Here is a 44,206-nt window from a genome sequence, read left to right as displayed (position 1 = left end):
CCCCGCCAGGGCACCGCTCCCCGACTGGCCCTCTCTCCCCGGTCGTGGTCGAGCACCTGGCGGGGCCCTGCGCTTCAAGGAGGCTGCCGTGGCCGCGAGTTCGCGCCGGACAACCCCGCTTCCCCCGCACTGGACCCGCCTTCGCCGCGCGGTGATGAACCGCGACGCCTGGCGCTGCCAGCACGTCCGGTACGACACCGGCGAGCTGTGCGGCGAGCCCGCGCGCCACTGCGACCACATCGTCCCCGCCTCCGAAGGCGGCCCCGACGCGTCGGCCAACCTGCGCGCGCTGTGCGACTGGCACGTCCTCCGTAAGGACTCTGCCGACGCCGGCCGAGCCCGCCGACGGGCCACCGCGGACCGCTGGCAGCCCATCCGAAACCGCCGTACGCACCCCGGGGAGGTCCGTTGAACGTCGACCCGACCGAGAAGGACGCGGCCAAGATCCGCGCCGCGCTGGTCGAGCTGTACGAGACCGAGTTGGACCTTGAGCCGACCGACCTCGCGCTGATCGACGTGGCCGCGCCGATGCTCGCGCGCGCCGCCCAGCTCGACGCCGTGGTTCGCCGCGAAGGCCAGATGATCCCCGGCGGGAACCGGGCCGGAATGATGGTTCTCCACCCCGGCATCGCGCAGGCCCAGCTCAGCCGAACCCAGGCCGCCGGCCACCTCGCCAAGATCCGCGGTGAGGGCGAGGGCAACCGCCGAGGCCACAACGCCCGCGACGCCGTGGGCGCCCGCTGGGGAAACCGAGTTTGAGAGGAGCCCGCCGTGGCACGCCGCAAGGCAGCACGGGCCGCAGGCCCCTCGGACGAGTCCCTGCGCATCGCGCGGACGATCGTCTACTACGAGGCGTGCTTGGACTCCGAGGTCCCGCACGCCGTCGCCCGCGAGCTGTGGGCCCACGACATGACTTCGCCCTTCGCGGCTGGTGAGCACGTCTCCGAGGGAGCTGCCCGGCTGCTGGAAGAGCGCGCCCAGCGGGAGGCGGCCCAGCCGTAGGGCGCGGAGAGCTTTGGGGGGACAGCCTGTCCCCCCAAGCCGGAAGCGGCCCGCCGAGCCTTTCGAGGGGGAGTGACCCATGAACCGTCCCCTCGCCTACGAGCCGGTCCGCACGATCGCGGACGACACCCCGCACCCGCACCGCACTCTCGCGGGCGAGCTGCTGCGCTGGAGCGCTCGCGCGTTCCGCCCGGACTGGAAGTACACCCCGGAGCAGGTCCGCATCCTGGCGCGCTGGTACGAGCTGCGCGACGACGCCGTACCAGAGGACCCCAACGATCCCGAGACCTGGGGCCGCGGCTTCCGCTACGAATCCGGTACCGTGCGCCGCCTCAAGGGCTGGGGCAAGGACCCGATGTTCGCCTCAATCTGCGCGATGGAGTTCGTCGGCCCGTGCCGCCTGACCGGGTTCCGCGCCGACGGCTCGCCGATCGCCGGTCCGCCGGCCGAGAGCTGGGTGCAGATCTTCGCGGTGGCCGCCGCGCAGAACGTCAACACCATGTCGGCGTTCTCCACGATCTTCAGCCAGGCCGCCATCGACCGGTACGCGATCAAGCTCGGCCAAGAGGTCTGCTACGCCTCGCAGACGGACACCGACGGCCGCCAGTGCCGCCTGGAGGCGAAGGCGTCCAGCTTCCGCGCTGCGGAAGGCGGGCGACCGTCGATGTCACTGCTCAACGAAACGTGGCACTGGGTGGAGGCCACGCAGGGCCCCCGCCTAGCAGCCACAATTCGCCCCAACGCCACCAAAGTTGGTGGGCGAACGATGGAGATTACCAACGCTCCGGTGATCGGCGAAGAGTCGGTCGCCGAAGGCACCTGGTACGCCTTCGAGAAGCAGCGCGACGGGGTGAACCGCGACGCCGGTATCTACTACGACTCGGTGGAGGCCCCGCCCGGGGTCGACCTCGCTGACGAGCAGCAGCTCCGGGCCGCGATCCTGTGCGCCCGGGGTGACTCGGTGTGGATCAACCCCGACCGCGTGATGCGCGACATCTGGTCCGCGTCCACCTCGGAGGACGAGTCCCGCCGCAAGTACCTCAACCAGCTCAGTTCTCACGATGACGCGCTGGTGGACCGCGACACCTGGGACCTGGCCACGGTCGAGCCGGCCGACGGCATCAAGCCCGGCGAGCGGATCGTGCTCGCCTTCGACGGCGGCAAGACCGACGACTCAACAGGGCTTCTGGCCATGCGCGTTCGGGACAAGCTGGTCCAGAAGCTGGCGCTGTGGGAGAAGCCCGACGGCCCGGCTGGCAAGACCTGGGAAGTGGACGGCCAGGAGGTCAACGACATGGTCGGCCACGTCTTCCAGAAGTACACGGTGGTCGGCTTCTTCGCCGACGTCGCCGGGTGGGAGTCCTACGTCGCCGACTGGTCGGAGAAGTACGGCAAGCACCTGCTGATCAAGGCGTCCGGGAAGTCCACGGTCGGCTTCGACATGCGCGCCAACCAGCGCGAGATCACGACCGAGCACATGGCGCTCGTCGGCGCGATCGAGACGGTGGCCCTGCCGCACGTGCGCGACTACTCGCTGACCCGCCACACCATGAACGCCCGCAAGCGCCCCAACCAGTACGGCTTCAGCTTCGGCAAGGAGTCCCGCGAGTCGAAGCTGAAGGTCGACCTGTACGCCGCGATGGTGCTGGCCTGGATCGCCCATCGCCGTCTCACCGAGAGCGGCAAGCTCAAGCCCCCGAAGCAGCCCGGAACGCTACAGACCCGAGGAGGGTTCTGATGTCCCTCCCTGTCGTCAAGCGTGCCCGGCACGCCAAGTCGCTGATCGACCGCGATTACGACCGGCTCAACCTGGTCGACCGCTACGCACGGGGCGCCCATCGCGCCCCGTGGATGCCGGCCAAGGCCAACAGCGAGTTCAAGGACCTGGTGAAGCGGTCCATCGTGAACGTCAGCAGCCTGGCGGTGGAGGCCCCGCTGAACGCCCTGCGCGTGCAGGGCTTCCGCAAGCCGGGCAGCGGCGAGAACGCGAACGAGTGGGCGTTCTGGCAGAAGGCCCGGCTGGACGAGCGGCAGAACGCCGTGCACCGCGCCGCGCTCACCTCGGGGGCCGCGTATGTCGTGGTCACCCCCGACCCGCGCAAGGGCCGCCGCGAGCCCGCGATCCGGGCGTACGACTCGATCAGCACGGTGGCCGTCTACGCCGATCCGGCGTGGGACGAGTTCCCGGTGTACGCGCTGCACGTGCCCGAGCAGCAGCCGGACGAGGACCGCACCGTCGGCTTCCTGTGGGACGACGTGGCGAAGTACACCGTCGACCTGGACGCCGAACCCGACTCCGCGGTGCTCACCGTCGAACCGCACGGCATGGGCGTGTGCCCGGTGGTGCGGTTCTCCCCGGCCGTGGACCTTCGGGGCCGCACCCGGGGCCTGGTCGAGCCGCTGATCACCTCGCAGGACCGCCTCAACCAGCAGACGCTGTCCCTGCTGCTCAACGAGCACTGGGGCGCGCACGCGATCCGCTTCGCCACCGGCCTGGCTCCCTCCGAGCGCCTGGACCCGGAGACGGGTGACCCGGTGCGCGACCCGGAGACCGGCGAGCCGGTGTACGACGTCCCCTCGCTGGACCCGTCCACGCTGCTGATGGCGCCCAACTCCGACGCCCGGTTCGGACAGCTCCCCGCCATGCCGACCGGCGACCTGTTGGCCTCCCGCCGTCAGACCGTCGAAGAGATCATGGGCCTGGCCGACGTACCGCCGCACTACCTCGCCGGGTCGAACCTGGTGAACCTCTCGGCAGACGCCTTGGCCGCCGCCGAGACGAGCTTCAAGAGGTTCTTGAGTACGCTCCAGGACTCGCTGGGCGAGTCGTGGGAGTCCGTGTTCCGGCTGTGCGCCGTCGCGGCCGGCCGGGGCGGGACCGAGCAGGACGAGAGCCAGGTCGAGTGGGCCGAGAAGGCAACCCGCAGCCTGGCCCAGGCCGCCGACGCGATGGTCAAGCTCATGCAGCAGGGCGTCCCGTTGTCGGTCGCGCTGCGCAAGGTGCCCGGCTTCAGCCAGGCCGACATCGACGAGGCGGTGAAGGCCGCAGAGGAAGCCGCCCGCAAGGCGGAGCAGGCCGAGGCCGAGGCCCTGAAGCAGCAGAAGGAGGCGGCGAACCGTGGCGTGGACTCCGAGAACCGCCGAGATCCTGCGGGCAGTGGCCGCGTACCAGCTCGCGCAGGAAGCGCTGGCCGGTGAGTTCTCCGCCCGGTGGGCCGAGGCCCTGGCCGCCGTCGAGGCCCGCGAGGTCGCCGGGTCGCTGACCGAGCTGGAGGCCGCCTACGTCGCGGCGATCCGCGAATCCGCGGCGGCCTCCTACACGCTGTCGATCGCCTTCTACCGGCTGGTGCGCGCGCTGGAGACCGGCCGCGTGATCGGCGGCCCCGGCTACCGCCCGGGTGCCTCGCTCGGCTCCCTGTGGGCCGACTTCAACCGTGCCACGGGCAAGCGGACCGGCTCCGGCCCGTCAACACCTCTGCCCGTGGACACCCGCGACCCCTTCCCCGCCGCCGACCTGGCGCGCGAGGCCCGGCGGGTCGAGGAGGCGTTCCGCACCGAGGTCACCGCCCGCGTCGAGAAGCACGAGCGCGAGCGCCCGGACCGGGAGGGTTCGACGGCGCTGGACGACCCCGCGCTGATCGCCTGGGAGAAGGAGTTCGCCGAGTCGCTGAAGACCGGCAGCTCCGGGGCGGGCGGGATGCTCGTCCAGGACGGCGGCCGGGACGCGATCCACGCCGCCCTCCAGGACGACCCGGGGGCGATCGGTTACTACCGCGCCACCGACGCGAGCCCCTGCTACTTCTGCGCGCTCATGGCCGGCCGGGGCGCGGTCTACAAGTCCAAGCGCACAGCCGCCTTCGGCGCACACCCCCACTGCCACTGCCAGGCCGTCCCGATCTTCTCCCGCCGCTACCAGCTCCCCGCCGAGAACGGGAAGTACTCCCGGATGTGGCGGGACTTCGGGGGCGGGTCGCTGGCCGACTGGCGCACCTACTACAGCACGACCACCAAGACCTAGGAGAGAGCTTGTCCGAGCAGACCCCGACCCCGGCCGAGGCGATCCCCGGCGGAGTGGTGAACCCGGCCACCCCGCCGGCCGTCGAGCCGAAGCCCGAGGCCCCGGCCCCGCAGGGCGAGGAGAGCCCGGCCGCCCCCGCTCCGGTCGAACCGGACTACAAGGCGCTGTACGAGCGGCTGAACGCCGACCTGGAGACCACCCGCGAGCGCTCCACCGAGGCCGGTGTCGAGGCGGACGAGCTGCGCGCGCAGGTCGCCCAGCTCCAGGAGCAGGCCCTTCGGGACCGCATCGCCGCCGAGTACGCGCTGCCGCCGGTCCTCGCCGCCCTGGTGCAGGGCGGTGACGAGGCCGCGGTGCGCAAGCACGCCGAGGCCCTGGCCACCGTCGCCGCGCCGAAGCCGCTGCTGGGCGCGGGCGGGCTGACCCCGCACTCCGAGCCCGACCCGTACAAGGGCCTGGCCGAGAAGCTGCGCCAGCGCCGTTACGGCATCTGACCTGCCCTTCCCCGACCGCACCGCATGAGGCCGTCCCGTCCCGGGGCGGCCTTCCGTCTTCCCGAGGAACAGCGCCATTTCTGTAAACCCGAACCGTGCCAACGCTTTCCAGAACCCCGACAAGCTCGTGGGCCAGGCCCTGGCCAACCTGAAGGACTCCGTGGTCCTGGCGGGGATGTTCGACCGCCGCGCCGCGTCCGAGTTCGTCAACGCCACCGGCCAGGTCATCAACGTCCGCCGCCCCGCCCGCCTGAAGGGCGCGGAGGAGGCGATCGACGCCAAGCGCAAGTTCAACGACACCTCCACCTGGATTCAGTCGGAGAACCTGAACGAGGGTCTGATGCCGGTCAAGATCGACACCCACGCCTACTCGGCGGTCGACCTGTCCGACGCCGAACTCTCGCTCGACCTCCTCAGCTTCGGCGAGCAGGTCATGGTGCCGCAGGTCGACTCCATCACCGAGCGGCTGGAGAACAAGGTCGCCACCGCGATGACCGAGTTCCCCGAGGTCGCCACCGCCGCGAAGATCCCCGTCGACCTGGCCAAGGCCCCGTCCGACGAGGCGGCCGGCCAGATGATCCGCAAGAGCCTCGCGCGCCTGCGCGTCCAGCTCAACAAGGAGAACATCCCCGCCGAGGGCCGCACCGCCGTGCTCGGCTCCGAGGCCGCGTTCTACCTGCTCAACGACCCGAACATCCTGAAGGCCAACGAGTCCGCCAACGGCGGCGCTGCGCTGCGGGAGTCGACCATCGGCCGCATCCACGGCTTCACCCTCGTGGAGTCCACCAACGACAAGCTCAGCCCGATGGGCGTGTACGCCTTCCACCGCTCGGCGATCCAGCTCGTCTCCGGAGCGCCGTCCGTCCCGGAGTCCGCGAAGGGCGGCCGGCAGGACGCGGACGGCTTCTCCCTGCGGTGGATCAAGGACTACAACTCCGGTGCGGCCATGGAGCGCAGTTTCCTGTCCTCGTACTGGGGCACGACCCTGGTCACCGACCTGAAGAAGGGTGAGACCGACTGGTCGAAGCCCGCCAACATCGTCAAGGTGCGTGGCGTCAAGGTCACCTTCACCGGCGAGCCGACCGCCGTCCCCGCGAAGTAAGGGGCCCTCGTGGCGCTCGACGTCGCCGACCTCTTCAAGCGCCTGGGCAGGCCCGCCCCCGAGCCCGGTACGCCGGACTGGGAGCGGGCGAACGCCGCGCTGGAGGACGCGTTCTGGATGATCGCCGCCACCGGCCACCGGGCCTGGACCCCGCAGCGGCACCCTCCGGTGATCCGTTCCCTGGCCCTGGCCGTGGCGGACCGCCGCTTCCGCAACCCCGAGGGGTACGTGCAGGAGCAGGCCGGAGAGGTGAGCTACCGCATGTCGGACGGCTCCCCGGTCGGCCTGGCCCTCACCCGGGGCGAGCAGGCGCTGATCGAGCGGACGGCAGGCCGCGGTGGGCTGCGCTCCGTGCAGGCCCGCCGCGAGGTCGCCTCGCGCGGAATGCGCACCGGCTACCCGTTCCCGGACCCCGAAGACTCCTGGGGTACCGCATGAGCCTGCTGGAACGCGGCCGTACCCGGGTGACCGTCCACACCGTCCGCTACGTCGATGACGGCTACGGCGACCGTCGGCCGGCACCCGGGCCGAGCAGCACCTACTCGGCGTGGGTCGCCCCGGTCGGCGACGCCGCAGGCTGGCGGGCCCCGGTCGGCGCTCAGGTCGGCTGGTCCCCGCCCGTGCGCCGCAAGCTCGTCTTCCCGCCCGGCGTGGTGGTCGACAAGTGGTCGACCGTCGTCTTCGAGGACGACGGCGACCCCGGCACGCACTGGGCCGTGGTCGACGCACCCCGCTCCCACCACGGCGCTTCCGACCGGATGCGCTTCGTCACCGTGATCGTGGAAGGGGGCGGCCAGAGTGCCTGAACTCCGCCCCGACCTGGACACCGTGGTCGCGGGCCTTCCCGGCGTCATGGGCGCCCTCAAGCTGGAGGCCGAGGAGCGCGCCGCCCGGGTCGTGGCGAAGGCCAGCCTGCACATCGACACCGGCGAGTTCATCGCAGGGATCAAGGTGAAGCGGCACGCCAAGGGCTACGCCATCGTCAACCTGGACCCGCTGGCCGCCCACAAGAACTGGGGCGGCTGGAACGAGCGCGCCGGGCGGCCGGTGGACGGCATCCACGCGATGGAGGCCGCCCTGTGGTGACCCGCGAGCCGTACCTGATGCCCGACTCCGAGCGCATCGTCCTGGAAGCCCTGCGCACCGTGCTCCCGGAGCACCGCTGCGCGGTCTACCTGCCCACCGACTGGCAGCTCGCGCTGGGCAGGACCGGCGGTCTGGTGATCACCCGCAGGGTCGGCGGCGTGATGAAGGACAAGCGGTACGTGGACGAGGGCATGTTCGTCGTCCAGACCTACGCGACCACCCGGGCGGACGCCTCCCTGCTGGCCCGCCGCGCCCGCGCGGGCCTGGTCCGCCTGACCTTCGAGCAGTGGGGCAACGCGGACGGCTACCTCAGCCGGTTCCGCGAAGCCACCGGCCCGTTCGCCACCACCGACCCGATGACCGAGGCCCAGACCGGCTTCTACCGGTTCTCGGGCAACTACATGATCGCTACAAGGCCCCGATGAGGGCCGGAACGGATTCAGCTTGGCTGACGAGCCCTCTGTCCTGGTACCGGGTACCGGGTACATCTACGTCGCCCCGCCGGGCACCGCGCTGCCGGACCTGAGCAAGGGCTTCGACCCGAAGGACTCGACCAAGTGGGGCCCGACCGGGCTGAACTGGAAGAGCATCGGCAACACCAGCCTGGACAACGGCATCGAGATGTCGGTGGATGGCGACGAGCCCGAGGTACTGGGGAGCTGGCAGAACAAGAGCCTGAAGACCACCGACCCCGGCAAGACCTACGCGGTGACGATCAATCTGTCCGACTTCACCGCGGAGTCCTACAAGCTGTATTACGGCACCGACAAGGGGCTGGACAGCAAGGGCCTGTTCTCCATCCCGACGAGCCCCGCCGCGCAGAACCGTGCGCTGATGGTCGCGGCGGTGGACGGCACGAAGTGCGTGGCCTGGCACTACCCGAAGACGTCGATCATCGGCGCGGACTCGGTGACCATGGACCCGGCCGCGCTCGGCGAGATGCCGGTGAAGGCCACCGTCGTGGCCCTCAACCAGTCGACGCCGCTCGGCTCCGTCACCCCCGTGTTCGACCTGGCCGTCGGCCTCCAGCCCGCAGCCTGATCCACCCCACCCCCAGCTAGGAGAGATCCACCCTGAGCACCACCCTGGACTTCGCCGACCTCGCCGCCGAGGCCGAGCGCAAGCACACCGGCAAGGGCCTGAAGTTCGTCGCCAAGAACGGCACGAAGGTCCGCCTGCGCCGGATCGAGGCCCTGCCCGGCGGTGACCTGAAGACCGCGCTCGCTCTGCTGGACGTCGTGCAGTCCAAGAAGGTCAGCAACGAGAACCGGATCGCCTCCATGTCCGCGCTGCTGGTCGCGGTCGCCTCCGACAAGAAGGCGATGCGCGAGTCCGTGGACGCGCTGCCGCTGGAGCAGACCATGACCGTGGTCGAGGCGTGGATGGAGCAGGCCGCCCCGGGGGAAGCCGAAGCCTGATCAGGCTGCTGGACGAGCACGGCGCGCAGATCACCGCAGACCTGCGCCGCTACTGCGGGGTGGACGTCCTGGACTGGGTCCGGGGACGGCACTCCGCCCGCTACGTCCTCGCCCTGATCGGGACGCTCCCCGACGACTCCGCGACGATGGCCGCAGTCCGCGGTGGCCGTGAGGCCCTGGGATGGGACGCCAAGGCGTACGTCCTGGCGGACCTGGTGGACGCCGTCCAGGCGCTCACCCACGTTCAGGTCGCCAAGGCGTCGAAGAACCCGCGCACGGTGGAGCGGCCGAAGCCGTATCCGCGCCCGTACGCCAAGCGCACCGGTCGGCCGACCGGCACCAGCAACCCGTTCGCCGCCGCCCTGCGGGGCGAGGTCGGCGACGGCGGGGGCCCGGCCGTCGCCGAGGCATCAGCCCCCCTTGCAGAAACGTTCCGCCTTCCGGCGGCCGTCCTCGCGCGCTCCGCCGCGCCTGAGCGGCCCGCGCCGGTCCGGCTCACGTAGGAGGTGAGCCGATGGCCGGCCCCGGCGGCAAAGAGGCCGGGCGCGTCCACGTACGCGTCCTGCCCGACACCTCGGACTTCCGCCAACGCCTCAAGCAGTACTTGGAGATGCTGGAGAAGTACACCAAGCTCAAGGTCAAACTGGACCTTGACACCACGGGCGTCAACGCCCGGCTGCGGGAGCTGACCCAGGACCGCACCACCCGGGTCAACGTCTTCGCCGACACCGGCGAGGCCGCCGCCCGGATCGCCGCGCTCACCCGTGAGCGAACGGTCCGCATCCGGGCCGACGTCGACGCCGACACCGGCCCGGCCGAGGCGCGGGTCCGGGCGTTCACCGGCCGCCGCTGGCGGCTGGGGATCAACGTCCACCTCGCCCGGGGCGGCTTCGAGCGGGTCAAGTCCGGCCTGTCGAGCCTGGGGTCGGGGGCAGCGGACGTCGCCCGCAACTTCGGCCGCCTGTTCACGCTCTCGATCGAGCAGACGGCTTCCGCCCTCCAGGGCATCGGCTCGGGCATCAGCTCGGCCGCCCAGGGCGCCCTGGGCATCGCGGGGGGTCTCGCCCAGTCCGCCGCTGCGGCGGTGCCGCTGCTGGTGGCGGTCACCGCCATCGCTGCATGGGTGACGGTGGTCGCCTCCGGGCTGGTCGCCGTCATCGCGCTGGCGGCGCTGCCGGTGCTGCCGATCGGCCTCGCGGCCATCGCGGCGGCGGGCGACATGAAGGCCCTCGGCAAGAAGGCCGAGGAGGCGATGCAGGCCGCCAGCGAGGCGCTGAAACCTGCAACTGCCGCGATCCGCAACGAGTTCGGCGGCGCGGTCAAGGACGTCACGGCCTGGTTCAAGCAGGCCGAGCCCGCGATCAAGGCGTTCTTCGACGCCGGGGCACAGTTCGTACGCCCCATGGTGGCGTCGATCACCAGCTTCACGGACGTCCTGTTCCCGAAGCTGACTGCGGCGATGGCCTCGCCGGGGATGCGAACGTTCACCGAGCAACTGCCGGTGGCGCTCGTCGCCATCGGAGCCGCCTTCGGCGACTTCTTCCTGACCCTGTCCAACGGGGGCGACCGGCTCAAGCTGATCTTGCTCCCGCTGGTCGGCGTGCTGGACGCCGTCCTCCAGGGGATGGCCGGTCTCGCGGTCCAGTTCTCGCCCGAGATCGCCGCCAGCATCAGCTGGTTCGCGGACACCCTGCGCGAGTTCTTCGGCGTCTTCAAGGACAATGCGCAGGCAACTGCCGCTCTGATGCGGCTGGTTGACCTCGGGCTCCGCGCACTGGTGATCGGCTTCTCGGTCACGATGCAAGCCTGGGACGCGCTGGCGACCGGGGCCGTGGCCGCCTGGCACGCCGTCCAGACAGCGTGGGACGGACTGACGTCCGCCACGTCCTCCGCCTGGTCCGCGGTGACCTCCTGGACGTCGTCCGCCTGGTCGAACGTGGCCTCTGCCGTGTCGTCGGCGGCCTCCTCCGTGGGCTCCGCCGTCTCGACGGCCTGGAGAAACGTTTCCTCCTGGACATCCTCGTCCTGGGCGTCCGTGACGTCGTGGACCTCGTCGTCCTGGTCGTCCGTGACGTCCACGGTGTCGTCGGCGGCCTCCTCTGTGGGCTCGGCTGTCGCCACCGCTTGGCGGAACGTGACCTCCTGGACGTCGTCGGCATGGAACTCCTGTGTCAGCACAGTGAGTTCGGCCTGGTCGAGTACGGCCAGCGCGGTGACGACCGGCATCGGCAACGTCGTCTCGCTGGTCGCCGGGCTGCCGGGCAAGATCCTGGGCGCGATCGGCGACCTGGGCTCGCTGCTCTACGACAAGGGCAAGAGCGCGATCCAAGGGCTGATCAACGGCATGAAGTCGATCAACGTCGGCAGCATCGCCTCGGGGATCGTCTCCTCGCTCAACCCGTTCAAGTCGGCCGCCCCGCAGGCCGCCGCACCGCGCTCGCTGACGGCCGCGCCGATGGCATTCGCCGCGATGCCGGCCGCCGCGTACGCGAGCCCGCTGGAGCAGGCCCTTCGCCCGGTCGCCTCCGGGCTGCGCTCGCTCGACTCCTACGGCTACGGCCAGCGTGCCGCTGCCGGCCTGCGCCACCCGGAGCCCGCCTCCAAGGACGCCGGCCGGGAGCGCTACGGCCCGCGCATCACCGTCAACGCCACCACCAACGCCAACCCCCACGAGATCGGCAAGGCCATCGCGTGGGAGCTGAAGACCTCGGGGAGGTAGCAAGATCGGGGCTCTCTCCCCACCCTTCGTCAGCGACACCACCGCCCACTCCGCCCGCGTCTTCTTCACGAAGACGCCGGGCGCGTGGACGGACGTCGAAACCACCAACACCAAGACGGGCAAGGCACAGTACGACGCCGAGGACCCCGCTTGGCCGGGCACGGCCCGCGTCGGCGACTCCGGCCCGCTGGGCGACGACCCGCCGCTGGCCCCGGACACCGAGTACCGGGTCCGCTACCACTGCACCGCCCCCGGCCTGGACACCTGGTCGGAACCGGTCGTCTTCCGGACGCTGCCGGACCTGCCGCCGCCCAAGCGCCCGGACACCGGCCCCCAGCCCAGCGCCCGCAACCCCTACACCGGCCAGCCGTGGACGGCGTCCTGGGGCGGGCTGCTGCTGGGTGAGGACTCCTCCGTGGTCCTGGAGGAGGTGGCCGGGCTGCTCGACGCCCCCGAGGTCCGCAGCAGCGACGCCGAACTTCTCCAGCGCGACGGCCTCACCCCCGGCACCGACTACATGGGCGGGCGAACGGTCACTTTGACCATGCTCGCCCTGGACGACCGGGAGCTGCCCGCGCTGCTGGCCGCCTTCGCCCCAGGCGGGGTGGAGCGGCCGTTGGAGTTCGCGTTCCCCGGGGTGGCCGGCGGGCGCTCGCGGATCATGGCCCGGGTGCGCAAGCGCGCTGTCATCGTGGACCGCGACTTCCACGCGGGCCGCCGCCGCGTCACCGTCGAACTCGCCGCCACCGACCCCCGGCTGTACTCCGCCGACGAGGCGCGGGCGACCGTGGCGGTGGCCGTCCCCCGGGGCGGTAGGCCGATCTTCCCGCTGATGTTCCCGTTCGACATGGGCAACAGTCCCACCGCCCGCCTGGCCCCGGGCATCGCCAACTCCGGCTCGGTCGACACCTGGCCCGTCATCCGGCTCACCCCGACCACCGGCGAGATCCGCGACCCGTCGCTGACCCTCGTCCACGACGGAGTGCGCAGCCGCTTCGCCACCCGGGGGCTGCGGGTCGGCCGGGGCGATGCCCTGGTAGTCGACATGGCCCGCCGCCGTATCACCCTCAACGGTGCCTCCCGCTTCGGGCAGGTCGATCCGGGCTCTGCCTGGTTCGCCCTGCCGCCCGGGGCGAGCACTCTCCAACTCGACGTACTCGAAGGCCCCGACGGGGTGACGGCGGATGTGCTGTGGCGCTCCGCCTGGATGTAAGGACCCCCTCTCTCTTGGCAGTTGAACTCCGTGCCCCGCTCTTCGTCCAGCAGGGCCGTTACGACGCGCTGGACCTGCGCACGATGATCGGCGGTACCCGGGGCGCCCACGTGGGCGTGTCCGGGCCCACCGCCCTGCTGGTCGAGAAGGTCGACAACCCCACCCCGCGCGTGTCCGTGGCGGCCGGGTCGGTGTGGCTGCCCGACGACGTGGCCGTGTCCCACAAGGGCGCGGTCCACTTCGCCAACCTGGACGCCTCCGTGCAGCTCCAGTGCTCCACCCCCAAGCCCGGCGAGGCCGCCCGCCAGGACATGGTGGTCGCCTTCGCCGACCCCGACAGCGCCCCGGCAGGTCCCCTGCTGATGGACCTGAAGACCACCGCGGACCGCTACATGCAGTCCGTCACCTACGCCGCCGACGGCACCCCCTACGCGGCCCCGGCGGCCTCCGGCACACAGGTGACCAAGGAGGGCGCGAAGGGCTGGTCGATCGCCGTCCTCGCCGAGTCCACCCCCGGCGCGAAGGACTGGCCCGTGCCGTCCAACTGCATCCGCCTGGCCGTCGTCTCCATCGCCCAGACCGGCATCACCGGCATCGAGGACGTGCGCTTCGTCCCGGCCGGGCAGCTCGACACCACCCCGCTGCGCCAGCTGCGCACCGCCGGGGCCCAGGGCGTGGTCCAGGCCGCCGCCGGAGCCCCGGCCGGCAGCCTGGTCTACGACTCGGTCTCCACCGCGCTGCACAAGGTCACCGGGCCCGGCACCACCGCCCCCGTGGTGCCCGGAGCCGTCCGCCTGGACGCCTCCTACCAGGCCGCAGACGGGGCCTGGGGCAGCGAGGGGTGGCACCAGTTCACCGCCCCCGCCGTCGCCTACCCCCGGCTGGTCACCGTCAGCTTCGAGGTCTCCTACCGGGGCGAGTTCGGCGAGGGCTGGATCACCCCGCTGGTCACCGGCCACGGCGAGCGCCGCCGCGCCGGACGCCCGCAGTACACCCGTGCCGGTGACTCCCGCGACGCCCGGGGAAGCGCCACCGTCAAGGTCCCGGCCGGCACCCCGCTCAACGTCTCCACCAGCGTGTCCCCGGACAACACCGCGAACAACAACATCAAGTTCGTCGCGGCGTGGACGTCCTACGCCGAGGCCGTCACCACCGTGGCGGCCTGATGAGCGACGACTACCGCGTGATCCTGTCCGAGTTCAAGGGCAGCAAGCTGATCGCCGAACTGCCCGTCTCGGCCCTGAACTACCGCACCATCCTCAACGCCCCCGGTGCCGCCTCGTTCACCGTGCCGCTGGCCGCCGAACCCCTCTCCGGACTCGACTGGTCGCTCGTCTCGCCGTGGCGGATCACCGCCCACGTCCAGCGCGGCAGCCGCGTCCTGTGGGGCGGCCCCCTGCTGACCTGGTCCGTCGACCTGGCGGCCGAGGAGATGACGCTCGACTGCGTGGGCCTGTGGGAGTACTACCGCCGCAACATGATCAACCTCGGATACAGCACCGGGCCGGTCCCGCGTGAGCAGACCACCATCGCCCGCGAGCTGATCCAGCAGTTCGCCGACAACCCCTCGCCCGTCGCCCCCGGCCAACCCGGCTACTGGGGCAGCAACGGCCCCGGCGCGCTGACCTTCGACCCCGACCTGGACACCATGAAGCGCGAGCGCACGTACCCGTGGTTCGAGTGGAAGTCCGTCGGTGAGGCCGTCGAGCAGCTGGGCGCGGTGATCAAGGGCTTCGACTTCCGCATAGACCACGACTGGGACGTGGACGCCCGTGTGATCCGCAACCGGATGCGCTGGCTGTACCCGGCCGGAGGAGTGGACACCGGCATCGTGCTGGAGCACGGCACCAACTGCACCGTCACCTCGGTCACCTCCGACGGCGACCGGATGTGCACCGAGACCGGCGTCAACGGCGCTGGCGAAGGCTGGAGCCAGCTCAAGAGCTGGTGGTACAACGGCCAGTTGGAGACCGAGGAAGGCCGCCGCATCCCGCGCCTGTCCGCCGTCGAGACCAACAACTCGGTGGTCAGGGTCGACACCCTGACCGCGCAGGCCGAGCGCATGGTCGCGGTCGGCGCGTTCCCGATCACCGTCCCCGAGGTCACCCTGCACCCGGGCGGCGAGTACTCCGCCGCCGAACTGCGCGTGGGCCACAAGGTCCGCGTGCGTGCCCGCACCGCCCGCTGGCCCGGCATCGACGCCGAGTACGTCATCCAGGAGATCGCCACCAAGGTCTCCAGCAGCGGCGAGGAGACCACCCTCGCCCTGGTCCCCGTCACGATCTTCGCGCGCGTGGACGACTGGGTGAAGGGCGAGCTGGGGGTGGCCGCGTGACCGTCTACGGCCGCCCCACCCTCGCCGACGAGTTCCAGACCATCGGCACCCGCCTGTCCGCGATGGAGCGCACCGCCAGCGCACTCGGCGCGGTCCTGCCCATGACCCCCTACCGCCCCGGCCTGGACGTCGCCACCACCTGGCGCGCCGCCGCCACCATCCCGACGGCCGGCATCGCCCACCCCGTCATCCGCCTGGACTGCCGCATCGCCTCCAAGCAGGGCGCCAACGTCTGGCTCAGGGTCTTCGACGTCGACAGGGCCCGCGCGGTCACCGCGGAGTGGCAGTACACCGGCGGCGCACTCAACAACGGCTGGGTCAGGTTGGACTGGGTGCTGCCGACGGGCGGCGGCCAGCCCGGCGAGTGGCAGCGCCTCCTGCTCCAGGCCCGGACCGACGTCACCGGAGGCGGCACCGTCGACCCCGGCGTGGCCCTCGCCCTCCCGTTCAACCAAGCCCCGCAGGCGACCGAGGCCGGCAGCTGGACCCCCGTCCCGATCCCGCCCGGCTACGCCTGACCTCCAGCTGCAACCCGCGCAGCGGCCCCGCCCGAACTCCCGGGCGGGGCTTCCTCGTTGAAAGGACCGCCCATCTCCCGCGAAGCAGTGATCACCGAGGCCCTGACGTGGGCCGACCAGAACTACCGGGGCGACCGGAGCCCGAGCGGCAAGTTCTACGACACCCCGTTCGGCCGCTGGTACGGGCTGAACCACGAGCCGTACTGCGACATGTTCGTCTCCTGGTGCGCCGACAAGGGCGGCGAGGCCCCGGCCGTCGGCAAGTACGCGTACTGCCCCTCCCACGTCCAGGCGTTCCGCAACAAGGGCCAGTGGCACGGCCGAGACGAGCAGTTCCGCCGTGGTGACATCGTCTTCTTCACCTGGGACGGCGGCCCGACCGCCGACCACGTGGGCATCGTCCTGGAGGACTCCGCCCCCGGCCAGCAGGTGAAGACCGTCGAGGGCAACACCGCCCGCAGCTCCGGCGCGGGCCAGGGCTCCGGCGGCTGCGTCGTGCGCAAGACCCGGCCCCGCTCCAGCATCCTCGGCGTCGGCCGCCCCGCCTACAGCTCTGGCGGCACCGGCACCACCACCCCGACCGGCCAGACCGTCACCATCGACGGCAAGCCCTACGGCCCCGGCGCGGTCGGCGACCACGTCACCGCGATGGGCCGAGCCCTCGTACGCGCTGGCTGCTCCCGCTACACCGAGGGCCCCGGCCCGGTGTGGGGCACCGCAGACACCTCGTCCTTCCGGGCCTGGCAGCTCAAGCTCGGCGACAACGCCGACGCCGACGGCATCCCCGGCCCCAAGCAGCTCGCCCGCCTCCTCGCCGAGTTCGGCGACGCCTCCGCGCCCAAGCCGCCGGCCACCCGCACGATCACCGTCCGCCGGGGCATGACCCTGGGCGGCCTCGCTGTGGCGCTGGGCACCACGGTCGCCGGGCTGCTCTCGCTGAACCCCCAGATCAGCGATCCGGACCGGATCACCGAGGGTGAGCAGGTCACCGTGCCCGCAGCCTCCGCGTCGCCGACCGCCGCCCCGGTGACCCCGGCCCCGCAGGCGAGCGAGAGCCCGGCCCCGGCCGAACCCGCCCCGGCCGAGATCCCGCAGCCGTCCCCGAGCCCGGACCCGCTGCCCACCCCTGCCCCGCCTGCTTCCACCCACACCGTCGCGGCGGGCGACACCCTGTCCGCCGTCGCCGCCCGCTACGGCGTCGGCCTGGACTCTGTGGTCAACGCCAACCCGCAGCTCGCCGACCCGGACCGGATCGAGGTCGGGCAGGTCATCAGCCTGCCGACCGCCACCGCCGGAGCCGCCGCGCCGCCGGTCCACACCGTCGTGCCCGGCGACACCCTGTGGGACATCGCCGGGACCTACCGCGTCACCCTGGAGGCCCTGGTCGCCGCCAACGCGGCCACCGTGGCGAACCCAGACCTGATCTTCCCCGGCCAGGACATCACCGTCCCCGACGGCTCCGCCCCCGTCGCGCGCCCGGCCCCGAAGGCCATCACCCCGGCCCCGGCCGCCGCCCCGGCACCTGCACCCGCCGCTGCGGCGAAGGCGCCCGAGGAGCCCGCCCCGGCACCCGCCGCCGAGCAGCCGCCGGCCGCCCCCGTGACCGGCTACTCGGACGACCTCGCGGGGTGGATCGAGCAGGCCCGGGACATCCTGCGCGCGAACGGCGACCTGGTTCCCAGCGCGGCGGCGATCGAGGCCCGAGCGATGGCCGAGTCCGGCGGCAACCCGCTCGCTGAAAACCACTGGGACAGCAACGAAGCGCTGTACGGCGGGACGTACGGCCTCCTCCAGACCATCCGGCCGACCTTCGACGCCTACTCGCTGCCCGGCCACCGCAACATCCTCAACCCCGTGGACTCCATCGTCGCCGGAGTCCGCTACGCGAACGCGACCTACGGCAGCTTCGAGTCGATCGCCTGGAACGAAGGGGGCTACTGATGCCCGAGAACGAGCCCCTGGGCGTCGTCATCGGCCCGAGGGAGATCTACGACCAGTTGGTGGGCGTCCGCGAGGACGTCCGCTCGCTGGCCCAGAGCAGTGACGCCGTCGACCAGACCCTCCGCGACCACGAAGACCGTGTCCGCGCCTTGGAGGTCTGGCGCTACGGCGTCGTCGCCTCCGGCCTCGCGGGCGGCACCGCCCTGGCCGACGTTGTCATACGCCTGAAGGGCTGAGCACCATGGAAGACCTGAAAACCTGGATCACCGACAACCCGGTGAAGGCCCGAGCGGCCGTCGTCGCGCTGCTTACCGTGCTCGCCACCGTCGTGCCGAAGCTCGCCGGGATCGAGACCAACGAGGCCGTCATCGGCCTGCTGCTGACCGCCGCCACGATGGCCGCCGGCCACTCCGCCGGTAAGCGCGTCGTCACCCACGCCGTCGACCAGGCCAACACCGAGGCCGCCCGCGCCGAAGCGTTCGCCGAGGGCTGCGCGTGCCCGCACGAGGCACCCGAGACCGCCGTCGCGTACGGCAGCGACGGCATGAAGATCAAGCGATGAACCGGGCCCCGGCCTGCCTTCGGGCGGGTCGGGGCCTTTTCTCGTTGCGTCACCGGGTTGTGGTGGAATGGATGCCGGGTGGGCATTGTTCGAACCGAATTCCGCCCGACGAGACGTGAGAGGGATTAATGGCCGCGAGGAAGTCGTCCAAAGCGGGCTGGCAGGAAGTTCCTGGAGCCCAGGACGTGATGGACAGGGCCCTGCCGCTGGTGCTGTCCGCACGGGCCCGCGAGTACGGACCTCTTGCGGCGGTCGTGTTCGAGACTGCGTTCCTTTTCATGAACTCCGAGGGTCTGCCGGACCTGCGGCGGGACAGTCACTATGCCAAGCGGTGGATGTCCGATCTTCTGGACGCTGCGGGTCTCAAGCCTGTTCCAGGAGATTCGACGGAGCGGCGGAAAGAGTTGAAGACCGAGCGCGAGACAGTGTTGCTGGGCATCCGCGCGGCGATGTCTCAGGTTCGGGTCGACTACGTGCGGAGCTTGGACTCTGATCCCGTCGAGCGGGAGAAGCGGTTTCCCGGGTTGTCGTCCTCTGATGAGATCTTCGCGCACTACCGGATCGTCCCGCAGGCGCAGAAGGAGATCGTCTCCGCGAACCGCCGAGCGCTTCAGGTCGCCAGCCGAATCGCCTTCGCTGAGGGGGACGACCTGGCCATCCCCCCTGCCCGCAGCCCGCAGGTGGTCCGCAGCTTCCGCCTGGCGCTCGACACGCTCACCCCGCAGACCCTGGCCTCCCTGGACACAACGACCCGTGATCAGCTCCGCGAGGAGCTGCGGCAGACCCGTGCCGCGCTGCTCGCGCTGGAGGACGCGCTGAGCTGACGCCAGCACCCCAGGCCCCGCCTTCCCCGTCCCGGGGAGGGCGGGGCCTTTTCGCGTTCCCGGCCCCGGCCGGACGGGTGTTAACCGCAGTGCCTCAACCGGGGCGGAGAGGCGCACCGGCCGACGGCCAGCGCCCCGAGCGGGTTGTTGACCCGCCCTGCTCAACCAGGCTGACCACGTGGACAAGGAGAGATTCATGCACGGGATAGCCCTGATCGGCCGGGCCCGGTCCGGGAAGGACACGGCGGCCGGCGAGCTGGCCGAGTACGGGGTGGCACGGCTCGCGCTGGCCGACCCGCTGAAGCTGATGGCCTACGACATCGACCCGATGGTGGGCATCGAGCTGCTGGGCGTGAACGCCCCGGTGCCGGTCCACCTGGCCGAGGCCGTCGACCGCTACGGCTGGGAGGAGGTCAAGGACAGGTTCCCCGTCGCCCGCCGGTTCTTGCAGCAGCTCGGGACGGAGGGCGTCCGTCGACACGTTGACCAGGACTTCTGGATCGGCCGGTGCCTGCGCGCCGCCGCCGCGATCGGCGGGCCCGTCGTCGTGACGGACGTGCGCTTCGCCAACGAGGTGAGCGCGCTGCGCGCCGCCGGGTTCGCGGTCTGGTTCATCGACCGGGGAGCCCCGGACGGCGACCACCCCAGCGAACAGCTCGGCCCCGAACACGCGGACCGGGTGATCCCCAACACCGGCAGCCTCGCTGACTTCCACACCCGCATCCGCGAAGCCCTGGAGGCCACCGCATGACCCTGCGTGACCGTTTCGACCCGCTCGACCGCACCGCGAGCGCGATTGAGAACGTGCTCTTCGTCTACACGCTCGTGCCGGACCTGCTGACGCCGGACGAGCGGGAGGCCGACGAGCAGGCGGCGAACGCCCGTGTCGAGGCGGAGGTGCCCGGCTACTCGGACACCCTGCCCTCGCTGCTCGCCGTTGCCTGACCGCCCGACCCATCCAGGCCCGTCCCGCCCGGGGCGGGCCTTTCCCATGCCCCGAAGCAGAGAAGAGAGCCCATGTCCGAAGGCGTCCGCACGATCCACCAGAAGGGTTCGCGCTACTACGTCCACCCGGAGACGGACGACCTCGCCCCCTCGGTGACGTCGGTGTTGAACATGGAAGCGAAGCCCTTCCTTCAGACCTGGTCGGCCGGCATGGCGGCCGAGGCCGCGGTGACCGACCTGGAGGTGGTCCAGCGCATCGCCAGCAGGGACCGCCAGGCCGCCGTGGACTTCCTGAAGTTCGCGGCCAAGCGCTACACCAAGGTCCGCGCCGATGTCGGCAGCCTGGTCCACGACTACTTCGAGCTGCGCCTGCGCGGTGAAGAGGTGCCGTACCCGCACCATGACGTGGAGCCGTACGTGCCGCACATCGAAGCGTGGCTCGACCGCTACCAGCCCGAGCTGCTCCACGCGGAAGACGTGGCCTGGTCGCGCTCGCACGACTACGCGGGCAGCTTCGACTTCCTCGTCCGGATCAACGGCAAGGTCGTCCTTGGCGACCTCAAGACCAGCAAGTCTGTGTACCTGTCGGTGGCGACCCAGCTCGCGGCCTACGCCCACGCGGACGACCTGATCACCGTGGACCGCAAGATCGTGCCGTTCCCGAAGGTCGACGCCGGGGCGGTGCTGCACGTCACTCCGGGTCGCGCCGAGTTCCGGCCGGTGAAGATCGACCGCGAGATCTTCGACCGGTTCCTGACCCTGCGCAAGCGCTTCGCAGAGGACCGGGCCTCGGACGCCGGGATCATCGGCCGCGTCGCCTGGAAGCACGAGGCCGGCCACCTGACCGGCACGGCCCGCCGGGCCTCCTGACCGGCTTGTTAACCGCCGCGCCTCACTCCTGTGGGGCTCCCTGCGGGTGCCTCACCGGGGGGCTGGTTAACCACCCCGCCTGGAACATCCCGGGGCCGACCGACCGGCGGCCCCCGACCCGAACGAACGGACTGCACTTGAGCGACGCACTCGACAACATCTTCGCCAGCGACCCCGAGCTGGCCGAGCGCGCGGAGCGCGCCGAAGCCAACGCCCGGCCGGACGTGGCCGGTACCTTCCGGGCCTACGAGCCCGACCCGAACGGCGGCTTCCCCCGGGCCCTGCACAAGTGGCGGGTCACCAGCGCCGTTCCGGCCACCGCTGAGGCGGTGGCCGAGCTGCTCGGCGGCACGCCGTTCGAGCTGGACACCGAGGCGGAGGACGCCATCGCGGTGGACACCGACACCGACCGCGTGGAGGTGGTCATCGACGGCCCCGACGCGATCCACTTCGACATGCGGCACTGGGTGAACGGCAAGCTCGCCCACCACTGCGACACCCGGACCTTCCTGTCGCCGCCGGAGGACGTGGGCGTGCCGTGCCGCTGCCCGCGAACCCTCGCGGAGCTGAAGGCACGGGCCAACGACGAGCGGGGCCCCAAGCCGGACATCCGCATCAGCTTCAAGCTGGCGCACGACCCGGACCTCGGTGTCTTCCGCTACAAGTCGTCCGGCTGGACGCTGATCAGCGAGCTGCCCGCACTGAAGAACGCGCTGGCCAAGGTCGGCGGCCCCGCACTGGTGAACCTGACCAACGAGCGGGTTCAGTACCTGAGCAAGGCGGGCCGAGACGTCGACTACCAGAAGCTCACCGCCAAGGTGATCAAGTCCTACGAGCAGGCGATCACCGACACCCCGGCTTCGGCGATCGAGGAGGAGCCGCCGTTCTAACCGGCGCTCCACCCACCAGTACCACCAGCGGGACCGGTCCTTCGGGGCCGGTCCCGCTCTCGTTTCCCTGGAGAGAGAAGCCCGTGCACACCCCGACCACAGCGGAGCCGACCCCGGCCCGCCTCGTCAGCGTCCTGCCTGCGGTCGACCGCGCGCAGGAGATCATGCGGTCCGCGTTCCGCGAGTCACCCCGGCCGACGGCGGCCGGCACCCGCAACTCGCAGGCCAAGCTGACTGAGCGCAAGGTCTACGCCATCCGCCGCGCCGCCGACCTGGGCGCCAGCCTGTCCGCCCTCGCGGGTGCCTTCAACATCTCCGAGCGGGCCTGTCGCCACATCGCCCGCCGGACCTCCTGGGCCCATCTCCCGGAGAGGGACTGACCGGTGCTCCACCACACGACCCCCCTGTGGAAGATCCCGCCCGAGGACCGCAGGGCCTTCCTCCACGCCCGAGCACGGGCCCTGAGCGCCGAAGGCGCGAATCCGCGGCGGCTGCTGCGGGCCTCCGACTCGGCCCACACCGTCGACTACCGCGAGCCGCGCCAGGGGGAGGGCGAGACGTGACCTACCGCATCGGCCTGGGCATCGCCCCGGCCCTCGGGGACCTGCGCACGGCAGGGCCCGGGGACACCATCGTCTTCCTCCACGACGCCCGCGAGCGCCCGGACTGGCCGCGCTACTGGGAGGCCGCCGCCGTGGCTGTCTTCCGAGGTGCGGCCCTGACGGCGGTGACCGCCTAGTGGCCAACCGCTCCAAGGCCAAGGGCACCGCCTGGGAGTCCACGGTGGCCGACTACCTGAACGAACAACTCGGCCAGTACCGGCCGGACTGGAAAGACAGCGACCGCGCGGTCCGCTGGAAGGACCCCGTCGACCGCGACAACATCCGCCGCAACGTCCAGGAGGGCCCGGCGGACATCGGTGACCTCGGAGTGCGCCCCTTCGCCGGGGAGTGCAAGGCCGAGAAGTCGTACGACCTCGCCGCCTACGTCCGCCAGGCCGAGGCCGAGGCGAAGAACGCCGGGATGCCGTTCGGGGTCGCCTACGTGAAGCGGCCCCGCGCGAAGACCGAGGACGGGTACGCCGTCACGTCCATTCGCACGCACGCCGCGATCGTCAAGGCCCTTCGGGAGGCCGGTTACTGAGATGCACAAGGAGAGAGCAATGATCAACGAGATGGTTCTGACCGAGTCCCCTGCCGCCCGCGCCGGGCTGGCCGACAAGACCGATGTACTGGACAAGGTCGGGAAGCTGGCCGTGCTGTCGGACGGCATTCACGTAGACCGGGCAGGGGTCGCCGCGTTCTACGACGTGGACGTCGAGACGGTGAAGAAGCTCGTGCAGCGGCACCGTGATGAGTTCACGGTGAACGGGCTGACGACGGTTGCAGCCGATGTGTTTTGGGGGGGCATGGTGTCCCCCCAAACGAAGCGCCCCCGTGGTGGGGCGAGCATGGTGAACCTATACACCCGCCGTGCGGTGCTACTGATGGGCATGCTGCTGCGTGACTCGCCGGTGGCCCGACAGGTTCGGGGCTACCTGCTCAACGTGGAGGAGCGGGCCGAGGCACCGGCGCGTGACGCGGCGGTGCTGGCGCTGGCCGAGCACATGAAGGTGCTGGCTGCCCGGGTTGAGGAGATCACCCCGGCGTTCAAGGCTCAGCGGGCCGCGAGCGATAACGCCGGAGGCTACCTGCTGCACGACGTGGCGAAGGCCCTCGGGGTGACCCATCACCTTCTGCGCCCGGCCCTGGTCGCGGATGGCTACCTGTCCGTGGAGCACACACCGGGCGGGCGGGCCCTTTACCGGCCGACGCGTGAGGCCCAGGGCCTGTTCGTGGCGGATGACCACCGGACCGTCCACGCCACACCTGCCGGGCAGGCGCTGTGCGAGCGACTGTACGGCTGAACGAGAGGACCGCACAGTGCGCATGTCGGCGATCCTGGACCGCCTGGAGGAGTGGCGGGACTACCAGCCCGGTGAGTGGGTCGCCCGCTGCCCGGCCCACGACGACGGGAAGCCGTCGCTGTGGGTCAACCTGAAGACGTCCGGCATGGTCGGCCTGGCCTGCCGCGCCGGGTGCGCCTTCGAGGACATCGTCGCCGGGATGGGCCTCCTGCCCCGGCACCTGTTCAACGTCGATGCGGAGGGCCTGGTCGCCGTCGCCGAGGCCCGGCCGGAGCCCGTCTCCCCGTTCCTGACGGCCGGGCTGCGGGTGTGGCTGGACTCCCTGCCGGCCGGTGGTGACAATGCCGCCCCGGCGGTGGCCTACGCGCAGAAACGTTTCGGCTTGCCCGCTGCGGAGCAGGGCCGGCTGGGCCTGCGCTGGTGGCCCGGTCCGCAGCCGTGCCCCGACTGGGTTCCGACCTCGTTCCTCCGGTATCCCCGCCTCGTCGTGCCCATGCACGACTTCGCGGGAGTGGCCAGGGGCGCACAGGGCCGGGACCTCTCCGGGCGCTGCCCCGGGCGGTGGATCTCGCTCGCCAACCCCGACGGGTTCGAGTGGCAGCGGTACGGGGTGTTCCCCGGCCCGGACCCGTCCGCGCCGTGGATCGTCGCGGAGGGCCTGTCCGATCCGCTGGCGATCGTCGCCGACGGCTTCAACGCGGTGGGGGTGCGCGGGGCCGCGCTGCTCAACAACGACCCCACCACGCTGGACGCGTTGGCCGCCGGTCTGGCGGGCCGCGACGTGCGGGTGTGCGGTGACAACGACCGCTCCGGGCGTGCCTTCGCCCAGACCATCCTGGCCGCCCTCCACGAACGGGAGGTGCCCGCCCGGCGGCTGACCCTGCCCCCGGGCTTCAAGGACTACGCAGTTTGGAGATCCACCCGGTGACGATGTGTTCCATCGACCGCCTGACCACCCCGTACGAGCCGGACCGGCCGTCGCTGACACTGCCGCCGGCCGAGGCGGTGGCCGCCTACCGCGAGGCGGCGGCCCGCTACGGGGCCTCGGACATCGTCAACGCCCACGCGTTGGTGATGTTCATGAGGGGCGGCATCAAGTACGCCGACGGCGTGGGCTTCCACGTCTGGAGCGGTACCCACTGGGTCCGCAACGAGGTGCTGGTGCGCCAGGCCGCCCACGACCTCGGGGCGGCGATGGTCGAGACGCTGGCCCGGGAGAAGGCGGTCATCCGCGAAGCCCTGGCGCTGAAGCTCGCCGGGGACGCGCTGGTCGCCGAATACGAGAAGCAGGTCGCCGCACTGCCGCTGGCGAAGGCGGCGAAGGGCTTCACCATGGCCCGCCGCATCGACGACCTGATGCGCGAACTGGCCTCGGTGCGCGGCGTGCACTGCGACGTGGACGACTTCGACAACCAGCCGCACCTGCTCAGCTTCGCCAACGGGACGGTGGACCTGAAGACCGGCATCCGCAGGCAGCACGACCCGGCGGACATGCTGACCAAGTCGCTGCCGTGGAACTACGACCGGCTGAAGAAGGCGAAGCGGTGGCGGCGCTTCCTCAAGGAGGTGTTCCCGAACGAGCCGGCGATGGTCGACTACATCCGCCGGTTGTGCGGGTACGGCATCACCGGGTCGACCGCGGAGCAGGCGTTCGCCGTGCTGATCGGGACGGGCGCGAACGGCAAGTCCGTCTTCCTGGACAGTCTCAGCCATGTCTTCGGCGACCTGTCGGAGACGACGCGCTTCGAGACCTTCGAGGACCGGGGCAGCTCGATCCCCGCCGACCTGGCCGCGCTGCGCGGGGCCCGGATGGTGATGGCCTCGGAAGGCGAGGCGGGCAAGCCGATGAGCGAGTCCGTGCTGAAGCGCGCGACCGGCTCGGACCGGCTCACCGCGAGGTTCATGCGGGAGAACTTCTTCACCTACCAGCCGACTTTCCTGCTGTGGCTGGCGTCCAACCACACGCCCAGCTTCAGGTCCCAGGACGAAGGGCTCTGGAGGCGGGTCAAGTTGATCAAATTCGACCGGTACTTCAAGCCGGAGGAGCGGGACCACTCGATCTTCGCCCAGTTGCGGGAGGAGGCCGAGGGGATCGCCGCCTGGGCGGTCGCCGGAGCCGTCGAGTGGTACGCCGAGGGCCTGAAGGAGCCCGACTGCATCAAGACGGCGACCAGCGCCTTCAAGGAGAACTCGGACGCCTTGGCGGAGTTCCTGACCGACGTCCTGGTGAAGACCGACAGCGACAAGAGCCACGTCCCGGCCCAGGACGCGTACACCGCGTACCGCGACTGGTGCGAGGCCCAGGGCGAGAAGGCGTGGACCCGCCGCGGATTCATCAGCGCGCTGGACGAGCGCGGCATCCGCCAGCACCGCATGACCCGAGGCCGGGTGCTGCTCGGCGTGCGTTTCGCCGCTGAGCCGGTACCCGCCGGTCCGGGAGTCTTCGACACCACCAACGACTAGGAAATGAGCACATGCGGGTACACCCGTACCGGCTGGCCGGAGAGCCAGTCGAGATCAAGGTCGCCGAGAACGGTGACGACCTGCGGGAGTTCCGCACCTGGTGGACCGCCCACGCCAACGCGGGCACGCTGATCGGCTTCGACACCGAGACCACCGGCCTGGCGTGGACCGACCGAATACGCCTGGCGCAGTTCGCCGACACCCACACCGCGTACGTCATCCCCGTCGAACTCGGCGGACCCTTCCGCAGGACCGCGATCGAGGCCCTGGCCGCGCTGCCGAACCTGGTGGCGCACAATCTCGCCTTCGATGCACTGGCCGTGGACCGGGAGTTCGGCATCCGGCTGGAAGACCTCTACCCGCGCGCCCAGGACTCCCGGGTGGCCGCCCACCTGCTCGACAGTCGCCACGACTACGAGGGCGGGGTGGGCCTGTCCCTCAAGCCGCTGTCGGCCTGGTACGTCGATCCCGCGGCCCCCGATACGCAGAACGACCTGACGAAGGTCTTCAACGGGCTCGGGTTGACGAAGGAGAACGGCTGGGCACGGATCAGCCTCTCGCACGACGTCTACGAGCTGTACGCCGGTCTCGACGCCCTGCTCGTCGCCAGGTTGCTGCCCAAGCTGCTGGAGCGCTACCGGGCGGAGGGACTGCGCTCGGCGCTGCTGCCGTACGAACACCGGGTCGCGCTGGTCTGCGCGAAGTTGCAGCGCAAGGGCATGCTGATCGACCCCGAGTACACCGAGGGCCTGGTCGGCCGCCTCGCCCGGCAGAAGGAGCGGTACTCCACCGTGGCTGAGCGCTTCGGGGTGTCCTCGGTGAACTCGCCCGACCAGGTGGTGGGCGCCCTGCTCGGAATGGGCGAGGTGTTGACCGAGAAGACCGACAGCGGCGCGCTGTCGGTGGCCAAAGAGGTACTGCTGCCGATGGCCGATCTCGACCCGGACTGGGTCCGGCTCGGGATGCGCGAGCCCAACCCGTTGGCGGACGCCGTGCTGCGGGCGAAGAGGGCGGGCAAGTGGTCGACCAGCTACGCCGAGGCGATGCTGAACAACCGCGACCACGTCGACCGCATCCACCCGAAGATCAACCCTCTCGGTGCCCAGACCGGCCGCGCCTCGCACTCCGACCCGGCGATGGCCCAGCTACCCTCCCACGGATGGGAGGTGCGCCGCTGCGTGGTCGCCGAGCCGGGTCACGCCTACTTCTCGGTGGACCAGCAGGCGGTCGAACTCCGGGTGCTGGCCGCCCTGTCGGGCGAGTCCAGGATGACCCGGGCCATCGCCCAGGGGCATGACCTGCACGGGTACGCGGCGAAGCTCATGTTCGGCGAGGACTACACCAAGGCCCAGCGCACCCTGGCCAAGATCGCCGGGTTGGGCACCGCCTACCAGGGCGGGGCCGCGACGCTGGCCAAGCAGACCGGCCAGGACGTGGCGGTCATGCGGGACACGCTCCAGCGCTACGGCAAGGCGTTCCCCGGGATCAAGAGGTGGGCCCGCAAGATGCAACGCACCGCGCTGGCGGAGCGGTGCACGATGACCACGGTCACCGGCCGGCGGCTCCACCTGGACCGCGACAAGCTGTACAAGTCGGTCGCCTACGCCTGCCAGTCCACGGCGAGGGACACGATGGGGCAGGCGCTGATCAAGATGGACGACCAGGGCCTGACCCCTTACCTCACCATGTGGGTGCACGACGAGGTCGTGGGCACCGCCCCGAAGAAGGAGGCCGCGGACGTCGCCCGCGCGTGCGCCGAGGCCATGAGGATGGACCTGCTGGGCGTCCCGCTGGACACCGACCCGGAGGTCTACGGGCCGAGCTGGGCCGACGGCTACGGCCTGCCCAAGGAGTGGGCCTATGCGGCGTGAGCCTGAGAGCGCGCACACCCAGTTCTGCGAGGTGTGCGACGACGAGAAGCCGCTCGGCCAGTTCGGCAGGCGCAAGAGGTCGCCGAACGGGCGGGCGAACGTCTGCCGGCCGTGCGTGCGTGCGGCGAACCGCAAGGCCAACCGCGACCCGCAGGTGGTCCGCAAGCGTCGGGACGCCCGGCTGCGGCGGGCCTACGGCATCACGCTGAGCGACTACGAGCGGATGGGCCGCAGTCAGCGGTGGCGGTGCGCGATCTGCGGGCACAAGGCCGCCGTCGGTGACCGCCTGGTGGTCGACCACGACCACGCCAAGCCGCACGGACAGGCCGTCAGAAGGCTTCTGTGCAGGGGGGAGAACAGTGCACTCGGCCACTTTGGGGACTCGTCCGACCGGGTTGCCCGGGGGGCCGAATACCTGCGCGACCACGGCAAGTGAGATTGGAGTCACATTACCTGCTCTTTGCATACAAACATGCAGGTAATCGCCATGATCGGGACGAAGGGCCCTATTGCCAACGAATGTTTGCGTTGCGGACCTTTCGGGTGCATGTAAGCCTGTCATGACAAGCCGCGCCGGAGGACGCGCGGGCCATAGCTGGGAGTGATGATGACGCGGGGAGCATGGGCCCGTACCGGAGGTGTCTCCCGGCATCTTTCCCGGCTTTCCCGCGCTCGCCGGGCGGCGGCCGAAAACATCAGCCCCGCCGGGGCGTTAGCGATGCGCCACGCCATGGGGATCACTGACGGGAGCCGTCTTCGCCTCAGTGACCTGGAGGCGGTGGTGGACCCCCGCGAGATCGCGCGCCTGCCCCTCGTTCTCCTGTCCGCCCTTCATGTGGAGCGAGCGGTGAACCCCGGCCCGGACCGGGCCGGGATCGAACGCGCCCTCATCCTGCGTCTCGCGCGCTGCATGGCGCTATTCACGCGTCGCCTCGCCCTCACCATTCCTCCGGCACCCCGCCGGAGGATTCGCGGAGCTTGACCGGCCTGACCTGATCCCAGGCCACCCCAGGCCCCTGCCTTTCGGCTAGTCCGAACCGGCAGGGGCCTTTTCCATGCCCCGACACGGCCGCCGTGCCCGCCGGGGCTTCTTCGCGCCCTGATGCGGCCACGCGCCGGCCGGGCCTTCGCCATGCCCTTTTGCGGTCCGCCGCACGGCGATACCGCACGCCCATCTATCTGTTCTGTACATGCCAAGGAACCACCATGCCTTCGTCCTGCATCACCCCCGCCCTGATCTCCCTCGCCCAGACCCCCAAGCCCCTGACCGCCCTGACCGGCGTGGGCCAGCTCGACCGGGGCCGCGTCGCCACCGAGGAGATCCTGACGGAACTGGAAGGCATCGCCCGGTCCGTCTCCCGCAAGCGCGCCCAGCAGATGGAAGGCGACAGCCACCAGGCCGCCCAGGACATCGCCCAGGAGATGCGCCTCTCCTTCTGGCGCGCCCTCAACGACTGGGACGTGGACGCCCCCAACACCGCCCAGTTCACCTCCTACGCCTTCCAGCGCGCCAAGCTCGACGGCCGCGCGGTCGTCGCCCGCGAGGTCGCCCCGGGCGTGCCGCGCTCCACCTCCGCCGCGTTCATGGGAGCCCTCTCCCGATCCGGCGGCGACTTCCACGCCGCGAAGGCCGAACTGATCGCCCACCCGGACCCCCAGGTCCGCTTCTCGCCCGAACGGGCCGACGCCGTCGCCGCCGCCTTCGACCGCCCCGTACCGCTGGCCGGCGTCTCGGAGAGCGCGCTCGAAGCCTCCACCGCACAGGACCCCGACCACCTGGTCGAGTACACCCCGCTCGGCACCACACCCCGCAGCGCACGCACCCACCTTGCCGTCAAGGACGGCCGACAGGTCGTTGCGGGCGCCACCCGCCAGGGCTGGTGCACCGACCTCCAGCCCTCCCTGGCCCACAACCTCCTGGAGGTCTCCCGCGACGCCGTGCGCTGCAAAGGGGTGAAGGTCACCGGGACCAAGCGCGGCAAGCACGCCACCGGCGCGATCATCGACCGCGCGGCCGACACCGACAGCTCCGCCCGCTTCACCGCCGCCGCCGAAGTCAAAGCCGCGGAGCTGCTGGCCGCCATGTCCCCGACCGAGGCCGCCATCGCCCGCGCGGCGTTCGGCTTCGACGGACCGCCGCTGCTCACCGACGCCGGGAAGCTCGACGCCACCGCGATAGCGGACCTGCTGGGCAAGACCCCGGGCACCGTCAAGGCCACCTGGTCGCGCGTCCTGAAGAAGCTGCGGGCCACCGCGTGAGGCCGCGTGTTAACCGCACCGCCTCAAGCCTTCCGAACCCCCACCGCCACGGAAGGACCCCGCGATGAACACCCCGGTCGGAACCTACGAGCTGTCCGGCGGCGCGACCCTGCGCGTCTTCGCCGACTCCGGCGACAGCGACGGCTACGGCCTGGAGATCACCGACAGGGAGCGGACCGTCCGCTACGACGGCGGGCACTCCGCCCGCGAGGTCCAGGCGTTCCTGGGCCTGTTCACCTGATCAAGGAGAGAGACCCGTGATCGAGACCACCGAGCACAAGGCCACCATGACGACCCGGCTCGGGGCCGTCGTCGGTGTGCGCAACGAACGGCTGCACGGCGTCCTCGCCCTGTCCGTCGGGGCCGAGACCGGTCGCCCCGCCCGCCTCAATGCCGACCAGTGCCGCGAGCTGTCCGCCTACCTCGCCCGCCAGGCCAGCATCCTGGAGCGCGAGGCCAAGGCCGAACGCGTCTCCGCACCCAGAGCGACGGCCGGCGGGCTGTACGACCGCCCCGCGCCCCCGCCTCTGTTCGGCCCAGACGCGCACTGGGAGAAGCGGTGAACCGCCCCGAGGCCCTGGCCCTCGCCCAGAAGACCGTCACCGAGATGGCCACCAACGCCCGTGGCTACCAGGACCAGCCGATCGACGCCCGGGTGAGCGCCGTCCTGCGCATCGCCGAGTACCTGACCGCACCCACCGGAGAGAACCCCCATGACGACCGTCCCTGAGCAGTACACCGTCCACACGGACGAGCAGCGGTTCCCCTGTAAGTACGACGGCCCCCGCGACTACGCCCGCACCCACGTGGACGGCGAGGGCGACATCGGCCTGCTGGTGCACTGCGGCGAGACCGCCGTCTCCATCTACCTGAACCCCGAGGTCGCCGAGTCCCTGGGCAACACCCTCGCCCAGGCCGCCGCCCAGTCCCGCGCCACCGTCCAGGAGATCGAGCGCGTCCGCCAGGAGGAAGCCGAGGCCGCCCGACGCCTCGGTGAGATGGAGGCCGCCCGCCAGGCCGAGCAGGCCCGCCAGGCCGGACAGCCCTACCTGGCGGCCGGTGGCTCGACCTCGCCCTCCGCGCTCCCGCAGCCGGTCCTGGCCGACCAGCTCACCGCCCCGCAGTCGATCGTGGCCGACTACCCGCCGGCCCCACCGGCCTACCCCGCCCCGCAGCCGCCGACCTTCGCCGACGCGATACTCCCGCAGCCCGGAACCGCCGAGCGCGAGCGCGCGTTCCTGCGCGCCTCCGAACTGCTAGGCCCCGACGCCGGAGTGGCCTCCCGCATCGCCATGGCGAACTACCTGCTGAAGGGAGCGGCGTGAGCGTCCCCGTGGTCCATGCCGTTGTCCACCAGGCCGCCCGCGCCTACGAGGCCCGAACCCCGGCGGGCGAGCGAGTCATCGTCATCGAGACCGAGCACCACGCGCCCGGCCAGATCACCCGAACGGTCGTCCCCCTTCCGGACCACATCGCACTCGACCTCGTCACCAGCATCGAGTCCATCGGCTGGTGACAACCGCCCTCACCCATGCCAAGGCCCCCGGTCGGCACTGCTCGCACAGTGCTGACCGGGGGCCTTTTCTGCGTTTCAGGACCCGTCCGCCGCGGATTCCTCCTGCTTCTTCTTCGGAGGCTTCCACCCGCGCGGCTTGGCCCACTCGATGACGATGCGCTGCGGCGTCACCCGCTGGCCGGAGTAGTCGGCCTTCCGGATGAAGATCTTGTCGATAGCAAGTCGCAGGAGTTGTCCGCGGAACGTGTCAGTAGAGGAGTCCCAAAGCTTCGCGCAGCGGGCGGGGTCGGTGAGTACGGAGATGTCCCCGAGAGGCTGAGCCACCTTCTCCCACTCCTTCCGTGCCGTCTCCACATCGGACACCGCTGCACGTCGGAGCTTGACGAACGTGGTCTCGCCGTCACGTCCACCGTATGCCCCCGCCGCATTCAGGCGGTCGAGCCTGGCGACGGCCTCTCCGGCGACCTTGAGCTGGCCCCGCGCCTCGGACTCAACCTCGCTCTCCGTGGGGTGGGAGAGGGCAACCCAACGCTCACTCACGGCCAGCATGGTCGGGTCCAGCGGGTCCGCTTCCGCGAGTCGCTTCTTCCACTCCGCCAGGACGACGCGCACCACGCCGGTTCGAGTGGCGGTGCAGGGATCGGCGCAGGGAATCCCGGCGAGGTTGTCCGAGCATCGGAATGCGTTTCCGTTCGAGATGGCGCGGTGTCCCGTCTCCTCCTCGAAGCCACCACCGGCGCACCAGGTGAGGCCCGCTGCGGGGCTGGGCTCGGCAGGGGCCTGCTCGTCCGTGCGATCAGTGCCGAAGCCCGCCGGCCGCTGGACTCCGGCAGCCGTCTGGCGGTGCTTGTCCCAGATAGCCTGCGAGATGCCCTCGAAGCCCTTGGCGAAGACCCGCACCTTCTTCCCCTTGGCATTCCGGTAGATCACGGGTGCACCCTTGACGGTCACCACCTGCCAGCCCAAATAGACGGGGTTGCGGAGGATCTTGCCGACGGTGGTAGCCCGCCAGTGACCGCCGCGAGGGGCGGTGAACCCGTCTGCGGTGAGCCCCGCTGCGATCTTCCGGTGTGACTTCCCTTCGGCCGCCTCGTTGTGGATACGCTCCACGACGGGCCACCACTTGTTGCCCTTGAGCTTCCGCTTCTTCGTGACCTTGAGCCCGTAGGGCACCGTGGCAAGCCACTTGCCCGCGTCGCGCTGCTCGGCCTTGGTGTCCCGTACCTTCTCGGACAGGATGCGGCTGTACTCGCGGTCGCGCTCGGCGTCCTCAATGATCCGGCGACGGTCCTCGGGTCGCTCCGTGTCGAGCCCGTTGATATCGAAGACCAGCCGCTTGCCGGGGCTGTCCAGGATCTTCAGCACGTCGCCCGCGCCCTTGCGGCTGTACCGCGAGGAGTCGTAGGCCCAGAGGCAGTCCGATCCACCTTCGAGTAGGGCATGAACCGCTGCATCGAAGTCCGGCCTCTTCACGCCGGGCTTATAGGCGGACAGGTTCTCGCGGTAGATCCGGCGAATCGTGTAGCCGTTCCGCTTACCCCATGCGCGGCCCCGGGTCTCCTGCGATTGGAGAGACAGGATGTCGCGGGGTGCCGTTCCCCGGACGATTTGTGATTTCCGCAGGAGGAGGTCCAGGTATCGGACCTGCTCGTCCGCCGTGCGCGCCATGCTTTCACTCTCCGGTCAGCGGCGCGCACCCGCACCCGGTGAGGTGGCAGTCTGGTTACGCGCTCTGGAGCGCGTAGGCGTCGAGCTTGTTGTAGAGCCCGATGCCGCGCCCCTCCTGCCGCAGGTACAGCAGGTAGCCGCCCGCGTCGGAGATCCGCTCGACCGCCTCGCGCAGCTGCGGCCCGCAGTCGCAGCGGTCGGAGCCGAACACGTCGCCGGTCAGGCACTCCGAGTGCAGCCGCACCAGCGGTGTGCCGCCCTCCGGCACGGTGCCGAGGGCCAGGGCGAGGTGCTCGGCCCCGTCCGTCAGCCCGTGGAAGGTGAACACCTCGGCCTCGGCCCGGTACCCGTCCGGAAAGGTCAGCGGGATCCGCACCCGGGACCGGACCCGGGCGCCGTCGGCGGTCTGCGGGGCGCCCGCGGCCAACGGCGCCCGCGGGGAATTGTTCTGCTGCTCGGGCAGCTGCACCTGCGGCATGGGCTGGACCTCCGTGACGGACGGTTCTCCTGGGACTCGGCTCCCGACGGTACTAGGTAGTTCCAATTTGAACAACAGCCCGGCCGGAGGTGTACGGACGGTTGGCGCCGCTCACGAACCGAAAGCCGAGGTCGGGCCGCGACCGATAGGGGCGGACAAACCCGGGGGAGCGGTGCGAGACTGACGCCTGCGAGCGGTCCGGAGTCGCCGCGCTGGTGTTGTTGCGCGCCGTGACGCCCTCAATGGCGAGGGGACCGCCGGCGTCTCCCCCCGGCGGGGGAGCGCCTGTCTTTCGACCACCCCCCATGGAAGGTGCTCACAAGATGCCGGCTACCCCTGTGCCCGTCGCGTCCCACAACGCCGAGAACCCCGCTCTTGAGTCGCTGCTCGCCGAGGTGCTGCGCCGCAACGCCGGCGAGCCCGAGTTCCACCAGGCCGTGCGGGAGGTGGTGGAGACGCTCGGACCGGTGCTGGCGGCGCGGCCGGAGCTGGTCGAGGCGCGGATCGTCGAGCGGATCGTGGAGCCCGAGCGCCAGGTGATGTTCCGGGTGCCGTGGACGGACGACCGGGGCCGGGTGCACGTCAACCGGGGCTTCCGGGTGGAGTTCAACAGCGCCCTCGGCCCGTACAAGGGCGGGCTGCGGTTCCACCCCTCGGTGAACCTCGGGATCGTGAAGTTCCTCGGCTTCGAGCAGATCTTCAAGAACGCGCTGACCGGCCTCGGCATCGGTGGCGGCAAGGGTGGCTCGGACTTCGACCCCAAGGGCCGCTCGGACGCCGAGATCATGCGCTTCTGCCAGTCCTTCATGACCGAGCTGTACCGCCACCTCGGCGAGCACACCGACGTCCCGGCCGGGGACATCGGCGTCGGCGGCCGAGAGATCGGCTACCTGTTCGGCCAGTACAAGCGGATCACCAACCGCTACGAGGCGGGCGTGCTGACCGGCAAGGGCATCGGCTGGGGCGGCTCCCAGGCCAGGACCGAGGCCACCGGCTACGGCTGCGTGCTGTTCACCGCCGAGATGCTGCGCGCCCGGGGCGAGGAGCTCGACGGCCTGCGGGTAGCCGTCTCCGGCTCCGGGAACGTCGCCCTGTACGCGATCGAGAAGGCCCAGCAGCTCGGCGCGACCGTGGTCACCGCCTCCGACTCCACCGGCTTCGTGGTGGACGAGAAGGGCATCGACCTCGACCTGCTGAAGGAGGTCAAGGAGGTCCGGCGCGGCCGGCTCACCGAGTACGCCGAGCGGCGCGGAAGCCACGTCAAGTACCAGGAGGGCACCGGCGTCTGGGGCGTCCCGGTGGACGTGGCGCTGCCCTGCGCCACCCAGAACGAGCTGGCCGGGCCGGACGCGCTGGCCCTGGTCCGGGGCGGGGTGCGGGCGGTCGCCGAGGGCGCCAACATGCCGACCACGCCCGAGGCGGTGCGGGTGTTCCAGGAGGCCGGGGTGGCCTTCGGGCCTGGCAAGGCCGCCAACGCCGGCGGCGTCGCGACCAGCGCGCTGGAGATGCAGCAGAACGCCTCCCGCGACGCCTGGTCCTTCGAGCGGACCGAGGAGCGGCTGGCCGCGATCATGCGCGACATCCACGACTCCTGCCACACCACGGCGGAGAAGTACGGCCGCCCCGGCGACTACGTGCTGGGCGCCAACATCGCCGGCTTCGAGCTGGTGGCGGACGCGATGCTGGCGCAGGGCCTGATCTGACGGTCCGCACGTCGCGGTCGGCCGCGCTCCCGCGGTCGGCCGCACCGTCGCGGGCCACCCGACCGGAGCGGGCACGGGATGTCGGGTCCGGCCGGGTGGCCGCTGCCTACGGTGAGGAGCACAGGAACGGAAGGACGGGGCGGGGCGGATGCTGGAGCGGTTGAACCGGGCCATGGAGTACATCGAGGAGCACCTCGACGGGACGGTCGACGCGGGTGAGCTCGCGCGGATCGCGACCACCTCGGAGTACCACTTCCGGCGGCTGTTCTCGGCCCTGGCCGGCATGCCGCTGTCGGAGTACCTCCGGCGCCGGCGGCTGACCCTCGCGGGGGCCGAGGTGCTGGCCGGGGACCGGACCCTGCTGGATGTCGCGGTCCGCTACGGCTACGGCTCGGGCGAGGCGTTCGCCCGGGCGTTCCGGGCGATGCACGGCGTCGGCCCGGGCGAGGCCCGGCAGCGCGGCGCGGTGCTCGTGTCCCAGCCCCGGATGTCCTTCCGGCTCGTCGTCGAAGGGAGCAGCAGTATGGAGTACCGGATCGTCGAGAAGCCGGCGTTCAGGATCGTCGGGCGCAGGGCCAGGGTCCCGCTGGTGCACGAGGGGGTCAACCCGGCCATCGCGGAGTTCGTCCGGGGGATCGGGCCGGAGCAGGTCGAGCGGATCACGGCCCTCTCGGGGCAGGAGCCGCGCGGGATCCTCTCGGTCACCGAGTTCTTCTCGGACAGCCGGGAGCAGGGCGTGCCGCTCGACTACTACCACGCGGTCGCGGCCGGGCCGGACACCGAGGTGCCGGAGGGCCTCGACGTGCGGGAGGTCCCGACCGGGACCTGGGCGGTGTTCCGTGCCGTCGGGCCGTTCCCGCAGGCGCTCCAGGAGATGTGGCGGGACGTCTTCACGCAGTGGTTCCCGTCCAACCCGTACGAGTTCCGGCCGGGCCCGGAGATCCTGCGGGTCGGCGCGCTGGTGGAGGCGGCGGAGGCGGAGGCCGAGCTCTGGATCCCGGTGACGCGGGCGGCCGACTGACACGGTTGGCCGACTGACACGGCCGGAGCGTCCTGGCCGCCCGTTCGGCCCACCAGGACCGGCTCCGCCCCGGCCCCCGCCCGCATGCTGGGGCGGGGGCCGTCGAGCGGGAGAGTGGAGCGGGGATGGCCAAGGCGTTCGGATTCGTCGACTACGGCGGCCCGGAGAACCAGGAGTTCCTGGACCGGCCCGTACTGGAGCCCGGCCCGGGGCAGCTCGCGGTCGCCGTCCGGGCGGCCGGGGTGAACCCGGTGGACTGGAAGGTCCGCCGGGGCCTGCTCGGCCGGGAGCGCCGACTGCCCTTCGTGATGGGCTCGGAGGCCTCCGGGGTGGTGGAGCGGATCGGCCCCGGCGTCACCGGGTTCACCCCCGGCGACGAGGTGTTCGGGCTGGTCGCGGCGGGTGCCTTCGCCGAACAGACGCTGCTGCTGGCCGGGTCGAGCGCGCTGAAGCCGGCGAAGGTCGGCTTCGACCTGGCCGCCACCCTGCCGGTGGCGGCCGCGACCGCCGACGACGGCGTCCGCGACATCGGCGTGGGCGCCGGGCAGACCCTGCTGATCCTCGGTGTCTCCGGCGGCGTCGGCAGCGCGGCCGCGCAGATCGCCCGCAGCCGGGGGATCCGCGTCGTCGGCACCGCCGGCGACTCCAACCGCGCCTACGTCGAGTCGCTGGGCGCGGTGCCGGTCCGCTACGGCGAGGGCGTCGCGGACCGGATCCGGGCGGTCGCGCCGGACGGCGTCGACGGCATCCTCGACCTGATCGGCGGGGACGACCTCCGGGCCGCCGCGGTGACCCTGGCCGACCGGTCCCGGCTGGTCGCCACCAGCGATCCGGTCACCGCGCAGGAGCTCGGCGGCCGTTTCATCACCCGGTCCACCACTCCCGGCACCCTGGCCGCCCTGGCCGAACTCGTGGCCGCGGGGGAGCTGGACCCGAACGTCTCCGCCCGCTACCCGCTGGCCCACGCCGCCGAGGCGATGGCCCTCGTCGAGTCGGGGCACGCGCGCGGCAAGCTGGTCCTCGAAGTGGGCTGACGCCGGGGGCGCGGGGTCCGGTGCCTACCCCTGGGACGCACCTGGCCCGCGCCGCTCCCGCCGCCGGCCGGCCACCGCGGCGGCCGCCGCCCCCGCCGTCACCAGTACGGCCGTCAGCGGGACGACGTCCCCCACCCGGTCGTACCAGGTGGCCGCGTCCGGCGCCGTCAGCGGCAGCCGCAACACCAGCGAGCCCGTGCCGTCGGTGCCCAGCCGTGCCAGCTCCCGGCCCTGTGCGTCGAAGGCGGCCGACACCCCGGTCAGCGAGGCCTGGACGACCGGCCGGCCGGTCTCGGCGGCCCGGATCGCGGCCAGCGAGACATGCTGCTCGGGCGCCCAGCTCCGCTGGAAGGTCGAGGTCGACGACTGGTAGACGATGACCCTGGCCCCCGCCCGGGCGGCCGTCCGCGCCATGTCGGGGAACGCCGACTCGAAGCAGATCAGGGTGCCGATCGGCAGCGCCCGGCCGGACCGGTCCACGGCCGGCAGCAGGTGCTGGTCGGTGCCGGGCGCCCGGTTCTCGCCCGCCGCCCGGCTGACCCCGGCCACCCAGCCGAGCACCGGCCGCAGCGGGATGTACTCGCCGAACGGCACCAGCCGGATCTTGCGGTACCGGTCGACCACGCCGTCCGGGGAGACCAGGACGGCGTCCTTGGAGATCCGCCCGTCCGACTTCCGGGCGTCCTCGCCGGCCAGCAGCTCGGCCCCGGTGGCGGCGGACAGCGCGCGCAGCCGGGCCAGCGTCGCCGGGTCGCGGTCGAGGTCGGCGGTGGTGCTGGACTCGCCCCAGACCACCAGGTCCACCGGGGGCCGCCCGACCAGCGCGGCGGTGGCCCGGGCGCTCGCCTCGAAGCGGGCCTCCGGCTCGTCCACGATGCCCGGCTGCACCAGGGCGATCCGCACCTCGGCCGGCCCCGGCCCGCCCGCCGCGGCGGCCGGGGGCGCCGACCGGAGCGCGAACAGCAGCGGCCCGGCCGCCAGGACCGCCGCCGCGAACAGCGCCGCCACCGCCCGGGGGCGCGGGTCGACGGCGGTGAGCGCCACCGCCACCGCGGTGTTGACCGCCACCACCGCGGCGCTGACCAGCCAGATCCCGCCCGCCGAGGCCAGCGCCAGCACGGCCGGGTGCTGCCACTGGGTGGCGCCGAGCAGCGCCCACGGCCCGCCCAAGGCGTGCCAGGAGCGCGCGTACTCGGTGGTCAGCCAGACCGCCGCGACCACCACCGGCGCGAGCAGCGCCCGCCGGACCGTCAGCGGGGGCCGCAGCAGCCGCCACACCGCGACGCCCACCCCGGCCTGGAGCGCCCCGAACACCACCGCGAGCAGCGGCAGCCCGGGGCCGATGGAGCGGGTCAGCCAGGACATCCCGGTCAGGATGAACCCGGCGCCGAACCACCAGCCGCGCACCGCCGCCTCCCGGGCCCCCGGGGCCGACCGCATCAGCAGCAGGCCGGGGACGAGCGCGACCCAGGCCAGCGCCGCCACCCCGGGGGCCGGGAAGGCGAGCACGGGCAGCGCCCCGGCGGCCAGTGCCGCCAGCCGGGGCCGGTACCGGGCTAGCGTCCGGCCGGTGCGGGCGGCGGCGGCCGCCGGGGCGGTGGGACCGGGGGGACCGGCGGGGCCGGTGAGCAGGGGAGGGCGCGGCATGCCCCGTATTGTCCGCTTGGCGCGGCCCCGTCACCAGCCCCGTGATCACCCGAACGGAGTACCGGTCGAGGACGGGTCGGTCCTCGGGCAGGTCCTCGGGCAGGCCCCGGGGTCAGCCGTCCTCGCCCTCCAGGTCCCCCTCGGTCTCCAGGAACGCGGCCTGGAGCTGCTCGATCAGCTGCGGGTCCGGCTTCTCCCACAGCCCGCGGCTCGCCGCCTCCAGCAGCCGCTCGCTGATCCCGTGCAGCGCCCACGGGTTGGCGCCGGCGAGGAACTCCCGGTTGACCGGGTCCAGCACGTACTCCTGGGTGAGCTTCTCGTACATCCAGTCCGCGACCACACCGGTGGTGGCGTCGTACCCGAAGAGGTAGTCGACCGTCGCGGCCATCTCGAAGGCGCCCTTGTAGCCGTGCCGCCGCATCGCCTCGATCCAGCGCGGGTTGACCACCCGGGCGCGGAAGACCCGGGCCGCCTCCTCGGTCAGGGTGCGGGTGCGGACCGTCTCCGGGCGGGTCGAGTCGCCGATGTAGGCGGTCGGCGCCTTGCCGGTGAGCGCGCGCACGGTGGCCACCATGCCGCCGTGGTACTGGAAGTAGTCGTCCGAGTCGGCGATGTCGTGCTCGCGGGTGTCGGTGTTCTTCGCGGCGACGGTGATCCGCTTGTACGCGGTCTCCATCTCCTCGCGGGCCGGACGCCCGTCCAGCCCGCGCCCGTACGCGTAGCCGCCCCAGACCGTGTACACCTCGGCCAGGTCGGCGTCGGTGCGCCAGTCCCGGCTGTCGATCAGCTGCAGCAGTCCCGCGCCGTAGGTGCCGGGCCGGGAGCCGAAGACCCGGGTGGTGGCCTTGCGCTCGTCGCCGTGCACGGCCAGGTCCGCCTGGACGTGGGCGCGGACGAAGTTGTCCGCGTCCGGCTCCTCCTGGGCGGCGGCCAGCCGGACGGCGTCGTCCAGCAGCGCGACCACGTGCGGGAAGGCGTCCCGGAAGAAGCCGGAGATGCGCAGCGTGACGTCGATCCGCGGGCGGCCCAGCTCCTCGAGCGTGATCGCCTCCAGGCCGGTGACCCGGCGCGAGGCGTCGTCCCAGACCGGGCGGACGCCGAGCAGTGCGAAGGCCTCGGCGATGTCGTCGCCGGCGGTGCGCATCGCGCTGGTGCCCCACAGCGACAGGCCCACCGAGGACGGGTGGGTGCCGTCGTTGTCGGCCCGGTAGCGGTCGATCAGCGAGGCGGCGAGCGCCTGGCCGGTCTCCCAGGCGAGCTTGCTGGGCACCGCCTTGGGGTCGACGGAGTAGAAGTTGCGGCCGGTCGGCAGCACGTTGACCAGTCCGCGCAGCGGCGAGCCGGACGGGCCGGCCGGGACGAAGCCGCCCCGGAGCGCGTGCAGCACGGCGTCCAGCTCGTCGGTGGTCGCGGCGAGCCGCGGCACCACCTGGGTGGCGGCGAAGGCCAGCACCTCGTGGACGGCCTCCGGCAGCCCGGCGGCGACCTTCTCCACCGCCTCGGGCGCCCAGTCGGCCGCCTCCATGGCCTCGACCAGGGCGCGGGCCTGCGCCTCGGCCGCGTCGGTGGCGCCGAGGGTGAGCGCGGCCTCGTCCAGGCCGAGCGCCTCGCGCAGGCCGGGCAGGGCGCTGACGCCGCCCCAGATCTGGCGGGCGCGCAGGATGGCGAGCACGATGTTCACCCGGTCGGTGCCGGCCGGCGCCTGGCCGAGGACGTGCAGGCCGTCGCGGATCTGGGCGTCCTTGATCTCGCACAGCCAGCCGTCGACGTGCAGCAGGAAGTCGTCGAAGCCGTCGTCCTCGGGGCGCTCGTCCAGGCCGAGGTCGTGGTCGAGCCGGGCGGCCTGGATCAGGGTCCAGATCTGGGCCCGGATCGCGGGCAGCTTGGCCGGGTCCATCGCGGCGATGTTGGAGTGCTCGTCGAGCAGCTGCTCCAGGCGGGCGATGTCGCCGTAGGAGTCGGCGCGGGCCATCGGCGGGACGAGGTGGTCGACCAGGGTGGCGTGGGCGCGGCGCTTGGCCTGGGTGCCCTCGCCCGGGTCGTTGACCAGGAACGGGTAGACCAGCGGCAGGTCGCCGAGGACGGCGTCCGGGCCGCACTCGGCGGACAGCGCGGCGGTCTTGCCGGGCAGCCACTCCAGGTTGCCGTGCTTGCCGAGGTGGACCACGGCGTGGGCGCCGAAGCCGCCGTCGGACTGCGCGGCGGCGATCCAGCGGTAGGCGGCCAGGTAGTGGTGGGACGGCGGGAGGTCCGGGTCGTGGTAGATCGCGACCGGGTTCTCGCCGAAGCCGCGCGGCGGCTGGATGAGCACCAGCAGGTTCCCGGAGCGGATCCCGGCGAGCACGATGTCGCCGTCCGGGTTCTGCGAGCGGTCGACGTACAGCTCGCCGGGGGCCGGGCCCCAGTGCCCCTCGACCTGCTCGCGCAGGGCGGCGGGCAGCGTGGCGTACCAGCGGCGGTAGTCGGCGGCGGGGATGCGCACCGGGTTGCGGGCCAGCTGGTCCTCGGTGAGCCAGTCCTGGTCGTAGCCGCCGGCCGCGATCAGCGCGTGGATGAGGGCGTCGCCCTCATGGCCGTCGTCGGTGTCGTCGGTGTCCAGCCCCGGCAGGTCCTCGCCGAGGTCCATGCCCTCCGCACGCAGGCGCTCCAGCAGGCGGATCGCGCTGGCCGGGGTGTCCAGGCCGACGGCGTTGCCGACCCGGGCGTGCTTGGTCGGGTAGGCGGAGAGCACCAGCGCGAGCCGGCGCTCGGTGGCCGGGACGTGCCGCAGCCGGGCGTGGGCGACGGCGATGCCGGCCACCCGGGCCGAGCGCTCCTCGTCGGCGGCGTAGACGGTGAGGCCGTCCTCGTCCAGCTCCTTGAAGGAGAACGGGACGGTGATCAGCCGGCCGTCGAACTCGGGCACGGCGATCTGGGTGGCGGTGTCCAGCGGGGAGAGGCCGTCGTCGCTCTCCTCCCAGCGGGCGCGCGACCAGGTCAGGCAGAGCGCCTGGAGGATCGGCCGGTCCAGGGCGGCGAGCGCGCCCGCGTCCCAGGCCTCCTCGTCGCCGCCGGCCTGGGCGTCGGCCGGGCGGGTGCCGCCGGCGGCGAGCACGGTGGTGACGAGGGCGTCCGCCTCGCCGAGGGCGGCCAGCAGCTCCGGCTCGGCGCCGCGCAGCGAGGCGCAGTAGTAGGCGCGGGCCTGGGCGCCCTGGTCCTCGATCGCGCGGCAGAGGGTCTCCACGAAGGCGGTGTTGCCGCTCATGTGGTGGGCGCGGTAGTAGAGCACCGCGACGGTCGGACCTTCGGTGGTGCGGGCGGTGCGCTCCAGCGGGCCCCAGGCCGGGGCGGAGGCGGGCGGGGCGAAGCCGTGGCCGGTGAGCAGCACGGTGTCGGAGAGGAAGGCGCCGAGCTCGGCGAGGTTGGCAGCGCCGCCGTGGGCCAGGTAGGCGTGCGCCTCGGCGGCGATGCCGGCCGGGACGGTGGACAGCTCCATCAGCTGGGCGTCGGGGGCCTGTTCGCCGGTCAGCACGATCACCGGGCGGGGGCCGGCGAGCAGGGCGTCCAGGCCCTCCTGCCAGGCGCGGCGGCCGCCGAGCAGGCGGACCACGACCAGGTCGGTGCCCTCCAGCAGGTCGGGCAGTTCCTCGGCGGCGAGCCGGGCCGGGTTGCCGAGCCGGTAGCGGACCGGCCCCTCGGACGCGCGGGCGCTGAGCAGGTCGGTGTCTGACGTCGACAGCAGCAGAATCATGCGAAGGCCCTCCCGGCCTCGACGGCGGGCAAGGACAATTGCACGGAGCACCACGTGGGCGCGGGCATGCGGCGGCGCATGGCTTCAAGCCTTCCTCGGGGTCCGCGCCCCGGGCCGGTGGAGGACGGCAGGAGTTCCTGGCTCCCGCGCTTCCCCGGAGGCCCGGTGAAGCGCGGTCACAGTGGCGGGACCGCACCGGGTTCGCACCGGTTTCCTCCCCTGCGCCGTCGCTGGCGTGCGGACGGTCCGCGGGGACCGTCCGCGAGCATCGTACGGGGTGACGCTGACCTGGGGGAGTGCAGGTTCCGGCCGGTGCGGACGGGCTCGGAGGTGTGATCGACGGTACGGCGGCAACCCGTCCGATCCTCGGTATGCTCGCCGCCATGCCTCCCGAACCCGACGCCGTCGTGCCGGGCGCCGCCGTGCCCGACCGGGCGCGTTCGGACGCCTGCCCCGGGGCCCTTCGTCTGCATACCGCCGACGACGGCGCCCTGGCGCGGGTCCGGCTGCCCGGGGGGCTGCTGACTGACCGTCAGGCGCTGGCGCTGGCCGGGGCCGCGGAGACGCTCGGCGACGGCCGGCTGGAGATCACCTCGCGCGGCAACGTCCAGCTGCGGGGCCTGGCTTCGGACTGCGGCGGCGAACTCGCCGAGCGGCTGCGGGCCGCCGGCCTGCTGCCCTCCGACACCCATGAGCGGGTCCGCAACATCGTCGCCTCGCCCGGCCCCGGCGCCGGTCCCGCCGAGGGCTCCGCCGACGTGCGGGCCTGGGCCCGCGCCCTCGACGCGGCCCTGTGCGCCAGCCCCTGGGCGACCGGCCTGTCCGGAAAGTTCCTGTTCGCGCTGGACGACGGCCGCGGGGACGTCGCCGCGCTGGACGCCGATGTGACATTGATCGCAGGCCCGGACGGCACCGCCCTGCTGCGCCTCGGCCGGGCCGCCACCGCGCGGCCGGTGCCGGCCGGGCGGGCGGT

The 44,206-nt window shown here is 72.0% G+C and carries 49 protein-coding genes, 2 pseudogenes and 1 riboswitch; of the genes and pseudogenes, 47 read left to right on the top strand and 4 right to left on the bottom strand.

Annotated elements, in window-relative coordinates; translation table 11 throughout:
• Positions 1-88 precede the first annotated feature (88 nt).
• From BI06_RS42465 to BI06_RS42260, 43 genes are all read left to right on the top strand, one after another.
• Complete coding sequence (locus BI06_RS42465) at positions 89-412, top strand: HNH endonuclease (protein WP_043477519.1); 324 nt, start codon at positions 89-91, stop codon at positions 410-412.
• Entirely contained in the window at positions 409-759 is a 351-nt protein-coding gene (locus BI06_RS42460; RefSeq protein WP_043477516.1) for a hypothetical protein, read from the top strand. Before BI06_RS42465 ends, BI06_RS42460 begins: the two co-directional genes overlap by 4 nt.
• Before the next feature lie 12 nt (positions 760-771).
• Entirely contained in the window at positions 772-1,002 is a 231-nt protein-coding gene (locus tag BI06_RS42455; protein ID WP_043477512.1) for a hypothetical protein, read from the top strand.
• Positions 1,003-1,081: 79 nt separating this feature from the next.
• The gene (locus BI06_RS52010) at positions 1,082-2,740 is read left to right on the top strand and encodes a hypothetical protein (RefSeq protein WP_051742949.1); all 1,659 of its coding nucleotides are present in this window, start codon (positions 1,082-1,084) and stop codon (positions 2,738-2,740) included.
• Positions 2,740-4,200, top strand: a complete 1,461-nt coding sequence (locus BI06_RS42445; RefSeq protein ID WP_043477509.1) for a phage portal protein — start codon at positions 2,740-2,742, stop codon at positions 4,198-4,200. The genes BI06_RS52010 and BI06_RS42445 overlap by 1 nt, the downstream gene beginning before the upstream one ends.
• Positions 4,160-5,020: a hypothetical protein gene (locus BI06_RS42440; protein ID WP_051742948.1), complete on the top strand. Its 861-nt coding sequence runs from the start codon at positions 4,160-4,162 to the stop codon at positions 5,018-5,020. The genes BI06_RS42445 and BI06_RS42440 overlap by 41 nt, the downstream gene beginning before the upstream one ends.
• 8 nt (positions 5,021-5,028) lie before the next feature.
• Entirely contained in the window at positions 5,029-5,514 is a 486-nt protein-coding gene (locus tag BI06_RS42435; protein WP_051742947.1) for a hypothetical protein, read from the top strand.
• A gap of 127 nt (positions 5,515-5,641) precedes the next feature.
• Positions 5,642-6,616 carry a P22 phage major capsid protein family protein gene (locus BI06_RS42430; protein WP_043477506.1) on the top strand — a complete coding sequence of 325 codons (975 nt, stop codon included), beginning with the start codon at positions 5,642-5,644 and terminating at the stop codon, positions 6,614-6,616.
• A 9-nt stretch (positions 6,617-6,625) separates the two neighbouring features.
• Positions 6,626-7,054, top strand: a complete 429-nt coding sequence (locus BI06_RS42425; protein ID WP_051742946.1) for a hypothetical protein — start codon at positions 6,626-6,628, stop codon at positions 7,052-7,054.
• Positions 7,051-7,422 carry a hypothetical protein gene (locus tag BI06_RS42420; protein ID WP_043477503.1) on the top strand — a complete coding sequence of 124 codons (372 nt, stop codon included), beginning with the start codon at positions 7,051-7,053 and terminating at the stop codon, positions 7,420-7,422. Before BI06_RS42425 ends, BI06_RS42420 begins: the two co-directional genes overlap by 4 nt.
• Complete coding sequence (locus BI06_RS42415; protein WP_043477500.1) at positions 7,415-7,702, top strand: DUF5403 family protein; 288 nt, start codon at positions 7,415-7,417, stop codon at positions 7,700-7,702. Before BI06_RS42420 ends, BI06_RS42415 begins: the two co-directional genes overlap by 8 nt.
• Positions 7,699-8,127, top strand: a complete 429-nt coding sequence (locus BI06_RS42410; protein WP_149030657.1) for a hypothetical protein — start codon at positions 7,699-7,701, stop codon at positions 8,125-8,127. The genes BI06_RS42415 and BI06_RS42410 overlap by 4 nt, the downstream gene beginning before the upstream one ends.
• A 19-nt stretch (positions 8,128-8,146) precedes the next feature.
• Positions 8,147-8,743, top strand: coding sequence for a hypothetical protein (locus BI06_RS42405; RefSeq protein WP_051742944.1), 597 nt, complete (start codon positions 8,147-8,149; stop codon positions 8,741-8,743).
• A gap of 197 nt (positions 8,744-8,940) precedes the next feature.
• Positions 8,941-9,120 (top strand): hypothetical protein, encoded by a 180-nt coding sequence (locus BI06_RS50025; RefSeq protein ID WP_149030656.1) that lies wholly within the window; start codon positions 8,941-8,943, stop codon positions 9,118-9,120.
• Positions 9,081-9,623 (top strand): hypothetical protein, encoded by a 543-nt coding sequence (locus BI06_RS42395; protein WP_051742943.1) that lies wholly within the window; start codon positions 9,081-9,083, stop codon positions 9,621-9,623. Before BI06_RS50025 ends, BI06_RS42395 begins: the two co-directional genes overlap by 40 nt.
• Positions 9,624-9,634: 11 nt before the next feature.
• Complete coding sequence (locus tag BI06_RS42390; RefSeq protein WP_043477494.1) at positions 9,635-11,839, top strand: hypothetical protein; 2,205 nt, start codon at positions 9,635-9,637, stop codon at positions 11,837-11,839.
• A 415-nt stretch (positions 11,840-12,254) separates the two neighbouring features.
• Complete coding sequence (locus BI06_RS42385; RefSeq protein WP_051742942.1) at positions 12,255-13,052, top strand: phage tail domain-containing protein; 798 nt, start codon at positions 12,255-12,257, stop codon at positions 13,050-13,052.
• 14 nt (positions 13,053-13,066) lie between these two features.
• The gene (locus BI06_RS42380) at positions 13,067-14,218 is read left to right on the top strand and encodes a hypothetical protein (RefSeq protein ID WP_043477491.1); all 1,152 of its coding nucleotides are present in this window, start codon (positions 13,067-13,069) and stop codon (positions 14,216-14,218) included.
• Positions 14,218-15,387, top strand: coding sequence for a hypothetical protein (locus tag BI06_RS42375; protein WP_043477488.1), 1,170 nt, complete (start codon positions 14,218-14,220; stop codon positions 15,385-15,387). The genes BI06_RS42380 and BI06_RS42375 overlap by 1 nt, the downstream gene beginning before the upstream one ends.
• Positions 15,384-15,905: a hypothetical protein gene (locus tag BI06_RS42370; RefSeq protein WP_043477485.1), complete on the top strand. Its 522-nt coding sequence runs from the start codon at positions 15,384-15,386 to the stop codon at positions 15,903-15,905. The genes BI06_RS42375 and BI06_RS42370 overlap by 4 nt, the downstream gene beginning before the upstream one ends.
• Positions 15,906-15,992: 87 nt before the next feature.
• Positions 15,993-17,846 carry a LysM peptidoglycan-binding domain-containing protein gene (locus tag BI06_RS54960; RefSeq protein ID WP_051742941.1) on the top strand — a complete coding sequence of 618 codons (1,854 nt, stop codon included), beginning with the start codon at positions 15,993-15,995 and terminating at the stop codon, positions 17,844-17,846.
• Entirely contained in the window at positions 17,846-18,082 is a 237-nt protein-coding gene (locus BI06_RS42360) for a hypothetical protein (RefSeq protein ID WP_043477482.1), read from the top strand. The genes BI06_RS54960 and BI06_RS42360 overlap by 1 nt, the downstream gene beginning before the upstream one ends.
• Positions 18,083-18,087: 5 nt before the next feature.
• Complete coding sequence (locus BI06_RS42355) at positions 18,088-18,408, top strand: hypothetical protein (RefSeq protein ID WP_043477479.1); 321 nt, start codon at positions 18,088-18,090, stop codon at positions 18,406-18,408.
• A gap of 128 nt (positions 18,409-18,536) precedes the next feature.
• On the top strand, positions 18,537-19,232 hold the full coding sequence (locus BI06_RS42350; protein ID WP_043477475.1) for a hypothetical protein: 696 nt from the start codon (positions 18,537-18,539) through the stop codon (positions 19,230-19,232).
• A 196-nt stretch (positions 19,233-19,428) separates the two neighbouring features.
• Positions 19,429-19,983 carry a hypothetical protein gene (locus BI06_RS42345; protein WP_051742940.1) on the top strand — a complete coding sequence of 185 codons (555 nt, stop codon included), beginning with the start codon at positions 19,429-19,431 and terminating at the stop codon, positions 19,981-19,983.
• Entirely contained in the window at positions 19,980-20,177 is a 198-nt protein-coding gene (locus BI06_RS42340; RefSeq protein WP_043477472.1) for a hypothetical protein, read from the top strand. Before BI06_RS42345 ends, BI06_RS42340 begins: the two co-directional genes overlap by 4 nt.
• 72 nt (positions 20,178-20,249) lie before the next feature.
• A complete protein-coding gene (locus BI06_RS42335) occupies positions 20,250-21,047 on the top strand; it encodes a hypothetical protein (RefSeq protein WP_043477470.1) in 798 nt (265 codons plus the stop codon).
• A 137-nt stretch (positions 21,048-21,184) separates the two neighbouring features.
• Positions 21,185-21,937, top strand: a complete 753-nt coding sequence (locus BI06_RS42330) for a hypothetical protein (protein WP_051742939.1) — start codon at positions 21,185-21,187, stop codon at positions 21,935-21,937.
• A gap of 83 nt (positions 21,938-22,020) precedes the next feature.
• Positions 22,021-22,317, top strand: coding sequence for a hypothetical protein (locus tag BI06_RS42325; protein ID WP_043477468.1), 297 nt, complete (start codon positions 22,021-22,023; stop codon positions 22,315-22,317).
• A gap of 3 nt (positions 22,318-22,320) precedes the next feature.
• Entirely contained in the window at positions 22,321-22,500 is a 180-nt protein-coding gene (locus BI06_RS42320) for a hypothetical protein (protein WP_043477466.1), read from the top strand.
• A complete protein-coding gene (locus tag BI06_RS42315; RefSeq protein WP_043477464.1) occupies positions 22,497-22,676 on the top strand; it encodes a hypothetical protein in 180 nt (59 codons plus the stop codon). The genes BI06_RS42320 and BI06_RS42315 overlap by 4 nt, the downstream gene beginning before the upstream one ends.
• Positions 22,676-23,080: a hypothetical protein gene (locus tag BI06_RS42310; protein WP_051742938.1), complete on the top strand. Its 405-nt coding sequence runs from the start codon at positions 22,676-22,678 to the stop codon at positions 23,078-23,080. The genes BI06_RS42315 and BI06_RS42310 overlap by 1 nt, the downstream gene beginning before the upstream one ends.
• 19 nt (positions 23,081-23,099) lie before the next feature.
• Positions 23,100-23,843 (top strand): hypothetical protein, encoded by a 744-nt coding sequence (locus BI06_RS42305; protein ID WP_051742937.1) that lies wholly within the window; start codon positions 23,100-23,102, stop codon positions 23,841-23,843.
• 22 nt (positions 23,844-23,865) lie between these two features.
• Entirely contained in the window at positions 23,866-24,771 is a 906-nt protein-coding gene (locus BI06_RS52770) for a toprim domain-containing protein (protein WP_051742936.1), read from the top strand.
• Positions 24,753-26,306: a phage/plasmid primase, P4 family gene (locus BI06_RS52765; protein ID WP_055731172.1), complete on the top strand. Its 1,554-nt coding sequence runs from the start codon at positions 24,753-24,755 to the stop codon at positions 26,304-26,306. The genes BI06_RS52770 and BI06_RS52765 overlap by 19 nt, the downstream gene beginning before the upstream one ends.
• A gap of 11 nt (positions 26,307-26,317) precedes the next feature.
• On the top strand, positions 26,318-28,177 hold the full coding sequence (locus tag BI06_RS42290; protein WP_043477460.1) for a DNA polymerase: 1,860 nt from the start codon (positions 26,318-26,320) through the stop codon (positions 28,175-28,177).
• Positions 28,167-28,613: an endonuclease domain-containing protein gene (locus tag BI06_RS42285; protein WP_051742934.1), complete on the top strand. Its 447-nt coding sequence runs from the start codon at positions 28,167-28,169 to the stop codon at positions 28,611-28,613. Before BI06_RS42290 ends, BI06_RS42285 begins: the two co-directional genes overlap by 11 nt.
• A 770-nt stretch (positions 28,614-29,383) precedes the next feature.
• Positions 29,384-30,436, top strand: coding sequence for a sigma-70 family RNA polymerase sigma factor (locus tag BI06_RS42275; protein ID WP_043477454.1), 1,053 nt, complete (start codon positions 29,384-29,386; stop codon positions 30,434-30,436).
• Between the two features lie 64 nt (positions 30,437-30,500).
• On the top strand, positions 30,501-30,677 hold the full coding sequence (locus BI06_RS52005; RefSeq protein WP_158516535.1) for a hypothetical protein: 177 nt from the start codon (positions 30,501-30,503) through the stop codon (positions 30,675-30,677).
• A gap of 16 nt (positions 30,678-30,693) precedes the next feature.
• Complete coding sequence (locus BI06_RS42270) at positions 30,694-30,999, top strand: hypothetical protein (protein WP_043477451.1); 306 nt, start codon at positions 30,694-30,696, stop codon at positions 30,997-30,999.
• A complete protein-coding gene (locus BI06_RS52000; protein ID WP_158516534.1) occupies positions 30,996-31,166 on the top strand; it encodes a hypothetical protein in 171 nt (56 codons plus the stop codon). Before BI06_RS42270 ends, BI06_RS52000 begins: the two co-directional genes overlap by 4 nt.
• The gene (locus BI06_RS42265; RefSeq protein ID WP_043477448.1) at positions 31,150-31,761 is read left to right on the top strand and encodes a hypothetical protein; all 612 of its coding nucleotides are present in this window, start codon (positions 31,150-31,152) and stop codon (positions 31,759-31,761) included. The genes BI06_RS52000 and BI06_RS42265 overlap by 17 nt, the downstream gene beginning before the upstream one ends.
• Positions 31,758-31,952 (top strand): hypothetical protein, encoded by a 195-nt coding sequence (locus tag BI06_RS42260; protein WP_043477445.1) that lies wholly within the window; start codon positions 31,758-31,760, stop codon positions 31,950-31,952. The genes BI06_RS42265 and BI06_RS42260 overlap by 4 nt, the downstream gene beginning before the upstream one ends.
• Positions 31,953-32,027: 75 nt before the next feature.
• On the opposite strand, the gene BI06_RS42255 is transcribed toward BI06_RS42260, so the two are convergent.
• On the bottom strand, positions 32,028-33,620 hold the full coding sequence (locus BI06_RS42255; RefSeq protein WP_043477442.1) for a recombinase family protein: 1,593 nt from the start codon (positions 33,618-33,620) through the stop codon (positions 32,028-32,030).
• A gap of 64 nt (positions 33,621-33,684) precedes the next feature.
• Positions 33,685-34,098: pseudogene (locus BI06_RS55330) on the bottom strand (GTP cyclohydrolase); the annotation flags it as partial.
• Between the two features lie 323 nt (positions 34,099-34,421).
• On the opposite strand from BI06_RS55330, the gene gdhA reads away from it, so the two are divergent.
• The 3 genes from gdhA (at position 34,422) to BI06_RS42235 (ending at position 37,856) form a co-directional block, all read left to right on the top strand.
• Entirely contained in the window at positions 34,422-35,801 is a 1,380-nt protein-coding gene (gene gdhA / locus BI06_RS42245) for an NADP-specific glutamate dehydrogenase (protein WP_043477439.1), read from the top strand.
• A 148-nt stretch (positions 35,802-35,949) separates the two neighbouring features.
• Positions 35,950-36,822, top strand: a complete 873-nt coding sequence (locus BI06_RS42240) for an AraC family transcriptional regulator (protein ID WP_030392135.1) — start codon at positions 35,950-35,952, stop codon at positions 36,820-36,822.
• A 125-nt stretch (positions 36,823-36,947) separates the two neighbouring features.
• On the top strand, positions 36,948-37,856 hold the full coding sequence (locus BI06_RS42235; RefSeq protein WP_043477436.1) for an NADP-dependent oxidoreductase: 909 nt from the start codon (positions 36,948-36,950) through the stop codon (positions 37,854-37,856).
• Between the two features lie 24 nt (positions 37,857-37,880).
• Here the strand turns inward: BI06_RS42235 and lnt are convergent, their stop codons facing one another.
• On the bottom strand, positions 37,881-39,503 hold the full coding sequence (lnt, locus tag BI06_RS42230; protein ID WP_051742933.1) for an apolipoprotein N-acyltransferase: 1,623 nt from the start codon (positions 39,501-39,503) through the stop codon (positions 37,881-37,883).
• 112 nt (positions 39,504-39,615) lie between these two features.
• Entirely contained in the window at positions 39,616-43,233 is a 3,618-nt protein-coding gene (cobN, locus tag BI06_RS42225) for a cobaltochelatase subunit CobN (protein ID WP_043477433.1), read from the bottom strand.
• 131 nt (positions 43,234-43,364) lie between these two features.
• Positions 43,365-43,450, bottom strand: a riboswitch (cobalamin riboswitch).
• Positions 43,451-43,604: 154 nt separating this feature from the next.
• Between cobN and BI06_RS42220 the strand changes: the two are divergent.
• Positions 43,605-44,206, top strand: a pseudogene (locus BI06_RS42220) (hypothetical protein); the annotation flags it as partial.

This window comes from Kitasatospora sp. MBT66 (assembly GCF_000710405.2).
GTDB lineage: Bacteria > Actinomycetota > Actinomycetes > Streptomycetales > Streptomycetaceae > Kitasatospora > Kitasatospora purpeofusca.
This window is presented reverse-complemented; position numbering and strand designations above follow the sequence as displayed.

Bases quoted from the DNA above. Each gene is read 5' to 3' on its own strand.
- BI06_RS52010 (WP_051742949.1), top strand. From the start codon at position 1,082: ATGAACCGTCCCCTCGCCTACGAGCCGGTCCGCACGATCGCGGACGAC.
- BI06_RS42445 (WP_043477509.1), top strand. From the start codon at position 2,740: ATGTCCCTCCCTGTCGTCAAGCGTGCCCGGCACGCCAAGTCGCTGATC.
- BI06_RS42420 (WP_043477503.1), top strand. From the start codon at position 7,051: ATGAGCCTGCTGGAACGCGGCCGTACCCGGGTGACCGTCCACACCGTC.
- BI06_RS42390 (WP_043477494.1), top strand. From the start codon at position 9,635: ATGGCCGGCCCCGGCGGCAAAGAGGCCGGGCGCGTCCACGTACGCGTC.
- BI06_RS42375 (WP_043477488.1), top strand. From the start codon at position 14,218: ATGAGCGACGACTACCGCGTGATCCTGTCCGAGTTCAAGGGCAGCAAG.
- BI06_RS42360 (WP_043477482.1), top strand. From the start codon at position 17,846: ATGCCCGAGAACGAGCCCCTGGGCGTCGTCATCGGCCCGAGGGAGATC.
- BI06_RS42355 (WP_043477479.1), top strand. From the start codon at position 18,088: ATGGAAGACCTGAAAACCTGGATCACCGACAACCCGGTGAAGGCCCGA.
- BI06_RS42350 (WP_043477475.1), top strand. From the start codon at position 18,537: ATGGCCGCGAGGAAGTCGTCCAAAGCGGGCTGGCAGGAAGTTCCTGGA.
- BI06_RS42345 (WP_051742940.1), top strand. From the start codon at position 19,429: ATGCACGGGATAGCCCTGATCGGCCGGGCCCGGTCCGGGAAGGACACG.
- BI06_RS42340 (WP_043477472.1), top strand. From the start codon at position 19,980: ATGACCCTGCGTGACCGTTTCGACCCGCTCGACCGCACCGCGAGCGCG.
- BI06_RS42335 (WP_043477470.1), top strand. From the start codon at position 20,250: ATGTCCGAAGGCGTCCGCACGATCCACCAGAAGGGTTCGCGCTACTAC.
- BI06_RS42305 (WP_051742937.1), top strand. From the start codon at position 23,100: ATGATCAACGAGATGGTTCTGACCGAGTCCCCTGCCGCCCGCGCCGGG.
- BI06_RS52770 (WP_051742936.1), top strand. From the start codon at position 23,866: ATGTCGGCGATCCTGGACCGCCTGGAGGAGTGGCGGGACTACCAGCCC.
- BI06_RS42290 (WP_043477460.1), top strand. From the start codon at position 26,318: ATGCGGGTACACCCGTACCGGCTGGCCGGAGAGCCAGTCGAGATCAAG.
- BI06_RS42285 (WP_051742934.1), top strand. From the start codon at position 28,167: ATGCGGCGTGAGCCTGAGAGCGCGCACACCCAGTTCTGCGAGGTGTGC.
- BI06_RS42275 (WP_043477454.1), top strand. From the start codon at position 29,384: ATGCCTTCGTCCTGCATCACCCCCGCCCTGATCTCCCTCGCCCAGACC.
- BI06_RS52005 (WP_158516535.1), top strand. From the start codon at position 30,501: ATGAACACCCCGGTCGGAACCTACGAGCTGTCCGGCGGCGCGACCCTG.
- BI06_RS42265 (WP_043477448.1), top strand. From the start codon at position 31,150: ATGACGACCGTCCCTGAGCAGTACACCGTCCACACGGACGAGCAGCGG.
- BI06_RS42255 (WP_043477442.1), bottom strand. From the start codon at position 33,620: ATGGCGCGCACGGCGGACGAGCAGGTCCGATACCTGGACCTCCTCCTG.
- gdhA (WP_043477439.1), top strand. From the start codon at position 34,422: ATGCCGGCTACCCCTGTGCCCGTCGCGTCCCACAACGCCGAGAACCCC.
- BI06_RS42240 (WP_030392135.1), top strand. From the start codon at position 35,950: ATGCTGGAGCGGTTGAACCGGGCCATGGAGTACATCGAGGAGCACCTC.
- BI06_RS42235 (WP_043477436.1), top strand. From the start codon at position 36,948: ATGGCCAAGGCGTTCGGATTCGTCGACTACGGCGGCCCGGAGAACCAG.
- lnt (WP_051742933.1), bottom strand. From the start codon at position 39,503: ATGCCGCGCCCTCCCCTGCTCACCGGCCCCGCCGGTCCCCCCGGTCCC.
- cobN (WP_043477433.1), bottom strand. From the start codon at position 43,233: ATGATTCTGCTGCTGTCGACGTCAGACACCGACCTGCTCAGCGCCCGC.